Source organism: Pseudomonas sp. LB-090624 (genome assembly GCF_003205205.1).
GTDB lineage: Bacteria > Pseudomonadota > Gammaproteobacteria > Pseudomonadales > Pseudomonadaceae > Aquipseudomonas.
The window spans coordinates 170,229-225,386 of record NZ_QJRL01000004.1 but is presented as its reverse complement, the minus strand read 5'-3'; the positions used below and the strand labels follow the sequence as shown (position 1 = coordinate 225,386).

Here is a 55,158-nt window from a genome sequence, read left to right as displayed (position 1 = left end):
AAGCTGTCCAGCGAAGTGCAGGACATCAGCCGCAACAAGGACGGCTCCTGGCACGTCGAGTACAAGAACCTGAAGGACGGTACCGAGTCGGCCACCGACGCCAAGTTCCTGTTCATCGGTGCCGGCGGCGGCGCGCTGAAGCTGCTGCAGAAGTCGGGCATCCCAGAAGCCAAGGAATACGCAGGCTTCCCGGTGGGTGGCTCGTTCCTGGTGACCGAGAACCCGACCGTGGCCATGCAGCACATGGCCAAGGCCTACGGCATTGCCTCGACCGGTGCGCCACCCATGTCGGTACCGCACCTGGACACCCGCGTGCTGGACGGCAAGCGCGTCATCCTGTTTGGCCCGTTCGCTACCTTCTCGACCAAGTTCCTGAAGAACGGTTCTTACCTGGACCTGCTGAGCAGCACCACCACCCACAACGTGTGGCCGATGACCAAGGTGGGTATCGACCAGTATCCGCTGGTCGAGTACCTCGCTGGCCAGCTGATGCTGTCTGACGATGACCGCTTCGAAGCCCTGCGCACCTACTTCCCGAATGCCAAGAAGGAAGACTGGCGCCTGTGGCAGGCCGGCCAGCGTGTGCAGATCATCAAGCGTGATGCCGACAAGGGTGGCGTGCTGAAGCTGGGTACTGAAGTGGTGGCTTCCGAAGACCGCACCATCGCGGGTCTGCTGGGTGCCTCGCCAGGTGCTTCGACCGCTGCGCCGATCATGCTGAACGTGCTGGAAACCGTGTTCAAGGAGAAGGTCGCTACCCCGGAGTGGCAGGCCAAGATCAAGGAAATCGTACCGAGCTACGGCACCAAGCTGAACGACTCGGCAGCGGCCACCCAGAAAGAGTGGAACTACACCGCTGAAGTGCTGCAGCTGGAGAAGCCGCCGGTGATCGACGCCAGCGTTGACTTCGGTGGCGCCGCAAGCGAGCCGGTTGAAAGCAAGCCTGAGAACGACATGGCGCTGTAATCGGCCATTGTTGTGAAAGAAGCCACGGGGGTGACCTCGTGGCTTTTTTTTGCCTGTTCTGGTCGCTTCGGGGTGAACCCGCGCTCACAGGTTCACCCCAGCGCCGCGGCAATATCATCTCTGGCGTAGGATGCACTCCAGCAGACCGGGAAACCGCTGGTCCAGCATTTCGCTGCGCAGTGAATTCATATGGGTCGTCCCCACATTGTGGGTATGCACCAACCCCGCATCCCGCAGCACGCGGAAGTGGTGGGACATGCTCGACTTCGGCCGCCCCCCGTCCAGCTCGCCACAACTGGCTTCGGCGACACGGGCCAGATGGCGGACGATTTCCAGGCGCACGGGGTCGCTGAGCGCATAGAGCAGGCGTTCAAGGATCAGGTCTTCAGCGTTGGGATGTTTATAGGCTCGCATGGCCGACATGATAACGGGGGTTTCATTAATTGCCATAGTTCGATTATGATCGAACAACAGAATTCAAATGAACCCGGAGTTTCCCATGTCCGCACTGTTCGAACCCTATACCCTCAAAGATGTCACCCTGCGTAACCGCATTGCCATTCCGCCAATGTGCCAGTACATGGCCGAAGACGGCATGATCAATGACTGGCACCATGTGCACCTGGCCGGCCTGGCCCGTGGCGGTGCCGGCCTGCTGGTGGTCGAGGCGACTGCCGTGGCACCAGAAGGGCGCATCACCCCCGGTTGTGCCGGTATCTGGAGCGATGCCCACGCCCAGGCGTTCGTACCGGTGGTGCAGGCCATCAAGGCCGCAGGTTCCGTGCCGGGTATCCAGATCGCCCATGCCGGGCGCAAGGCCAGCGCCAACCGCCCATGGGAAGGTGATGACCACATTGCCGCCGACGATGCGCGCGGCTGGGAGACCATCGCCCCGTCCGCCATCGCCTTTGGCGCGAACCTGCCGAAAGTGCCACGCGAAATGACGCTTGGCGACATCGCCCGGGTCAAGCAGGACTTCGTCGATGCCGCCCGCCGTGCGCGTGATGCCGGCTTCGAGTGGATCGAACTGCACTTTGCCCACGGCTACCTGGGCCAGAGCTTCTTCTCCGAGCACTCCAACAAGCGCACCGATGCCTACGGTGGCAGCTTCGACAACCGCAGCCGCTTCCTGCTGGAAACCCTGGCAGCAGTACGTGAAGTGTGGCCAGAGAACCTGCCGCTGACTGCACGGTTTGGCGTATTGGAATACGATGGCCGCGATGAGCAAACCCTGGAAGAGTCGATCGAACTGGCGCGCCGCTTCAAGGCCGGTGGCCTTGACCTGCTGAGCGTGAGTGTCGGCTTTACCATTCCCGAGACCAATATCCCGTGGGGCCCGGCGTTCATGGGGCCGATTGCCGAGCGTGTGCGCCGTGAGGCGAAGCTGCCGGTGACTTCGGCGTGGGGCTTTGGCACGCCGCAACTGGCGGAAGGGGCTCTGCAAGCCAACCAGCTGGACCTGGTGTCCGTGGGGCGTGCACACCTGGCCGACCCCCACTGGGCGTACTTCGCCGCCAAGGAGCTGGGGGTGGAGAAAGCTTCGTGGACGTTGCCGGCCCCTTATGCGCACTGGCTTGAACGTTACCGCTGAGGCTTGAAGGGGCCGCACAGCGGCCCCTGAATCTAGAACCGATCCAGACGGTAGGCTACCACCTCAGGCCCACCAGCCTGCTCAGCCAACCGTCCCACCCATTCCGCCGTCACTGCCGCCTGGGTCAACCCCAGGTGTTGATGCCCAAACGCCAACAGCACTCGCCCATCGCAGACCCTGTCGATCACCGGCAGCGAGTCCGGCAACGAAGGCCTGAAACCCATCCACGGCGTTGCCCCTTCGACGCTCAAGTCATGCCGGAACAACCCCTTGCTCAACCGGTGCAACTGCCACGCCCGCTGCATGCTCGGCGGTGCCTGCAGCCCGGCAAACTCCACTGTGCCAGCCAGGCGCAAACCTTCGGCCATGGGCGTCATGATGAACTTGCGCTCAAGCGAGGTGACTGCAAACGGCAAGCGCTGGTGCTCCCCTGGCAACATCAGGTGGTAGCCGCGTTCTGTATCCAGCGGCACCCGCTTGCCGGTCAGCGCGGCGGTCAGTTTCGCAGAGTGGGCGCCACAGCTGACAAGCACCTGGCGGGCATTGAGCGTGCCCTGGGTGCTGACAAGGCTCACACCGGCACTGTGCAAATGCCCGCCATCGACCTGCGCCTGGACAAAGCGGACGCCGCTGGCCTTGGCCGCTTCGAACAATTCGCACACCACCCGATAAGGGTCGATGAAGTGCCCCGTGCGCGGGAAGAACAACCCGCCCAACAATGACGGGCTGAGTTGCGGCGCCGCTTCGCGCACAGTTTCGGCCGACCAGAAGGCCACCGGCACCGCCTGCTGTTGCATGCGTGTGCGCAACGCCTCCAGCGCCTGGCGTGACTCAGGCTTCTCGAACACCAGCAACGAACCATCCTCTTGAAACAACTCGCTGCGCCCGATCGAGCCCAACAGCCGTTGCCAGGCGCCCAGGCTGCCTTCGTTCAGCGTACGGATGCCAGCCACGCTGCGCTGGAACGGCGCCGGGCGCAGGTTGAGCAGCAGCCGGGTGAACCACGGCATGGCCTTGGGCAGGTATTTCCAGTCCAGGCGCAGTGGGCCCATCGGGTCGAACAGCATGCGAGGCAGGCGCTTGAGGATCGACAGGTCGGCAATCGGGAACACTTGCTCGGTTGCCAGGTGCCCGGCATTGCCGAAGGACGCGCCAAGGCCGGGCGCCTGGCGGTCGACCAGGGTTACCCGACGGCCCTGGCGGGCCAGTTGCAAGGCGCAGGCGACGCCGACGATGCCTGCGCCGATCACGGCAATATCGGTTTCAGCGGTTTCGAGCATGCTCAGCCTTCCCGTTTGCCGTCTAGCAGGCGCCGCAGCTGCAGCGGGTTGCCCTGTTTCAATGCCTGCGGCAGCAGCGCATCGGGGAAGTCCTGATAGCAAACCGGGCGCAGGAAACGCAGGATCGCCGCGGTGCCCACCGAGGTGGTGCGGGCATCCGAGGTGGCCGGGAACGGGCCGCCATGCACCATCGCATCGCAGACCTCGACACCGGTCGGCCAGCCATTGACCAGAATGCGCCCGGCCTTGCGTTCCAGGGTGGGTAGCAGGGCGCGGGCACGGTCGATGTCGGTTTCGTCCAGATGCAGGGTAGCGGTCAGTTGGCCTTCCAAGTGCTCGGCTACCTGTCGGATTTGTTCATCGCTGCTGCAAGCCACCACCAGCGAGGCTGCGCCGAACACCTCGCCTTGCAAGGCCGGGTCGCTGAGGAAGGCTTCGGCTTGGGTGATGAACAGTTGCGCCTGGCACTGGTTGGGGCCATTGCTGTCCTGGCCGCGTGCGACGGCCTGGGCGTTGGCGTTTTCGGCCAGCGTTGCGACACCGGCCTGATACGCACTGAAAATGCCTGGGGTGAGCATGGTTTGCGCGGCGGCCTGGCGCAGGTGGCTGCTGGCTGCACTGAGGAAACGCTGCAACGCCGGGCCTTGACGGGCGATGACCAGGCCGGGGTTGGTGCAGAACTGCCCGGCGCCCTGGGTCAGCGAGGCGACGAAGCCTTGTGCCAGCGCTTCGGCGCGGGCCTGCAGGGCTGCGTCGAACAGGAACACCGGGTTGATCGAGCTCATTTCGGCGTACACCGGGATCGGTTCCGGGCGTGCCTGGGCCGCCTGGCACAGCGCGATACCACCGCTGCGCGAGCCGGTAAACCCAACAGCCTTGATGCGCGGGTCGCTGACCAGCGCGATACCTGCTTCACGGCCAGAGCCGTACAGCAGCGAGAACACGCCGGCTGGCAAGCCGCACTGTTGCACCGCTTGCGCCACCGCTTGGCCGACCAGTTCACTGGTGCCGGGGTGGGCGCTGTGCGCCTTGACGACCACTGGGCAGCCGGCCGCCAGTGCCGAAGCCGTGTCACCGCCGGCCACCGAGAAGGCCAAGGGGAAATTGCTGGCGCCGAACACGGCTACCGGGCCCAGTGCGACCTGGCGCTGGCGCAGGTCGGCACGCGGCAACGGCTGGCGCTCGGGCAGGGCAGTGTCGACACGCACGTCCAGCCATTCGCCGGCTCGCACTACACGAGCGAAGGTGCGCAGCTGAGTGCAGGTGCGGCCACGTTCGCCCTGGATACGGGCCGCGGGCAGGCCGGTTTCGGCCACGGCGCGGTCGATCAGGGCATCACCGAGGGCTTCGATCTGCGCAGCGATGGTTTCAAGAAATTGAGCCCGTTGTTCGGGCGAGGTTTCGCGGTAGGCGTCGAACGCTGCCCAGGCCAGGGCGCAGGCCTGGGACACGTGTTCGCGTGTGCCGCCGAGGTAGGCCGGTTCCAGCGCCTGGCCGGTCGCCGGGTCGATTGCGCGGATGGCTTCGCGGCTGCCGGTTACCGGCGTCTGGCCGATCAGCAGGTTGCCTGTGAGGGGCATGTAGCCTCCTTGGGAACTATAAAGACAGGATCAAGGGTGCGCCGCGATGCCTGTGGGAGCGGGTTCATCGAGGCGTCGAACACGCTCCCACCGGGAGGCTGCGGCTCGGCGATGAATCAGGCGATGTTCTGCTCGGCCGACCAGCTGGCGTACCAGCTGCGGAACAGCGCGTACTGCTGCTCGGCATAATTGCGCTGGGCATCGGTCAGCACGTCCGTTTCGTTGAAGTGCAGGCTGTACTCGCGGTCGCCGTTCAGCACCATCAGGTGCTTGTAGTACAGCACCAGGTCGCAGCCTTCATCGAACGACGACAGCACCGCCAGCGCTGCTTCCAGCTCGCGCGCCAGGCGCCGGGCACGGGCATCGCCCTTGGCTGCCTGCTTGCTCAGGCTCACCAGTTGCAGCACTTCCCGTGGCAGGGCGTTGCCGATACCGGTGATGGCGCCCGTGGCGTTGCAGTTGACGAAGCCATGCACCACCTGGGTGTCGACGCCCACCATCAGGGTAACGTCATCGTCCTTGGAGGTGATGTGCTCGGCGGCATAGCGCAGGTCGGCGCCACCACCGAACTCCTTGAAGCCGATCAGGTTGGGGAACGCGCTACGCAGTTCGAAGAACAGGTCGGCGCGGGTGGCAAAGCCGTAGTAGGGGCTGTTGTAGATCACCGCCGGCAGCTTCGGCGCGGCAGCCAGGATGGCCGAGAAGTGATGCTTCTGGGCGATCAGCGACGCGCCGCGGCTGAGCACGCGAGGGATCACCATCAGGCCGGCGGCACCGACCTTGGCGGCGTGGGCGGCATGCGACACTGCCTCACGGGTGTTGACCGCGCCCGTGCCAACGATGGTCGGAATACCGGCGGCCACCAGGCGCGCCACGCCTTCCTGGCGCTCGGCCTCGGTCAGTAGTGGCCAGTCGCCCATCGAACCGCAGTACACCACGGCGCTCATGCCGGCCTCGATCAGTTCGTGACCCTTGCGCACCAAGGCGTCGAAGTCCGGCTTGCGCTCGGCGGTGCATGGGGTCATCAGGGCGGGCATGGTGCCGGTGAAAATGTTGTTGGTCATTGTTGTTACTCCTGGCGAAATTGGGTTTGGTCAACAGGCCGGGGGCTTAGATGCCCCAGGCGAACGGGTCCTGTTCGTCGATCAGCAGGGTGCTGTCGGCGGTCATGTGGGCGCGGCCGGTGATGAACGGTCGAATACGCTCGCCGTCGCGCTCGTAACGGCCGTGAAACTGGCTGCCGGTGATGCTGGCCTGCACCCAGGTCTGGCCTTCGGCAAGCGTGCCGTCGGCGGCCAGGCAGGCCAGCTTGGCGCTGGTGCCGGTGCCGCACGGTGAGCGGTCGTAGGCCTTGCCGGGGCACATCACGAAGTTGCGGCTGTCGGCGTTGGCGTCGTCGGCGAACAGCTCGACGTGGTCGATGGGCGCGCCGTTCTCGCCGGTGATGCCTTGGGCTTCGAGCGCCTTGAGCATGGCCCAGGTGTACTCGGTCAACGCCTCGCGGTTATCCAGCTCGATGCGCTGGCCGTGTTCGGCAACGAGGAAGAACCAGTTGCCGCCCCAGGCGATGTCGCCATGCACCACGCCATGGCCGGGCACGTCCACCGCAACCTGTTGGCGGTAGCGGTAGGAGGGCACGTTGCCGATGGTGATGGCGCCGTCGTCGTGCAGGGTGGCGCTGACCTGGCCGACCGGGGTGTCGATCTTGTGCACACCTGGTGCGATCAGGCCCAGGTGCTGCAACGAGGCGACCAGGCCGATGGTGCCGTGACCGCACATGTTCAGGTAGCCGGCGTTGTTGAAGAAGATCACGCCGCAGGTGGCGTCGGCCGACACTGGCGGGCAGTACAGTGCGCCAACCAGCACATCGTTGCCGCGTGGCTCCAGCAGGCAGGCACGGCGCCATGGGTCGTGCAGCTCGCGCAGTTCGTCGCGCTGTTCGGCCATGCTGCGGCCGTGCAGTTGCGGAAAGCCCTTCATCACCAGGCGGGTCGGTTCGCCGCCAGTGTGGGAGTCGATGACGTGAATCTGTTTCATGGGCTTGTCCCTTGCGTAAAAGATCAGGAAGCGACGGCAGCAGGGCGGCCGGTATAGGTTTCAGCGCAGGCTTCGCTTTCGTCCTCGCCTTCCAGGCGCACCAGGTGGGCAGGCACGCCAGTGGCCGCGCCCCAGTAGTAGATGCCCAGCGCGCAGGCAGCCACGGCCACGGTGTCGAGCGGGTGGCCGATTACCCCCAGGCCGCCGAAACTGCCCAGCCACGACAGCAGGATGGTCAGCGCATAGAACCCGATCAGCCACGCCGACGAGCGAACTTGCTGGGCCAGCGAAAGGTGCTGGGTGGGCACGAAACGGCTGCACAGCAGGTACAGCACGAACATCACGATCTGCAGGGCCAGCAGCCACGACACGGTGTTCCAGCCCGACCAGTACACGATCAGTGCAGCGATGATGAACGACAGCGGGCCGAGCACGGCCATGCCCTTGACCCGGAACGGGCGCGGCATGTGTGGTGCATTGCGGCGCAGGGCGGCGACGCTGACCGGCGCTACCGCGTAGCTCAGTACCAGCGCTGCGGACACCACGTTGATCAGCGCTTCCCACGATGGGAACGGCAGGGTCCAGAACACCGACAGGCCAAATGTCAGCCACAGGGCCGGGCGCGGGATGCCGGACTCTGCATCGATGCGGGTGAAGTACTTGAAGAAGGTGCCGGTCTGCGCCCAGCCATAGATCACGCGCGGGGTGGCGTTCATGTAGATGTTGCCGCAGCCGCTTGGCGAGATCACTGCGTCGGCCACCACCAGGTAGGCGAGCCAGCCCACACCCAGCGCCAGGGCGATGTCACGGTAGGGCAGGGCCAGTTCCTTGGTCACGCTGGCCCAGCCGTTGGCCAGCATTTCGGTCGGCACGCTGCCGAGGAAGGCCAGTTGCAGCAAGGCGTAGATCGCGGTGGACAGCAACACCGAAAGAATCAGCGCAATCGGGATGGTGCGCTGCGGGTTCTTGACCTCGCTGGCCACCGAAATGATCGGCGTCAGGCCCAGGTAGGCGAAGATGATGCCGCCAGCGGATACGGCCATTTCCACCCCGGACAGGCCGAACGGGGCAAAGCCCTGGACCTCGAAGTTTTCTGGCTTGAAGAAGGTGAACAGCACGCCGATCACCAGCAGCGGCACGATGAACTTGAACACGCTGACCAGGTTGTTGGCTTTGGCGAAGGTTTTCACGCTGCGGTAGTTGAGGAAGAAGAACAGCCCCAGCAGGGCGAACTGCACCAGCCAGCCGAGCAGGGTTGGGTCGCTGGTGCCGGCCTTGGTCAGCCCGGGGAACCAGGCAGCGGCGTATTGGCGCGAAGCGACCACTTCGATAGCGATCAGGCTGGAGAAAGCGATCAGGGTGATGAAGCCCATCAGATAGCCGAGCAGCGGGCCGTGCGAGTACACCGGGTAGCGCACCACGCCACCGGCACGTGGCAGGGCGGCGCCCAGTTCGCAGTAGACGATGCCCAGTAGCAGGACGGCGAAGCCGCCAAGGAACCAGGAGAGGATGCCAGCCGGGCCGGCGATGGCCGACACGTGGCTGGCGGCGAACAGCCAGCCCGAGCCGAAAATGGCCCCTAGGCCGATGAAGGTGAGGTCCAGCAGTGATAACTGTTTTTTGAATTTGCCTGACATGGGTTCGCCTTTTTGTTGGTTATTGGATAGGCAGGTCTGATGTCACGAGATGCGGCTTTTTGGGCCGCGCTCTTGTAGGACTTGGGCGGCTTGCGTGGGGCATAGAGTGAACCGGTCGGGGCGGCGGTTCTTGATGGTTTTCTGCAAGGGGCATGACGAAATCGGCACAGTTGCAGAAAAACAGTGGTAAGGCGCAAAGCGGGGGGATAGGCTCAAAGCCATACCGGATAAGGGTTTGAGAGATGCAGTGCTAGTGCCGGCCCTTTCACGGGTTCACCCGCGAAGAGGCCGGCACAGCCAGCAGAGAACCGACAGATGACCAACGCCCCCTTGGCAACCCTCTACCAGTCCCTTGACCAGCACCGCCCCGCCAGCCTCGAGGCCCTGCTCGCCGGTATATCGCTGCTGCTGCCGATTCTCGATGCCATCCCTAACGCCGCGATCTTCATCAAGGACCCGGCCGCCCGCTACGTGCTGGCCAACACCACCTTGGTCCAGCGCTGCGGCCTCAAGCGCCTGCAACCGCTGCTGGGCAAGACCAGTGCCGAAGTGTTCCCGGCACAGCTGGGCCCCGGCTACACCGAGCAGGACCGCCGGGTGCTCAAGGAAGGGATGGTGCTGGAGGACCAACTGGAACTGCACCTGTACGGCAGCCGTGAACCCGGCTGGTGCCTGACGCACAAGCGCCCGCTGTACAACCAGGCGGGCGAGATCATCGGCCTTGTCGGTATTTCGGTCGACCTGCAGTCAGCTGCCGACAGCCACCCCGCCTATCAACGCCTGGCCGCGGTGGACGAGCACATTCGCCAGCATTTCCATCAGCCGATCAGCATGGGCGAGCTAACCCGCATTGCCGGTATTTCCGTGGCCCAGCTGGAGCGCTATTGCAAGCGGGTGTTCCACCTCACGCCACGGCAGATGATCCACAAGGCACGGCTGGAGCACGCTCATCGCCTGCTGCATTCGGACCTGCCGATCACGGAAGTGGCCATGTGCTGCGGCTATACCGACCACAGCGCCTTCAGCCGCCAGTTCAAGCAGCTGACCGGCTTTACTCCGCGCCAGTACCGGCAGGCGACGGTGCTGTAGGTGTAGGTGCCGCAGGTGAAGCGGCTTTTGCTTGCCAGTAGTTATAGAGTTTTTGGGCGCGGTCCATCCGCGACAGCTTCAGTACAGTCAGCAGCAGGCCAAGGAACAGTATTGCGGCAAAACCTGACAGCAGTGCACGCTGGCCCTTCACACCTTTTTCAACTTGCGCTGCGTAGTCGGGGGCCATGAATAACGAGCAGATGGTGTCGAGTTTTTCTTCTTGCATGTAGCGTGTGAAGGGCGCCAGTCTTTCCGAAGACCGGCACTGGTCCAGCGTCAGCTTTTCATCCGGAAACCACATCTCGAACTTGATGTCCTGTTGCGATAGGTAGAAGGCAGGTGACTCCTGGTCATTTTTCAGCCGCACCATCATGTACTCCGACTGGTTTGCCAGGGGCAGCGGGGCAATCAGCGCGAAAAGTACGATGAACAGGATAAAGAACCCTTTGAAGCGACCTTGGGAGAACCGCGCTGTAGCAAACCTGGGCGCGTTGAAATCACTCCAGTCTATATAGGCGCGGTTGCGGCTCAGGTCGCCGGGTGCAAAGCCGTTGTCCACGATCCAGCGGTGGGCCAGGCTGGCCTCATGCAGGTTGTTGGCCGGGATGTTGAATTCATAGCGGAAGAATTCGATTTCCCGTAATTCCTTGCGCAGGGTATTTAATTGCGAGTGACTGTTGAATTCGGTGGTGCCACCAAAGCTGCGCCAGATAAGGTCGCGAAGAAAATAGAGCGAACCGGCTCGCTTGTAGATGAACCGCAACAGCAACCCGATGAGTATCAGCGTGCCGAACCCGCCCAAGGGGGCGAGCGCTTCTACGCTCCAGAAGGATGAGGTCAGGTGGGTGGAAGTCGGCATGTCAGCTCCTTTAACGATGTAAGCGGGCCTTGTATTTAGGCTTCAGGCCAGCGAGTCCGAGAAAGCGACAATAATAAAAGCGCTCAAGCTGACATGTCGTTAGTGAAACTTGCGAGTTTGTCGTATGAGATTTCTTTGGCGGACCGAGTGACATGACAATTAGACGTTGGCGAACAATCTCCGGGCTTCGGCAAAGCATTGCTCGGCAATCGCCGAACGCGGCTCGCTGCGGCGCAGCAGCAGACCGACCGGGCTGTGGATGGCAGCGTCGGCCACCGGCAGGATGCGCAGGTGCTCGCTGAGGTCTTCCAGGCCGCAGTCCAGCGGCATGATCGCGCAGCACAGGCCGGTATTGATGGCCTGGATCAGCTGGAAGGTCGAGTCGCTTTCCAGTACCGAATCTGGCTCAAGGCCACGGCTACGGAAGCTCAGGTCCAGCGACTGGCGGTAGTGCATGCCTTTGCTCAGCAGCCCGAGCGGAATATTGCCCAGCTCGTCCCAGCGCAGGGTGTCGCTGGCAAACTGGAAGTGCCGGGTGTCGTGCAGCAGGCCCATGGTGGTGGTGCCCAGCTCGATCACTTCGAAGAAGCTGGTGTTGACCTGGTCCAGGTAGCAGATGCCCAGGTCGAGCTGGTTGCGGCTGAGGCCGTCGATCACCTGCTCCGAGCTCAGCGAGCTGAGCTGAAAGTGCAGCTCGGGGTATTTTTCGCGCAGTGGCAGCAGCAGGTGCATGGGGTTGAAACTGGCCAGCGGCACTGTGCCCAGGCGCAGGCTGCCGACCACCTGGCCACGGCAACTGGCAGCCTCGGCCTGCAGGCCATCGTGGGCGGCGAGCAGGGTACGGGCCCAGGCCAGGATGCGCTCGCCGGCCTCGGTAAAGCCTTCGAAGCGCTGGCCTCGCTTGACCAGCACCAGGTCCAGTTCGTCTTCCAGGTTGCGCAGGCGCATGGACAGCGTCGGCTGGGTGATATGGCACAGCGCCGCCGCCTGGCCGAAGTGGCGGGTCTGGTCGAGGGCGATGAGGAATTTGAGCTGCTTGATGTCCATGGAAGTGCCTGGCGTCTGGTTATGCAGACCTTAACCCACGTCTGCGATAGATGTCATTGATCGCCCGGTACGCCATATCGATTGGACGCCTGCGGGCCATGCCTCTAGCGTGGCGCCAATGCCATCGAAGGAGCCTTACCGTGCGCGTCCAACCCGATGCGGTCTTCGTACCGCTGAACATCGCCGTGCTGACCGTCAGCGACACCCGCACCTACGACAATGACACCTCCGGCGAACTGCTGGCCAGCCGCTCGGTAGAGGTCGGCCACCGCCTGGCGGCGCGGGCGCTGCTCAGGGACGACCTGTACAAGATCCGCGCCCAGGTGGCTACCTGGATTGCCGATGAACAGGTGCAGGTGGTGCTGATCACTGGCGGCACTGGCTTTACCGGGCGTGACAGCACGCCAGAGGCGGTCGAGTGCTTGCTTGAGAAGCGTATCGATGGCTTCGGTGAGCTGTTCAGGGCGTTGTCGATTCTGGATATCGGCACCTCGACGGTGCAGAGCCGAGCCTTGGCCGGGTTGTCCAACCGCACGTTGGTGTGCTGCCTGCCGGGGTCTACCGGGGCTTGCCGCACGGCGTGGGAAGGGATTTTGGCGGAGCAACTGGATGCCCGACACCGGCCCTGCAACTTCGTCAAGCACCTGTTGCCGATCGAGGCCTGCGCAAGCCGGGGGTGATGGGTCAGAGGGATCTTGCAGTGGCTGTCTCAGCTCAAAACATACCCTACCGGCAACAAGGCCGGGGGTAGCTGTCGTTCCCCCAGCCCCGCCAGTACATCGCGCTCCACGGTGCGCACCATGGCATCGGTTGGCAAATCGTTCTCATCGCGCCCGAACGGGTCTTCCAGCTCGTTGCCGATCGCATCCAGGCCAAAGAATGTGTACCCGACGATGGTGGTGAACAGCGGCGCCAGCCAGCCCAGCGGTTCGGCCAGTGCAAAGGGCAACAACAAGCAGAAGATGTAGATGGTGCGGTGCAGCAACAGCGTATAGGGGAATGGCAGCGGCGTGCCCTTGATCCGCTCGCAAGTGGCCTGCACCTCGGTCAGCCCCACCAACCGTTGTTCCAGCAGGTTGTAACGCCATTCACTCATCTGTTGCTGCTCGGCCAGCCGCGAGCACTGTGCGCCAACCTCGCGCAATATACCGTCACATACATTGTGCGGGCTGACCGCTTCAGGCCGCAGCAGCCAAGGGCGGGCGGCTGCCAGGTCATCCTCGTTACGCAAGCGCGCATTCAGCGCATGGGCGAAACCGCACAGGCTGCGCAGCATCTGGTTACGCAGTTGCTCGTCGCCGATCACCACGCTCTCACGCACGAACGAACGGGTTTCGATAATCAGCTTGCCCCACGCCTTGCGCCCCTCCCACCAACGGTCATAACAGGCGTTGTTGCGAAAGCTCATGAAGATCGACAGCGACAGGCCTAGCAAGGTGAACGGCGTGGCGCTGACCGGGTAGAAGAATGCCGGAAAATGCCGCTCCACCAGCACGATCAGCGCCGCGAGCAGGGTGACCATCAGGCAGCGCAGGGCAATGCGCTTGACGATCGAGCCCTTGAGGGTGAACAGCACGCGCAGTACATCGGGGGTGGGGTGGACGATCATGGAAATCCAGAGACGGTCGCTCAGCCGCCGGTCATGTTCATGAAACGCAGGATCTGCACGTCGCCACCCACTTCGAAGTGGTGGCGGTAGGGCTTGAGGTGCAGCGAGTCGCGAATGGCCTTTTCCAGGCGTTCGGGGTTGCCGGGGTGGCCGCGCAGCACGTGCTTGAGGTCGACCGAATGTTCGTTGCCCAGGCACAGCAGCAGGCGGCCTTCGACGGTCAGGCGCACGCGATTGCAGGTGGCACAGAAGTTATGGCTGTGCGGTGAAATGAAGCCTACCCGGGTGTTGGCTGCTTCAGCCAGGCGCCAGTAGCGAGCCGGGCCTTGGGATGATTCGGTCGACTCGATCAGGGTGAACTGTTCGGCCAACAACGCACGTACTTCATCGCTGGAACAGAACGACTCGCCGCGTTCATGCTCGCTGATCACGCCCAGTGGCATTTCTTCGATGAAGGTGATGTCCAGCTCGCGATCGATGGCAAAGCGCACCAGGTTGACCAGCTCATGATCGTTGCGGCCTTTGAGCACCACGCAGTTGAGCTTGGTACGCTTGAACCCGGCCTGGCGGGCGGCATCGATGCCGGCGATGACCTGATGCAGGTCCCCGGTGCGGGTCAGTTGCTTGAAGCGCTCGGCGTCGAGGCTGTCGAGGCTGATGTTCAGGCGTGTCACACCCGCGTCGAACAAGGGTTGGGCCAGGCGGCCAAGTTGCGAGCCGTTGCTGGTCAGGCACAGCTCGCGCAGGCCGGGCAGGGCGGCGATGCGCCCACACAGGTCGACGATGCCCTGGCGTACCAGCGGCTCGCCGCCGGTCAGGCGGATCTTGCGGGTGCCGAGGGCGACGAAACGCTCGGCCACCTGGAACAGTTCTTCGAGGCTGAGGATTTGCTGGCGCGGCAGGAATTGCATGTCTTCGGCCATGCAGTACACACAACGGAAGTCGCAGCGGTCGGTGACCGACATCCGCAGGTAGTCGATTTTCCGGTTGAAGCCGTCGATCAGGGCCCGGCTGTTCTGTTCCACGTTCAAGCTCGAATCTCGAAGGGGTTGGGGCATGACTCCAAGCTATAACCTGGGGGCTGGGGCGTCAAATTGCTTTGTCCGACTGGTTGATCGACGGCCTCTATCACTTGGCTTGGCATTTTCAGCGCCGGTGAGATCGAGCGCCGCCCGCGCGGCGCATCGCGAGCTGCGCTCGCTCCTACATTTGTTTCGGGCCAATTATTCCTGGGGGAATTGCGCGCGTATGCCTTGGCGCATGGCGCGATATCGCGTCGTACAAACAAGGCGGTCGCGCGCGCCTCTCACAGGCGTTACTGGCCCGAAACAAATGTAGGAGCGAGCGCAGCTCGCGATGCGCCGCGCGGGCGGCGCGCGATCTCACTGGCGCTGAAGATGGCACGGCAAGCACCTGCAAGCCCATGATCGAAACCGCTTATCACCCCGTAAGATCTTTCGATTGGACGCCCCCACCCCACGCTCCATAGGCTGGAAAAAAGCATCGAAGCGTGAGGATTCATCGCATGAGCCAGGACGAACACATCAGGGACTACAAGGGCGCTGCCGCCGGTTGGGGGGCGCTGAAAAGCGTGACCAAGAGCTGGCTGGGCAGCGACAACGCCTTCAAGAACCTGCGGGCCATGCTCAAGACCAACCAGAACGGCGGCTTCGACTGCCCCGGCTGCGCCTGGGGCGAGTCGCCGGAAAGCGACATGGTCAAGTTCTGCGAAAACGGCGCCAAGGCGGTCAACTGGGAAGCCACCGGCCGCTCGGTCGACCCGGCTTTCTTCGCCAAATACAGCGTCAGCGCGCTGAAGGAGCAGACCGACTACTGGCTTGAGTACCAGGGCCGACTCACCCACCCGATGCGCTACGACGCCGCCACCGACCACTATGTCGAAACCACCTGGCAGGAGGCCTTCGCGCTGGTCGCCAGGCACCTGCATGCGCTGCAGTCGCCGGATGAAGCCGAATTCTACACCTCGGGGCGGGCCAGCAACGAAGCGGCGTTCCTCTACCAGCTGTTCGTGCGTGCCTACGGCACCAACAACTTCCCCGACTGCTCGAACATGTGCCACGAGGCCAGTGGCACAGGCATGTCGGAAACCCTCGGCGTGGGCAAGGGCACTGTGGTGTTCCACGACCTGGAGCTGGCCGACGCCATTTTTGTCATCGGCCAGAACCCCGGCACCAACCACCCGCGCATGCTCGAACCACTGCGCGAGGCGGTCAAACGCGGTGCCCAGGTGGTGTGCTTCAACCCGCTCAAAGAGCGGGGCCTGGAGCGCTTCCAGCACCCGCAGCACCCGTTCGAAATGCTCAGCAATGGCTCCGAGCCCACGTCCAGCGCCTACTTTCGCCCAGCCCTGGGTGGCGACATGGCGGCCATGCGCGGCATTGCCAAATACCTCTTGCAGTGGGAGCGCGAAGCCCAGGCCAAGGGCGAGCCGGCGGTATTCGACCATGCCTTCATCGCCGCGCACACCAGTGGCGTCGATGACTATCTGACAGCGGTGGATGCCACCTCCTGGGAGCACATCGTCAAGCAGTCGGGCCTGACCCTGGCCGAGATCGAACTGGCCGCCCGCATGTACCGCAAGGCCGAGCGGGTCATCATGTGCTGGGCCATGGGCGTCACCCAGCACCGCCATTCGGTGCCGACCGTGCAGGAAATCGTCAACCTGCAACTGTTGCGCGGCAACGTCGGCAAGCCCGGTGCCGGCCTTTCGCCGGTGCGCGGTCACAGCAACGTGCAAGGCGACCGCACCATGGGCATCGACGAGAAGCCCAAGGCGGCGCTGCTCGATGCCATCGAAAAACGCTTCCAGTTCCGTGTGCCGCGGGGCCACGGGCACAACGCGGTGCTGGCGATCAAGGCCATGGAGGAAGGGCGGGCCAAGGTGTTCGTCGCCCTGGGGGGCAACTTTGCCCAGGCCACCCCAGACACTCCGCGCACCCACGCGGCGCTGCAGAACTGCGCACTGACCGTGCAGATTTCCACCAAGCTCAACCGCTCGCACCTGGTTACCGGGCGCGATGCGCTGATCCTGCCGTGCCTGGGCCGTACCGAAATCGACTTGCAGGCCGAGGGGCCTCAAGGCGTGACCGTGGAGGACACCTTCAGCATGGTGCACATCTCCAATGGGCAGCTGCGCCCGCGTTCGCCGCACATGCGCTCGGAACCGTGGATCATTGCCGGTATGGCAAAGGCCACGCTGGGCAACCAGCCGATCGACTGGGAGTACGCGGTGGCCGATTACAACCGCATCCGCGACATGATCGCTGACGTGATTCCGGGCTTTACCGGTATCAATGAACGCTTGAATAGCCCAGGCGGATTCCACCTTGGCAACAATGCCGCCGATCGCAACTTCCGCACGGCCACGGGCAAAGCCCGCTTCATGCCCCACGCGCTGCCCGAGGAACTGGTCAACGCCAAGGTACTGGCCCGTGGCGACAAGCCCGACCTGATTTTGCAGACCCTGCGTTCGCACGACCAGTACAACACCACCCTGTATGGCCTGGACGACCGTTACCGTGGGGTGTTCGGCCTGCGAGAAGTGGTGTTCGTCAACGCAGCCGATATCCGCCGCCTAGGCTTCGAACCGGGTGAGCAGGTGGACCTTGTGTCGCTGTGGGAGGATGGCGTGGAGCGGCGGGTGTCGGGGTTCCGCCTGGTGGCGTATGACGTGCCTGAGGGGCAGGCGGCGGCGTATTACCCGGAAACCAACCCGTTGGTACCGCTGGAAAGTTATGGCGAGGGGACCTATACCCCGACCTCGAAATTCGTGGCGATCAAGGTCGAAAAGGCCAAGGCGGGGAACCGCATTGCGGCGGTGTTGGCCGCAGATTGACGGGTTGGCTATACCGGCTTCTTCGCGGGTTCACCCGCGAAGAAGCCAGCACCGATCAGGCGCGATGCACCGGGTAAGCCGTGGTGTACTTCATCTGTTCCATGGCAAAACTGGAGGTAATGTTCGACAAGCCGTCGGTACGGGTGATCAGCTTCTTGTAGAACCGGTCATATGCCGCAATGTCCCCCACCACCACCCGTAGCATGTAGTCCCAGTCCCCGGACATGCGGTAGAACTCCATCACTTCCTCGAACCCGGTCACGGTCGCGGCAAACTGCTCCAGCCAGGCGCTGTCATGGCGCTGGGTCTTGAGCTGGACGAACACCGTCAGCCCCAGCCCCAGCCGTTCGGGGTCGAGCAGGGCGACGCGGCCGATGATGAAGCCGTCTTCTTCCAGGCGCTTGACCCGCTTCCAGCACGGCGTGGTCGACAGGTTGACGGCCTCGGCCAGGTCCTTGAGCGAGATCGAGGCATCGCGCTGAAGCAGGGTAAGAATGTGCTGGTCGAAACTGTCCATATCGCGTGCGGGCCATGCAGGAAAATATTTCACAGATTACCCCAAGGCCAGAAGATTTGGGTTGTGCGATAGTGGCAGCTTTCACTCTGCCAGATGGGCCTGACCATGTCCGACAAGCCGCGCAATTTCGCCACCCGTACCATTCACGCTGGCGAGCAGTTCAGCGTTGCCGACAACGCCATTTTCCCGGCCATCGTCACTGCCAGCTCGTTCACCAAACGCAGCCTGGACGACAAGCCGGAGTACTCGTACAGCCGCGTTGGCAACCCTACGCGGCATGCCTATGAAACCTGTGTCGCCGCCCTGGAAGAAGGCGTGGGCGCGGTCGCCTGCGCCTCGGGGGTGAACGCTACCGCTACGGTGCTGGAGCTGCTGCCCAAGGATGCCCATGTGGTCGTGATGAACGGCGTATACGGTGGCACCTTCCGCATCATGGAGGACTACCGCAGCCGCACCTCTGGCCTGACCACCACGTATGTCGACCTTAACGACCTCGAGGCCGTGGCCGCTGCGATCAAGCCGGAAACCCAGCTGATCTGGATCGAATCGCCAACCAACCCGTTGCTGCACCTGGTCGACATCAAGGCGGTCTGCGACCTGGCCAAGGCCAAGGGCATCCTCACCTGCATCGACAACACCTTCTGCTCGCCGTGGAACCAGCGCCCGATCACCTTGGGCGTTGACCTGGTGATGCACTCGGCCAGCAAGTACATTGGCGGCCACTCCGACCTCACCGGCGGTGTGGTGGTGGCGGCCAATGATGCGTTGCTGGCGCGCCTGCGCCGTATCAGCATGGCGATAGGGGCGGTGCAGGGGCCGTTCGACTGCTACCTGGCCCTGCGCGGCCTGAAAACCCTGGATGTGCGCATGGAGCGCCAGTGCGCCAATGCCCTGCAAGTGGCACGCTTCCTGGAAAGCCACGCGCAGGTCGAACAGGTGTATTACCCAGGGCTGGAGAGCCACCCGCAGCATGAGCTGTGCAAGCGCCAGATGCGCAGTGGCGGGGCGGTGGTGGCGATGAAAGTGAAAGGCGACCGCGCCGCGCTCAACCGCCTGGTGGAGGCCCTGCAAATCTTTGTGCTGGCCGACTCGCTGGGTGGCGTGGAAAGCATGATCAACCATTCCTGGAGCATGTCGCACTGCTCGCTGAGCCCGGAGCAGAAAGGTGTGATGGGCATCAGCGAGAACCTGCTGCGTTTGTCGGTAGGGATCGAGGATTACCGCGACCTGGTCGAGGACCTGGATGGGGCGCTGAAAGCGCTGGTCGCGGTATAAGGGCTGCAGGCCTCCGCGCAGCTCGCCCGCGAGGAGGCCTGCAGGTTCAGTGAATTGTTGTCAGGATTTGGGCGGATGAATCATCCGTTCGATCTTGTCCTTGATCAGCAACCTTTCCTTGCGCAGCCGGGTGACGGCCTCGTCGTTGGTACCGTTGCCTTCGGCGGCGACCACCTCCTTGTCCTTGGCGTTGTATTCCTTGTGCAGCTTGTGCAGGTCCTGATCCTTGTCTATGAGCGCCTGGAATGCATCAGCGGTAACGTGCAGGTCAGCGAGCAGATCATGCGGAACTGGCATTTCTTCACCTCTGTCAGGGTTGTCGGTAAGGTCCTGACCTCTGAGGATAGCCGCCTTTGCGCAGGCTTGTGACGGCTGTCAGGCTGAATGGCAGCTGAACAAGTGGTGATCCTTTGTCCAAACACCCGCCTTCACGAAATTGTTACCGTCTTTTTCACAAAAAATTGATGACGCGCTTTCTAGAGTTCGCCCAACTTTCCCACGGTGCCATTTGGCCTGGGGGTTGATAATCACTCTTGAATGCGAACGCTGATGCTCAACTTCAAATCCGTGCGGACTGAATGGGTCACGCTGCTGGCCAGCCTTTATCTACTGATCGGCTTCAACATGTTTCTCTGGGAGCATCTGCAAGAGGTCGTGCCACCCGGGCTATCGGGGTTGTGGCTGAGCCTGGCGTTCGCCGTGCTGATGCTGTTCGCCTTCAATCTGATCCTCACTTTGTTTGCTTTCCGTTATGTGTTCAAGCCGTTAGTTATCATGTTGTTCATGAGTGGCGCAGGCGTGGCGTACTTCATGAACCAGTACGGCGTACTTATTGATGCCGGCATGTTCCGCAACATCGCTGAGACCAATGTTGCCGAAGTAACGGATCTTATGTCGTTCAAGTTTGCCGCTTATATCCTGCTGCTGGGTGTACTGCCTTCGGTGCTGCTATGGAAGGCGCCGATCGCCTACCGCCGCTGGCACCGCGAGCTGCTTGGCAAACTGGTGGTCAGTGGTGCCTGCGTGGTGGCCCTTGGCTCGGTGGCGCTGGTCAATTATCAAGGGCTGTCGTCACTGTTTCGCAATCACCACGAATTGCGCCTGATGCTGACCCCAAGCAATATCGTCGGGGCCTCCATTGGTTATGTCAGTGAGCGTGTCGGTACTGCCTCGCGCCCGTTCCAGCATTATGGCGAAGATGCCAAGCGGGATGCCGCCTGGCAAAAACATGAGCGCAAGTCGCTGACCGTGCTGGTGGTCGGGGAAAGTGCCCGGGCAGACCATTTCGGCGTGCTGGGCTATGAGCGCGATACCACGCCGAACCTGGCCAAGGAACAGGGCCTGCTGGCGTTTTCCGATGTGCACTCGTGCGGTACGGAAACCGCGGTCTCGGTGCCGTGCATGTTCTCGGGCATGAAGCGCAGGGATTACGATGCCCGCGTGGCGAAGAATCGCGAAGGCTTGCTGGACATTCTCCAGCGTGCCGGCCTGGCCGTGCAGTGGCGTGACAATCAGTCGGGTTGCAAAGGCACCTGCGACCGCGTCCAGTTCATCGATGTCAGCAACCTCAAGGTCCCCCAGTTGTGCGCCGATGGCGAATGCCATGACCAGATCCTGCTGCAAGGCCTTGACGCGCTGATCGACAACCTCGACAAGGACACCGTGCTGGTGCTGCACCAGATGGGCAGCCACGGCCCGGAATACTTCAAGCGCTACCCCAGTGGCAGCGAACGCTTCGCGCCGGTTTGCCATAGCAACGCGCTTAACCAGTGCAGCCAGCAGGAGATCATCAACGGCTATGACAACACCCTGGCCTATACCGACAACGTGCTGGCCTCGCTGATCGACACCCTGCGCAGCAAGCAGGACAAGGTCGACACGGCCATGATCTACCTGTCCGACCATGGCGAGTCACTGGGCGAGTACAACCTGTTCCTGCACGGCACACCGTACGCCATCGCTCCCGAGCAACAGAAGCATGTACCCCTGCTGACCTGGTTCTCCGACAGTTACAAGGCAGACTTCGGCATCGATACCGACTGCCTGGCCAAGCTCAGCGACACCCCGCTGTCGCAGGACAACCTGTTCCACTCCATGCTCGGCCTGTTGCAGGTGCACACCCAGGTCTACCAGCAATCGCTGGACATGTTTGCCAGTTGCCGGCCCTGGCTGACGGCCAAGCGCTGAAGCCAGGCGCGTGCAAAACAGCACCACTGATCGATATCAAGGATGGCCCGGGTTTCACCAGCAGTGCCCGCGCCGTATATACTGCGCGCCAATGTTAGTGGGAGAGCCTTGTGGCCATCGAAATTCACTGGATCCGTGACGACCAGAGCCTGGCCGAACACTGCCGCGACTGGCACCAACTGCCCTTTGTCGCCGTCGATACCGAATTCATGCGGGTCGACACCTTTTACCCGAAAGCCGGGCTGATCCAGGTGGGTGACGGCCAGCGGGCCTTTCTGATCGACCCGCTGTTGATCGGCAACTGGCAACCCTTGGCCGATCTGCTCGACGACAGCGGCGTGGTCAAGGTGTTGCACGCCTGCAGCGAAGACCTTGAAGTGCTGCTGCGCCTGACCGGCAAATTGCCACAGCCGCTGTTCGACACCCAACTGGCCGCTGGTTACCTCAACCTGGGCTTCTCCATGGGCTACTCGCGCCTGGTGCAGGAAGTGCTGGGCATCGAGCTGCCCAAGGGCGAAACCCGCTCCGACTGGTTGCAGCGCCCGCTGTCGGACACCCAGGTCAGCTACGCTGCCGAAGATGCCGTGCACCTAGCCGAGCTGTTCACTGTGCTGCGCCCGCGCCTGAGTGACGACAAATACGCCTGGGTACTGGAGGACGGCGCTGAACTGGTAGCCGCCTTGCGCCGCGAAGTCGAGCCCGAAACCCTGTACCGGGACGTCAAGCTGGCCTGGAAGCTGGCCCCCCAGCAACTGGCAGTGCTGCGTGAGCTGTGCGCCTGGCGCGAGCGCGAAGCGCGCAACCGCGATGTGCCGCGCAACCGCATCCTCAAGGAGCACTCGCTGTGGCCCATGGCCAAGAGCCAGCCTAACAATTTGTCGGCACTGGCCAAAATCGACGAGATGCACCCGCGCACCATTCGTCAGGACGGTGAGTTCCTTGTCCAGCTGATCAAGCGCGCCGCTAGCCTGCCTGCCGAGCAGTGGCCAGCGCCGTTGCCCGAGCCGCTGCCGATCGAGGCCGCCGGTATCCTCAAGCAGCTGCGTGCCATCGGCCAGGCCGAAGGCGAGCGCCTGGGGATTGCCCCCGAGCTGATGCTGCGCAAGAAAGCCCTGGAGGCGCTGCTCAAGAGCGGCTACCCCAATGGCCCATATCAACTGCCCGATGCGTTGCGCGGCTGGCGCCGTGAGCGCATGGGCCAGGCCCTGCTCGACAGCCTTGCAGGCGCCGGAGAAACCCCATGAAACGCATTTGCTCGATTTACAAGAGCCCCCGCAAGAACGAAATGTACCTGTACGTGCTCAAGGCCGATGGCCTGCAACGCGTGCCCGAAGGCCTGCTGCCGTTCTTCGGCACCCCCGTGCACGCGTTCGACCTGGTGCTCAGCCCCGAGCGCAAGTTGGCCCGTGAGGACATCACCAAGGTCCTGGAGAACCTCGACAACCAGGGCTACCACCTGCAAATGCCACCACCGGATGACGACTACATCGAGCACCTGCCCGAAGAGTTGCTGCGCCGTAACGACCCGGCCTGATCATGCGCGTCCTGATTGCCGAGCATGATCATGCCCGCTACGCCGAGCTGTTGCGTACTGCTGCACCGGAAGTGGAAATCCTGACCAGTGGCGACTCCGCTGAACTGGCCCGCCAGGCACCACAGTGCCCGGTGTGGCTGGGGCAGCCGGACCTGCTGGCGAGTTTGCTGCGCCAGGGCCATAAACCGCAGTGGATGCAGTCGACCTGGGCCGGCATCACACCATTGCTGGCCGACGGCCTGCCACGTGACTACCGCCTGACCCGTGCAGTGGGCATCTTCGGCCAGGTGATGGCCGAATACATGCTGACGTATATGCTGGGCCATGAGCGCGAGGTCCTGTCGCGCCTGGTCAGCCAGGTCGAGCGGCGCTGGGATGACCGGCCGGGGCGCAGCCTGGAAGGGCGCAAGGTGCTGATCGTTGGCACTGGCGACATCGGCCAGCGCGTGGCCGAGTGCTTGCAGCCGTTTGGCGTGGAGCTGTACGGCGTTGCCAGCAGTGCCCGTGAGCAGGCACCGTTCATCGAGGTGGCGGCACTGGCCGACCTGCCGCGCATGGTCGGCCAGGTCGACTACGTGCTCAACCTGCTGCCGGATACCCCGGCCACCCACGACCTGTACGACGCGGCACTGTTCAAGTGCTTCCAGCCCACGGCGCTGTTCATCAATGCCGGGCGCGGGGTGGCGGTGGTCGATGCTGACTTGGTCGAGGCATTGAAAGAAGGCCACCTGGCCGGTGCGGTGATCGATGTGTGCCGCCAGGAGCCGCTGCCCAAGCAACACCCGTTCTGGACCGCCTGGGGCTTGCTGCTGACCGGGCACAGCTCGGCGCCCACGTCGCCAGCGGCGATGGTGCGTTTGTTTGTGGAGAATGTGCGAGCGTATGCGGCGGGGCAGGGGTTGCGTGGCGAAGTCGATTTCGCCCGGGGCTACTGATTGATGTGCCGGTACCGGCCTTTTCGCGGGCTCGCCCGCGAAGAGGCCGGCCTCCGCAAGGCTTACAGGCTGAAATCACCTTCGGCAGCCAGCTCGCTCAGCGGTTTGCGCGGGCTAGGCACTTCACGTGCCTGCAGTGCTTCATCCAGGCTGGCCTTGTCACCCAGCTTGCCGATCGCCACCATGGCATGCAGCACATAGCCTTCAGGAATCTTCAGTTCCTGACGTGCCAGGTCCTGGTCGAAACCGGCCATGCCATGGGTATGCCAGCCGCTGAGGCTGGCTTGCAGGGCCAGGTGCCCCCAGGCTGAGCCTGTGTCGAAGGTGTGCCACAGCGCCGGTTTTTCTTCCGTGGCGCCCGGGGCGGCGAAGGTGGTCTTGGAAATCACCAGGACCAGCGCCGACGCCTGTTGCGCCCAGCTGCGGTTGAACGGCACCAGCAGGCTCAGGTAACGCTCCCAGCTCGGCGTGTCACGGCGGGCGTACAGGAAGCGCCAAGGCTGTGAGTTGTACGCCGACGGCGCCCAGCGGGCGGCTTCCAGGAAGCTCAGCAGCGTCTCTTCGCTGATCGGCTCGGCGGTGAAGGCCCGTGGTGACCAGCGGTTGATGAACTGCTCGTTGATGGCGTAATCGGCAATGCGGGGGTTGGCGCTCATGACGGCTCCTGCATAAGAACGGGGAAAAGCGCACGCTACTGCCTCCCGTTGCGACTGACAAGCGGTCTGGCTTTGCCGAAGGCCAGGCTCTAGACTGGCGCCGCCGCGCGCCGTGGCCCCGAGATGACTGCAGGAAACCCGTGTAATGATCGCTGAAAACGCGCCGTTCTGGCGGCGCAAGACCCTCGAACAACTCGACCCGCAAGAGTGGGAGTCGCTGTGCGACGGCTGTGGCCTGTGCTGCCTGCAAAAGCTCGAGGACGAAGACGACAACAGCGTCTATTACACACGCATCGCCTGCAAGCTGCTGGACATGCAAACCTGCCAGTGCAGCGACTATCCCAATCGCTTTGCTCAGGTGCCAGACTGCATCCAGCTCACACCGGGCAAGGCCGACCAGTTCACCTGGCTGCCGAGCACCTGCGGTTACCGCCTGGTCAGCGAGGGTAAGGACCTGCCGGCCTGGCATCACCTGGTCTGTGGCGATCGCCAGCAGGTCCATGAACAGCGCATTTCCCAGTCGGGGCGTATGCTCAGGGAGCAGGACGTGCACGAAGACGACTGGGAAGACCACCTGATCTTCCGCGCCAGCTGACCCGCGCGGCCCGCTGCCACGGGGAAACAAGGAGTTTCTGTATGCGTTGCCAGCTGTTGCTGCTGTTGGGCCTGATGGCCAGCTCGCCGGCCTGGGCGAAAAAGGTCGACCTCGACTATCAGGTGCGCCTGTTACCAGCCAGTGGTCAGGCAGAAGTTCGCGTGACATTGGCCGAAGGCAGCGCCGTGCGCAGGCTGGACTTCGACCTGGGCAAAGCCGGCGCCTACAGCGGCTTCCAGGCTGACGGCCAATGGCAACTCAATGGCCAGCGTGGTGTGTGGCAGCCAGCGCCCGGCAAGACCAGCCTCAGTTACCGTGTGCAGTTGGACCAGAAACTCAGCAACGGCGCCTATTCATCGCGTATCACCCCGCATTGGGCGCTGTTCCTCGGCGACCAGTTGGTACCGCCTGCGCGCCTCGACCAGCAGGATGGGACCGAACTGGTCGCGCGCTTGGCATTCGACCTGCCCGAGGGCTGGAAAAGCATCGAGACGCCGTGGCCGCGCGTGGGCAAGGACAAGTTCCGTATCGACAATGTCTCGCGCCTGTTCGATCGCCCGACCGGCTGGATGCTCGCCGGCGACCTGGGCAGCCGCCGTGCCCGCCTGGGCGATACCGACGTGACCGTGGCCGCACCGGTGGGGCAGGGGATGCGGCGGATGGACAGCCTGACCTTGCTCACCTTCGTCTGGCCGCAATTGCAGGCGGTGTTCCCGCGCAAGCCGCCGAAGCTGCTGCTGGTGGGGGCGCGTGACGGTATGTGGCGCGGAGCGATGGCGGCCCAGGGCTCGCTGTACCTGCACAGTGGTCGGCCAATGGTCAGCGAGAACGGTAGCAGCCCGTTGCTGCGTGAAGTGGTGCAGCTGTTTGCACAAATCCGCGGGCGTGATGGCAGTGACTGGCTGGTGGAGAGCCTGACCGACTATTACGCCAGTGAGTTGTTGCGCCGTTCCGGTGGGGTGAGTGACGACCGTTACCAGGCTTGGCAGGCCCGCCTGAGCAAGCAGGGCGCCAAGGTAACCCGGCTCAAGGGGGAGCGTGCCACCCCGGCTCAGGTGGCCCGTGGCGTGATGCTGCTGCAAGCGCTGGACAAGGAAATACGCATCCATTCCCAGGCCAAGCGGTCGTTGGACGATGTGGTGCGCGGGCTGATGCGCCTGCCCAGCGTGAGCACCGAAGAGTTCGTGCAGATCAGCGAGAATGTGCTGGGGCGGCGTTCCGAGGTGTTGCAGAGCAAGGCGTTGCGTTAAGCATCCCTGTCGCCTATGCCAGCCTCTTCACAGGCACGCCCGCGAAGAGGCTGGCACAGGCGAAGCAAAATCAACTGGCGGACAGTGGATCCTTCCCTGTCACCGTCACCCCGCGTGTCGCCGCCTTGGCGCTGGCCTTCAACGCCGCCAGCTCCGAGGCACTGCGTTCGATATCCGAACGCAAGCGGTGGTATTCCTGCCGATGCTGCTGCCACCAGGCCTTGGTCGAGCAATGCCCGCTGACGCCACGGGCCACCGCCAGCCCTCCGACCACCATTTGCAGCAATCCAACCAGGCCGCCATGGCGGAGCCCCTTGCTGAACATCAGCGCGCCTCCCGCCAGAGAACCGACCCGTTCCAGGCCATGAACATTGTGCTGCGATGACGCAGCGGAATGAATATCGAGCATGGCAAGCCCTCCTTGTGAATGTAAGCAGCTGACCTGCAGGGCGGCGCCAGCGTTCATTCGGGTCGCCCGGCGGGCCCTGGGGCTTCAGGCAACGCCATGTGACCATGCTGTCCATCGCCGGGTGGTCGGTGCCGGGTTGTGGGCCGGTGCAGCGGTGAATTCCTGCACATTTGTCTGATCCGGATAATTACCTGTCCGGTTTGGCAATGCAGCCTCGAGGGTGTTTAATCTCCCCTCTAACCCCGCTGGAACCCTTGAAAACAAAGGGCCAGACAGTTTTCGCCGTTCATCGAAAATGCTGTAGACACATTGTCTAACAGTGCCCTATAGTCGTTATACAAATAGTAGACACAGCGCTATGACAACAAAGAAGGCCGCCATGAAAGCCAGTGTTCAACCCCTCACCGCCGACGTGCCGCAGGACCGCAAAGCCGTCCTCGCCGAAGCGCTGCGCCGTCGGATCCTCAGCATGGAGCTGGCGCCAGGTGCGGTGGTGGACGAGCTGGCCCTGTGCGATGAGTTTGGCCTGTCGCGCCCCCCGGTGCGTGAGCTGCTGCGCCAGATTGCCGCCGAAGGCTACATCGAACTGGAAGCTAACCGCGCCCCCCGTGTCGCCGCCATGAACCATGAGTCGCTGCACAGCTTCTACGTTGCTGCGCCGCTTATCTACGTGGCCACTACCCAGTTGGCCGCCACCTACGCCAGCGAAGCTGAAATCGAAGGGCTCAAGGCCATTCAGGCCCACTTCCGCCGCGCCATCGAAGAGCGCGACGTGGAAAACCGCGTGCTCTACAACGACGCCTTCCACCTGGAAATCGGCAAGATGGCGCACAACGACTACCTGCTGCCGAGCCTGCGTCGCCTGCTGATCGACCATACCCGGCTGGGCAAGATTTTCTACCGCCACCCGACCACCGATGACATGCAGCGCGACCTTGAAGTGGCCTGCGACCAGCACGACCAGATGATCCAGGCCATCGAGCGCCGCGACCCGCAAAGCGCTGGCCAGTTGGTGCGCGAACATTTCGAGCTGTCCCGCCGGCGCATGGCCGAATACGCCGCACCGCAAGGGCTGGATGTACCGATTCAACTATGAGTTACCCCGGTCAGGCCGTCGGCGCTGACCCACCGTCGACAACAAGAACCAGGTTAGTGAGATGACAAGAATAAGTTCGTTACCTGCCGATGATGCCACCTGTGGTTGGTATCACCTGAGCAAGCCCCGCACGCCAAGGGCGGCCCACAGTGGCCACAGCCAGGCCCGCTGGGTGGTGGTCGGCGCCGGTTTTACCGGCTTGGCCGCCGCGCGTCAGCTGGCGACGAACTTTCCGGATGACGAGATCGTGTTGATCGAGGCGCAGGAGGTTGGCTTTGGCACCTCCGGGCGTAACGCCGGCTTTGCCATTGACCTGCCGCACGATATCGGCGCCGAGGACTACATCGGCGACATCGACATCGCCAAGACCGTGCTCAAGCTCAACCTGGGTGGCCAGTCCTACCTCAAGGAGCTGATCGAGCGCTACGACATCGAGTGCCAGTTCCGCCATTGCGGCAAGTACCAGGCCGCCGTCGAGGGTCGTGGCATCGCCGTGCTGGATGCCTATCGGCGTGGCCTGGATAAACTCGGCCAACCCTACGAAGTGATCGAAGGGCGCGACCTGCCCGAGCACATCGGTACGCATTTCTACCGCAAAGGCCTGTTTACCCCCGGTACCGCCTTGCTGCAACCCTCGGCGCTGGTCAAAGGCCTGGCCGACAGCCTGCCGGGCAATGTCTCGCTGTATGAGCACACGCCGATCACCGAGGTCGAGTACGGTGACAAGGTGGTGCTGCGACACGCCAAGGGCTCGATCACCGCCGAAAAATTGGTGCTGACCACCAATGCCTTCGGCATGAGCTTCGGCTTCCTCAAGGGCCGCATGCTGCCGGTGTTCACCTACGGCAGCATTACCCGCCCGCTGACCGAGGAAGAGCAGGCCCGCCTGGGCGGCAAACCCTATTGGGGCGTGATCCCCGCAGACCCGTTCGGCACCACCATGCGCCGTACTGTCGACAACCGCCTGTTGATCCGCAACAGCTTCAGCTACAACCCCGACGGGCGCAGCAACCGCAAATACCTGGCGCGCTTCGTCGAGCGTCACCGCGAATCGTTCGCCCGGCGTTTCCCGATGTTGCCCGGCGTTGACTTCGAATACACCTGGGGCGGTGCACTGGCCTTGTCGCGTAATCACATGGGTTTCTTTGGCAAGTTGGCGCCCAATGTGGTCGGCGCATTGTGCTGCAATGGCCTGGGCGTTACTCGCGGTACGGTCACCGGCAAGTTGCTGGCCGACTGGCTGGCCGGTGACAAGAACGCACTGATCGAATTTTTGCTGAATGCCCCCGGGCCTTGCTCGAACCCGCCGCAGCCCTTGGTTTCACTGGGTTTGAACGCCAACCTGATGTGGGGGCAGTTCCGCGCTGGCAAAGAAAGCTGATCGATAGCAGGTTTCAGGCATAGAACAGATATGTCGGCATTCGATTCGCCGGCACGGGCTCACTCAGCCCGAAATTGATGGCCGGTAGTAATTACCGGGTACCCCGGGGCTGAACAGTGTTTTCAGTTTCGCGGAGGCGCTCGCCTTGAATATGTGCATGTAGCAGAAATGGTAGGAACAATAATGACAAGTCCGAATGTTTCGATTGAAGATGTACCGATCAACAACTTTCACCAGTTGCTGACCTTGCGTTCCGGTGGCGGCTCGTTCGTTGACGGCTATGTACTGAGCCTCATCGGCGTGGCCATGGTGCAGATGTCTGCGGGCCTGAGCCTGACCAGTTTCTGGCAAGGCATGATCGCCGCGTCGGCGCTGATCGGCATTTTCTTCGGAGGCTTCTTCGGCGGTTGGCTGACCGACCGCTTCGGCCGCAAGCGCGTGTTCTTCGTCGGCCCGACCCTGTTCATCCTGGCCTCGCTGGCGCAGTTCTGGGTGGAGTCTGCACTGGCGTTGTTCCTGCTGCGTTTTGCCATCGGTATTGCAGTGGGCATCGAGTACCCCGTGGCGACATCGCTGCTGGTGGAGTTTTTGCCGAAGAAAAACCGTGGCCCGCGCCTGGCCACCCTGACCGTGCTGTGGTTCGCCGGTGCTGCCACCGCCTACATGGTCGGGGAAGCAATCCTGCGCCACGGCGGTGAGGATGCCTGGCGCCTGGTGCTGGCCAGTGCCGCAGTGATCGGCGCGCTGCTGTTCGCCATCCGTCTCGGCACACCGGAGTCGCCACGCTGGCTGATCAGCAAAGGCCGCTCGGCCGAGGCCGAACAGGTGATCAAGCGCGTGTACGGCAACAACTTCTCGCTGCAGAACCTGCCGGAAGAACCCAAGACCCGCAAGCTGTCGCTCCTCAGCCTGCTGCACTCCGGCTACGGCAAACGCATGCTGTTCGTGACCATGTTCTGGACCTGCTCAGTGATCCCGGTGTTTGCCGTATACGCTTTCGCTCCGAAAGTGTTGGGCGCGCTCAACCTGAAAGGGGACTGGGCAGCCATCGGTTCAGTCGCCATCACTTGCCTGTTCGTGGTCGGTTGCATCATCGGCACCCGCCTGCTGAACACCATCGGGCGCCGTACCACGCTGCTGCACAGCTTCTTCTGGTCAGGGCTGGCGCTGCTCGGCCTGGGTGCTTTCAGCAACGGCAACGAGATGCTCATCCTCGCCCTATTCGGCGCTTACGCGCTGTTCATCGGCGGCGCCCAGGTGCTGCAGCTGGTCTACCCCAACGAGTTGTTTCCCACCGAGATTCGCGCTGGCGCGGTAGGTGTAGGCACCTCGATGTCGCGTGTCGGCGCGGCCGTCGGCACCTGGCTGGTCCCCATCGCGCTGGAGAGCTACGGCATTGGCGCGACCATGTACGCCGCCGCCGCCGTGACCTTCGTCGGCTTGGCCTTCTCGGTCGCGCTGGCCCCGGAAACCCGTTCCCTGAACCTGCAGCAAGCGGCTTCGCTGAGCTGAAACCTTACAACCCACCGCAGCGTGGTTGCTGCGGGCCTTACAACACTGAGCAACGCACTGGAGAACCTACCGTGAAATTCGAAGGCATCTACACCCCGGCAATCACTCCGCTGGCTGCGGACGGCTCGATCGACAAGGCGGCGTTCGCCGAGGTCCTCGAATACCTGGTCGAATCGAAAATCCACGGCGTCATCATTGGTGGCTCCACCGGCGAGTACTACGCCCACACCACCCAGGAACGCATCGACCTGGCGGCCCAGGCCAAGGACGTGCTCAATGGCCGCCTGCCGCTGATCGTCGGTACCGGCGGCATCCGCACCGAAGACGCCGTGGCCTTCGCCCAGCACGCCAAGGAAATCAAGGCTGACGCGCTGCTGGTCGGCACCCCGCCGTACGCGCTGCCGACCCAGCAGGAAATCGCCCTTCACGTCAAAGCCGTCGACGCCGCCGCCGGCCTGCCGATCATGCTCTACAACTACCCAGGCCGCATGAGCGTGAGCATGGGCGAAGCGTTCTTCGACGCCGTTGCCGACGTGAAGAACATCGTTGCCATCAAGGAAAGCTCCGGTGATATGGCCCAGCTGCACCGCCTGGCCATCCACCGCCCGAACATTCAGCTGTCGTGCGGTTGGGACGACCAGGCCCTGGAATTCTTCGCCTGGGGCGCCAAGAGCTGGGTCTGCGCCGGCTCCAACTTCATCCCCCGCGAGCACGTGGCCCTGTATGAGGCCTGCGTGATCGAGAAGGACTTCGACAAAGGCCGCAAGATCATGGCCGCCATGATGCCGCTGATGGACTTCCTCGAAGGTGGCAAGTTCGTCCAGGCGATCAAGAACGGTGTGGCCCTCAACGGCCTGAAGACCGGCGGCGTGCGCAAGCCGCTGTACGACCTGGACGATGCCGAGAAGCAAGCGCTCAAGCGCGTGGTCACCGAACTGAAAGCCACCATCGCCCAGATCAAATAAGGAGGCCGTCAAAATGGCTGATTTGCTGAGCAAGGAACAATACGCGGCCATCGCCGCCGACCTGCAACTGCGCACCAAGGCGTTCATCGACGGTGAATTCCGCGATGCCATCTCTGGCCGCACCTTCGTCACCAGCAACCCGGCTACCGGCAAGCAGCTGGCTGAGGTCGCCGCTTGCGACGTCAATGACGTGAACGTCGCCGTGGCCGCGGCCAAGCGTGTGTTCGAAGCGGGCACCTGGTCGAAGATGCAGCCGAACGACCGCAAGCATGTGCTGCAGAAGTTCGCCCAACTGCTGGAAGACAACGCCCACGAGCTGGCAGTGCTGGAAGCGCTGGACAGCGGCAAGCCGGTCAGCGAGTGCCAGACCGTCGACGTGCCGGAAACCATCCACACCATCCGCTGGCACGCCGAGCTGATCGACAAGATCTACGACGCCACAGCGCCCACCGGCAACGCGGCCGTGACCATGGTGGTACGTGAAGCCATCGGTGTGGTCGGCCTGGTGCTGCCATGGAACTTCCCGCTGCTGATGCTGGCGTGGAAGATTGCCCCGTCCCTGGCCGCCGGTTGCTCGATCGTGGTCAAGCCGGCCAAGGAAACCACCCTCAGCGCCTTGCGCGTGGCCGAACTGGCCCACGAGGCCGGTATTCCTGCTGGCGTGTTCAACCTGGTGCCAGGCGGTGGCCGTGAAGTGGGCGAAGCCATCGGCCGCCACATGGACATCCCGATGGTCAGCTTTACCGGGTCCACCGACACCGGCCGCCTGTTCCTGAAATACGCTGCCGAGTCCAACCTCAAGCGCATCGTCCTGGAACTGGGTGGCAAGAACCCGGCCGTGGTCATGAACGACTGCGAAGACCTGGACGAAGTGGCCCAGTTCGTCACTGCCGGTGCGTTCTGGAACATGGGCGAAAACTGTTCTGCCTCGTCGCGCCTGATCGTCCACAAGGACGTCAAGGACGAGCTGCTGGGCCTGATCGCCAAGCACCTGAAGGACTGGAAGCTCGGCGACCCGCTCGACCCGGACAACCGCCTGGGCGCCATGGTCAGCAAGTCGCACTTCGAAAAGGTGAAGTCGTACCTGGAATACGCTGCCGAGCAGAAACTCAGCATCGTTCAGGGCGGCGAAACCGAGGAAGGCGTCTTCGTGCAGCCGACCATCGTCGACAACGTTGGCCGTGACAACAAGCTGTTCGTCGAGGAAATCTTTGGCCCGGTGCTGAGCGTGACCAGCTTCGAGACCATCGACGAGGCGATCGAGCTGGCCAACGATACCGTCTATGGCCTGGCGGCTTCGGCCTACACCGGCAGCCTGCGCAATGCGCTGCGCCTGTCGCGTGAAATCCGCGCGGGCGTGGTGACGGTCAACTGCTTCGGCGAAGGTGATGTCACCACGCCGTTCGGTGGCTACAAGGAGTCAGGCTTCGGTGGGCGCGACAAGTCCATCTGGGCCCATGACCAATACACGGAGCTGAAGACCATCTGGATCAACGCTTCGTGATCTGAGCAACACCGGTGCTGTTCTGACGGAGCTCAGCACCTGGCCGCTTTTGGAGTGGCTGTGCCGGCCAGTAGGCCGGTCCAGACACTGCAAAGGCGGTTTTTTTACTTGAACCGGGGCCCCGAGCGGGTATTCAGCCCCTTGGCCATGCGGTCGTACAACACCACATTCACTGTCGCCGCCAGGTTCATGCAGCCCTCGGTTGGTATGTAGATGGTTTCTTCACACCACTCTCGCACTTCCTCGCTCAGCGTGCCGTCCTCCGGTCCGAAGATGTAGATGGCCCGGTCCGGATGGGTGTACTCCGGCAGCGGTCGCGCACCTTCCACCAACTCCACCGCCACGGGCGTGCAGCCCAGCGGGATGATGCGCTGCAGGTCATCGATGCCAATCAGCGGGATGTCGTAGTGCACGCGCTTGGTGTCGGTGACGAAGTCACGGGCGCGTTCATACCGTTTGCCGGTGTAGAACACCGAATTGACGCCATAGCAGCCCGCGGCGCGCATCACCGAGCCGACGTTTTCGGGTGATTTGGGGTTGAACAGGCCGATGCAGCTGTATCGTTTGTTTGCCACGTACCGGGGCCCTTCGCGAAAAAAGCGCGATTATACGGGCTGCCCGGTAGCAGCGGGGCGCGAATCGATGGTCAGTCTTTCTTCAACATGCCAGCCAGCCCGGCGAAGGGGTTATGCGTAGCCTTGGCGATGCTCGGGGTGCTGGTGGAGCCTTCACTGAAGTACTGCTGGTCGGTGTAGCGCGAGTGCTCGTTGTCGTGGCAGTACAGGCACAGCAGCTCCCAGTTGGAGCCGTCCTGCGGGTTGTTGTCGTGGTTGTGGTCCCGGTGGTGCACGGTCAGCTCGCTCAGGCGCTTGCCGGCGAACTCGCGAGCGCAACGGCCGCACACGTGCGGGTACATTCTGAGGGCCTTGTCGCGGTAGCCCATTTCCTTGTCGCGCTTGGCATCGGCGAGGATGCGGTCCAGGCGCGCGGTGGCAGCGGCGGAAGAGGTGGAGCTCATGGGTGTTTCCTTTGTTCTGATCAGGCAGATGACGGTTATGCCATTGAGTCTAGCGCGCTTGCAGGGCGGGCGGACAGGCGCAAGCCCGGATTTAGGCGTAGCCTGTAGGAAGGTTCCCGACAGGAGGTTGCTGATGTTGCACGCGATCCTCGCTGTGCTGTTGCTGGCTGGCCTGCCCATGGCCGAAGCCGCCAGCACGCCACCCCGGCTGAATACGCCGGTGCCCGGTGCGCCGGGTACGCCGACGCCCACGCCATACCCGCAGATAACCCCGAGTACGCCGCCCAAGGCTTATGACAGCCAGCCGGGTGCGCCCTTGTTGCCGCCGATGCCGGTGCCCGGCCCGCCGAAGGACCAGCCACTGCCCGGGTTGCGGCCGGAGCCGCCGAAGCCGGTTGTGGACGATGATTGACAGGCGCAAGCGGGGGGCGCTTGGGGCGCAACGCGCCCCCAGCTACCTCAAACGATCCCCAGCTCGCCAAACACGAATGCATATTCCAGCGCCACATCCTTCAACCCTTGGTAGCGCCCGCTCATCCCGCCATGCCCAGCCCCCATCTCGGTCTTGAGCAACAGCAGGTTGCTGTCGGTCTTGCGCGTACGCAACCGCGCCACCCACTTGGCCGCTTCCCAGTACTGCACGCGGCTGTCGTTGTAACCTGCCACCACCAGCATCGCCGGGTAGGCCTGGGCCATCACGTTTTCGTACGGCGCATACGCCTTGATCCGCTCGTAGACCTCAGGGTCTTCAGGGTTGCCCCATTCGTCATACTCGGTCACGGTCAGCGGTAACTCGGGGTCGAGCATGGTATTGAGCACGTCGACGAATGGCACTTCGGCGATCGCGCAGCGGAACAGCTCGGGGCGCAGGTTGAGCACCGCACCGATCAGCAGGCCGCCGGCACTGCCGCCACTGATGGCCAACCGATCGGCTGCAGTCACCCCCTCGGCGATCAGGTGTTCGGCACAGGCGATGAAGTCACTGAAGGTGTTTTGCTTGTGCTCCTGCTTGCCGGCGCGGTACCAGGCCTCGCCCAGTTCGCCGCCGCCACGTACATGGGCAATGGCAAAGGCCACGCCGCGCTGTAGCAGGCTCAGGCGCGCATGCGAGAACCACGGGTCGAGGCTTTCGCCATAGGCGCCATAGCCGTACAGGTAAAGCGGCACGGTCTGCCCCACGTCCTGGCGGCGGCGCACCAGGCTGATCGGCACGCGCGTGCCGTCGGCGGCAGTGGCCCACAGGCGCTCGCTGACGTAGTCGTCGGCATCGAACGCACCCAGCACCGGGGTTTGCTTGAGCACCACCTGTGCCCCTGTTGCCAGCTCCAGCTGGCGTACCTGGGCCGGGCGGTTGAGGGCTTCGTAGCGCAAGCGCAGGCGTGCGCTGGCGAACTCCAGGCTGTCTTGAACGTACAGGCTGTAGGCGGCATCCGGCAGCTCGACGCGGTAGGCCGGCAGGCCCTGCGGGCGTACTTCGATGATCGGCAGGCCGCCTTCGCGCAGGCTCAGGGTCAGGGCGCCAGCGTTCAGGCTCAGCCCTTCGAGCATGATCGCGTCGCGGTGCGGCACCAGCACTTGCCATTGCCCGCGGCTTGGCACCGGCACAACCGGGGCGTGGTAAAGGGCGAAGTTGATGCCGTCCTGGTTGGTGCGGATGAACCAACGCCATTCGCCGTCAAGCTGGCCATGGTCGGGGAAATACTCGTGGCCTTCGACGCGCGGCGCCAGGCAGGTGAATGGCGCCTGTGGGGTTTCGGCGTCCAGCACCCAGGCTTCGCAGGTGGTCTTGCTGTTCAGCAGCAGCACCAGCTGGCGCTCGGAACTGGTGCGGTAGCAGTGCAGGAAGAACCGCCCGTCAGGCTCTTCGAACACGGTCTGTGCGCCCTCGCTGCCCAAGGTGTGGCGGCGCAGGCGCCATGGCCGATGGGTGTCGTCCAGCTCGGCGAAGAACAGCGTCTGGCTGTCATTGGCCCAGGTCAGGCTGCCGTCGCAGTCGTCGAAGGGCAGGGCGGTGACGTCGTCGCTGGCCAGGTCCTTGACGTACAGGGTGTAGATCTCGTCGCCGCTGGTGTCGAGGCTATAGGCCAGCAGGCGGTGGTCGGGGCTGACGTTGAATGCACCGAGCGAGAGGAAACCTCCGTTCGCCAGGGCGTTGGGGTCTAGCAGCAGCTGCTCCTGGGTTTCATCGACGGTATTGGAACCGTCGGCCGGGCGCGGGCAGCGATAGTGGCGCGGATATTCGTCGCCAGCGGTGGTGCGGGTGTAATACAGGTAGGGGCCCCACGGGGAGGGCAACGACAGGTCGGTTTCCTGGATGCGGCCCTTGATCTCTTCGAACAACTGCTCGCGCAGCGGCGCCTGGTCGGCCAGGCAGGCCTCCTGGTAGGCGTTTTCGGCCTGCAGGTAGGCGAGCACCTCGGGGGTGTCGCGCTGTTGCAGCCAGGCGTATGGGTCGGTACCTGAGTCGGCCTGGGCAATCGGGGGTAGGGGCTTGGTTGGCATTGAGGATCTCTTGTTGGGGCCGCCACAGGCAAACACTGCCTGCGCCCGGAAAAGTGTTTATCATAGGCAACTCTTTGCCTGGCTTGCACGAACACCATGATCGAGAACGACTACACCTTCGCTTGGGGCCTGTACGCAGTTGCCGCCCTGGGCTGCCTGCTGGTGGGCTTCAAACTCACCGGGTGGATGTGGCGCTGGCTGCGCGAACCGCTGCGGGTGCTGCTGGCGGTGCTGCTGCTGACCCCGACCATCGTCGACCCGGCCAAGGAAAGCTTCGCCCCGGCCATCGCCATCACCGCCCTGGATGTCGCCTTCAAGGTCGGCAACAATGCCTGGCGTGCGGTGTCCGACTTCGCCATGTACGGAATGATCGCCTTCGGCCTGTACTTTCTTTTCGTGCTGGTGCGCTGGCCGTTGGAAAAGCGCGCCCGCGAGCGCCGTGCCCAAGCCGAAGCCGCTGCCCAGCGCCAGGCGGCCGAAGACGACCAGCTCGCTGCCCAGGCGCCGCTGGCGGCCGAGCGCCGCGACCGTTACCGTGACGACCCACCGCCAGCCGCCCCGCGTGGCAATGGCCGGGTCGAGCCCCGTCTGTAAGCGGAGACACAGCCATGTGCGAACTGCTGGGCATGAGTGCCAACGTCCCCACCGACATCGTCTTCAGCTTCACCGGGCTGATGCAGCGCGGTGGTCGTACCGGCCCGCACCGTGACGGCTGGGGTATCGGCTTTTACGAAGGGCGTGGCCTGCGCCTGTTCCAGGACCCGGCCGCCAGCAGCGAGTCGGAAGTGGCCAACCTGGTGCAGCGCTACCCGATCAAGAGCGAAGTGGTGATCGGCCATATCCGCCAGGCCAACATCGGCAAGGTGTGCCTGTCCAACACCCACCCGTTCGTGCGCGAAATGTGGGGCCGCAACTGGTGCTTTGCGCACAACGGCCAGTTGGGCGAGTTCAAGGGCCTGGCCAGTTTCTACCGGCCGGTGGGCGACACCGACAGCGAAGCGGCTTTCTGCGACCTGCTCAACCGCATCCGCAGCGCCTTCCCCGAGCCGGTCCCGGTGGAACAGCTGCTGCCGGTGCTGGTCGAAGCCTGTGCCGGCTACCGCGGCCAGGGTGTATTCAACTGCATGCTCAGCGATGGCGACTGGCTGTTCTGCTTCTGCTCCACCAAGTTGGTGCACATTACCCGCCGTGCGCCGTTTGGTGCAGCACGCTTGAAGGATGTCGACCTGATCGTCGATTTTCATACCGAAACGACCCCCAACGACGTGGTCACGGTGATCGCCACCGAGGCCCTGACCGAGAACGAGACCTGGCAGCGCTACGAGCCGGGTCAGTGGGCCCTGTGGCGGCACGGAGAGTGCACAGCGCACGGCCAGAGCTAAGGACGCTGCATGTTCAGAAGTTACCTGCGGTTGCTGCTGTTCACCTTCGGCCTGCTGGCCGGCATCCAGGTCCCGGGGCTGGTCAAGGACTACAGCCAGCGGGTCGAGGCGCACCTGTTCGAGTCGCGTGAAGCACTGGATGGCTTCAAACAGACTGCGGAGCGCTTCTTCAATGGCGACTTGCAAGCACTGTTGCGGCATTACCGCAGCAGTGACGACCCGGTGTTCAACAGTGATGCCAACAGCATCGAAAGCCTGATGATCCGCAACCAGCTGCTGGAAAACGAGTGGCAGGCGCTGCAAGGGCCCTGGGCCGAGCGTACCTGGCATGTGCTGGTGCAGGCCGATCCGCAGTTGCGTGATGAAACCCTGAACGGCTACAGCTACCAGATCCTGCTGGTGCCCGAGGCGGTTGGCTGGGGCGTTGGTGCAGGTTTCGTGCTGGCGTTTGTGGTCGAGAGCCTGTTGCTGGGGGTTGGCTGGCTGATCCTGGGCGGGCGGCGCAGGGTGGTGAAAGAGAGCTGGCGCTAAGTTCTGTGGTACAGGCAGAAACTGTCGTTCAGACCAGTACGATCCGCTGCCCACCCACATCCCGCGCATACCGCTCCAGCACTTGCCGGCACACCCCGACCACTTCATCCACCAGCGCCACCCCGGTCTGCCAGGCCACCACCAGTTCCAGGCTCGACGGCGGTTGCAGCCCTTCCAGCAATACCAGCTCGCCTCGGCTCAGCTCGGCATCCACCAGCGCTGGCGGCAATGCGCCAATGCCAAAGCCGTCCCGCAGCAGCCGGGTAATCGCCGCCACCGAGTTCACGCAGTTCAGGCGTGGCGTCTCGGCGCCCGCAGCCTGCAGCAGGCTCAGCACCTCCTGGTGCGGCCGCGAGTTCTTCGAGAAGGTGATGATCCGCTCACGCCCAAGCTCGGCCAGCGAGGCGTAGTCGCGGTGCTGGTGCGAGCCGGCGGCCACCACCCAGCCCATTGGATAGCGTGCCAGGTCGAGGCTGCGGATCGACTGTTCGCGCAGCAGGTCGGTCTGCAGGATCACATCGAGAAAGCCCTTCTGCAGCTGCTCGCGCAGGTTCAGCGCGGTATCGGCGACCAGCTCGATTTCCACCTGCGGGTAGCGTTCGGTCAGCTCGGCCACCAGCGCGTTCATCCAGGTATGGATCACCGTGTCCATCACCCCGATGCGAATGCGCCCGACCTTGGCGCGGTCGCTGCCCAGCGATTGCTTCATGGCCTCGGCGGTTTCCAGCATGCGCTCGGCATATTCCAGCACCTTGCCGCCTTCCGGGGTCAGGCTGACGCCACGAGAGTCGCGCAGCAGCAGCTTTACCCCCAGGTCGGCCTCGAGCGCCGCAATGCGGCTGGAGACCGAGGCCTGGGTGGTGAACAGCTTTTCCGCAGTCAGGCGGAAGCTCTTGAGGCGGGCGACCCAGACAAAGGTTTCGAGGAAGCGAAGGTTCATGATCAGTTTTTCTTGTTCCAGACCGGCGATTTTTCTCGTTGGACGCAGGCGTCGCAGCCTCTGAACATGGCGCTCAGGCCGCGACGTTTCAGGTCGCCCATAAAACAATACCAACAAGCCGAGGCAAGCATGAACCCCACCGGCGTGCAGCAGGTCAGTTCCCCCTCTTCGTCCGGGCCTTTCGCCTGGTATCGCGACATCGACTCACAGCAACGGCGCACCTTCTGGAGCTGCAAGATCGGCTATGGCCTGGACGGCATGGACACGCAAATGCTCAGCTTCGTCATTCCCACGCTGATCATGCTGTGGGGCATCACCACCACCGAAGCCGGGCTGATCCACACCAGCACACTGATCGCCTCGGCCGTGGGTGGCTGGATCGCGGGCATCCTTTCCGACCGCATCGGCCGAGTGCGTACCCTGCAACTGACGGTGCTGTGGTTTGCCTTTTTCACCTTCCTCTGCGGTTTTGCCCAGAACTACGAGCAGTTGCTGATCGCCCGCACCCTGATGGGCTTCGGCTTTGGTGGCGAATGGACTGCGGGCGCAGTGCTGATCGGTGAAGTGATCCGCGCCCAGGACCGTGGCAAGGCGGTGGGCATGGTGCAGTCCGGCTGGGCCATCGGCTGGGGGCTCACCGCCATCCTCTACGCGCTGCTGTTCTCCTGGCTGCCGCCAGAGCAGGCCTGGCGTGCGCTGTTCCTGCTGGGGCTGGTGCCGGCGATTTTCGTGATCTTCGTCCGCCGCCTGGTCAAGGACCCGGAGGTTTATCGCAAGGCCAAGGCAGCGGAAGCCGCCGAGGCGCCGTCGCACTTCTACGAAATCTTTGCCTCGGGCATGCTCTGGACCACCGTGCGCGCGTCGCTGCTGACCACCGGTGCGCTGGGCGGATACTACGCCATCACCTCGTGGCTGCCGACCTTCCTCAAGCAAGAGCGCGGCCTGAGTGTGCTGGGTACCGGTGGCTACCTGGCCATGGTGATCGTCGGCTCGTATGTGGGTTATGTGGTCAGTGCGTACCTGTCCGACCTGCTGGGGCGCAAGAAAAACTTCATCCTGTTTGCCGTGGGCTCGTTCGTGATCGTGTTGCTGTACACGCAAATGCCGGTCAGCGACGGGGTGATGCTGTGGCTGGGCTTCCCGCTGGGCTTCTTTGCCTCGGGCATATTCAGTGGCATGGGCGCGTTCCTCACCGAACTGTTCCCCACGCGCATCCGCGGTTCAGGGCAGGGCTTTTGCTACAACATCGGCAAGGTCATTGCGGCGCTGTTCCCGCTGCTTATCGGCGTGCTCGGCCAGAAGGTGCCGCTGGGCGTGGGCATAGGAGTGTTTTCTGCCGTGTCCTATGGCGTGGTGATCGTGGCGGCATTGAGCCTGCCGGAAACACGCGGCAAACAGCTGCAGGCAAGGTAAGGTAGGCATATGCACAACAACAACGGAGGCCGTGTGGTGGAACGCCTGCTACTCAATTGCGACATGGGCGAGAGTTTCGGCAGCTGGCGCATGGGCCTGGATGCCGAGGTCATGCCGTACATCGATTGCGCCAACATCGCTTGCGGATACCATGCCGGTGACCCCGGTATCATGCGCCGCACCGTGGCCCTGGCGCTGGAGCACGGGGTAACCATCGGTGCCCACCCGGCCTACCCGGACCTGGTCGGCTTTGGTCGCCGCTCCATGGCCTGCAGCGCCGAGGAAATTCGCGACCTGCTGCACTACCAGATCGGTGCGCTGGACGGCATCTGCAAAGTGCTGGGTACTCGCGTGGCTTACGTGAAGCCCCATGGCGCGTTGTACAACGACATGATGGCCGACCCGCTCAAGCTGCGTACTGTGCTGGAGGCGGTGGCGGCCTACGACAGCAACCTGCCGCTGATGTTGATGGCCACGGCTGACAACCGCGCCGCCCAGGCGTTGGGCGATGAAATCGGCGTGCCGCTGTGGTTCGAAGCGTTTGCCGACCGCGCCTATACCGCCAGTGGCCACCTGGTGTCGCGGCGCTTGCCGGGCGCGGTGCACCACGACCCTGCGCTGGTGGTAGATCAGGCCGTGCGCCTGGCCCGCGGCGACACGTTGGTGGCGGATGATGGCAGCGCCTTGAGGCTGGTAGCCAGCACCCTGTGCGTGCACGGCGACAACGACAGTTCGGTGGCGGCGGTGCGGCAGATTCGCCAGGCCCTCGATGCTATGGCGTCGCGATGAGCTTGCGCATCGAAGTCGTCGCCGTCGACAGCCTGATGGTGCGCCTGTTCGAACGTATCGACGAGGCCAACATGCCGTGGATCCTCGCGGCCAGCCAGCGCTTGCGGGCGGCGTTTGGCAAGCACCTGCTCGATCTGGTGCCGTCCTACACCACGCTGATGGTGCAGTTCGACCTGCCGCCGGGCGAGGCGAGGGGGCTGATAAACCATGCACTGGACGCGCTGCAGCCAGACGCCGGCAGTGGTGGCCGCCGTCACGAAATCCCGGTGTGGTATGACGCCAGCGTCGGCCCGGAACTGCCAGTACTCGCAGCCCGCAGCGGGTTGAGCGAGGCCGAGGTGGTCCGCCTGCACAGCGAGCGCGAATACCCGGTTTTCGCCTTGGGCTTCGCCCCCGGTTTCGGTTTCATGGGCCTGGTCGACGAACGCTTGGCCAGCCCGCGCCTGAGTACGCCGCGCAAACGGGTGGCGGCGGGCAGCGTCGGAATCGCCGAGCGGCAGACGGCAGCCTACCCGGCGGTATCGCCGGGTGGCTGGAACCTGATCGGGCGCACCCCGGTGCGGTTGTTCGACCGTGAGCGTGAAGGCTATAGCTTGCTGCAACCCGGTGACCGAGTGCGCTTCGTGGCGATTTCGCGCAGCGAATTCCTGGCCTTGGGCGGTGATGCGGAGGCGCAGGGATGAAGCAATTGAAGATCGAGGCCAGTACGCCGCTGTGCCAGTTGCAAGATGCCGGGCGCTTCGGCGTACGCCACCTGGGCGTGACCCAGGGCGGGGCGCTGGACTGGGTGGCGATGCACTGGGCCAACTGGCTGTTGGGCAACACCCTGAGCGCGCCCGTGGTCGAGGTGGCGTTGGGGGGCTTCAGCATGGTGGCGGAGCAGGATTGCGTGCTGGCACTGGCCGGTGCCGACCTGGATGCGCAGGTCGATGATAAGCCGCTGATGCCTTGGCGCAGTTTTGCCTTGGGCAAAGGGCAGCGGTTGACCCTCAAGCAGCCGAAAGTGGGTGTGCGGGCCTATCTGGCGGCACCTGGCGGGTTCGTGGGCCAGAATGTGTTGGGTAGCTGCGCCACGGTTGTGCGGGAAGAACTGGGTGGTATCGATGGTCAGGGGACTGCGCTCGCTAAAGGCCAGATACTGGCCTTCGGCGGTACTGCGGCAAACCTGCGTGAGGTGCCGGAAGCGTTGCGCCCGGGCCATGAACAGCAGCCTGTGCTTGACCTGGTGATGGGCGCGCAGATTGGTGATTTCAGTGGTAGCAGCCTGTTCGAGGCGTTCAACCGCGAGTGGACCCTGGACAGTCGCGCCGACCGTATGGGCATCCGTTTGTTGGGGCCCCAGCTGGTCTACCAGGGCGCGCCGATGATTTCCGAAGGCATCCCGCTGGGGGCGGTACAGGTGCCGCCGGACGGGCAGCCGATCGTGTTGCTCAATGACCGGCAGACCATTGGCGGCTACCCGCGGCTGGGCGCGCTGACGCCACTTGCGCTGGCGCGACTGGCGCAGTGCATGCCGGGGGCGGTGGTGCGGTTCAGGGCCGTGGTGCAGGACGAGGCCTGGCGCGAGCAGCAGGTATATCTGCAACGCTGGCGGTGACGCTGCCGGCCCTTTCGCGGTTTTACCCGCGAAAGGGCCGGCACAGGCAACTTCACTTGGACAGGTACCGCATCCCTTCCTCTAGCCCCTGCAAGGTCAGCGGGTACATCTTGTCCTCGATCAGGTCGCGTATCAGATGGGTCGAAGCGGTGTATTCCCAGGCTTGCTTGGGGTACGGGTTGATCCAGATGATCTTCTTGAATTTCTCCATGAAGCGCTGCAGCCACACGTAACCGGCCTCTTCGTTCCAGTGCTCCACGCTGCCACCGGGCTGGGTGATTTCGTAGGGGGCCATGGCCGCATCGCCGACGAACACCACTTTGTAGTCGTCGCCGTACTTGTGCAGCAGGTCGAAGGTGGAATAGCGCTCCGAGGTGCGGCGCAGGTTGTTCTTCCACACCGACTCGTACACGCAGTTGTGGAAATAGTAGTACTCCAGGTGCTTGAACTCGGTCTTGCAGGCCGAGAACAACTCCTCGCAAACCTTGACGTGGGCGTCCATCGAGCCGCCGATGTCGAACAGCAGCAGCAGCTTCACCGTATTGCGCCGTTCCGGGCGCATCTGGATGTTCAGCAGCCCGGCGTCACGGGCGGTGTGGTCGATGGTGCCGTCGATGTCCAGCTCTTCGGCGGCGCCTTCACGGGCGAACTTGCGCAGCCGGCGCAGGGCCAGCTTGATGTTGCGCGTGCCCAGCTCGACCTGGTCGTCGAGGTTCTTGTACTCGCGCTGGTCCCACACCTTCACTGCCTTGCCCTGGCGCTTGCCGGCGTCGCCGACGCGGATGCCCTCGGGGTTGAAGCCGCCGGAGCCGAATGGGCTGGTGCCGCCAGTGCCAATCCACTTGTTGCCGCCGGCATGGCGTTCCTTTTGCTCCTCGAGGCGTTTCTTGAATTCCTCGATCAGTTTATCCAGGCCGCCCAGCGACTGGATCTGCGCACGCTCTTCATCGCTGAGCGAGCGCTCGAACTCCTTGCGCAGCCAGTCTTCCGGGATCAGCGCCTCGATGTGCCGGTCGAGGTTTTCCAGGCCCTTGAAGTAGGCAGCGAAGGCCCGGTCGAACTTGTCGAAGTGGCGTTCATCCTTCACCAGGATGGCGCGGGCGAGGTAATAGAACTCGTCCATGTCGGCGAACACCACGCGCTTTTGCAGGGCGTGGTGCAGGTCGAGCAGTTCACGCACCGACACCGGCACTTTGGCCGCGCGCATTTCATTGAACAGGTTGAGCAGCATGGCCCGGCTCCTGTCAGCGGTTGCCGCGCCGGCTCATGAAGGCCAGGCGTTCGAGCAGTTGCACATCCTGCTCGTTCTTTACCAGCGCGCCGGCCAGCGGCGGGATGGCCTTGGTCGGGTCGCGTTCGCGCAGCACCGCTTCACCGATGTTGTCGGCCATCAGCAGCTTGAGCCAGTCGACCAGCTCGGAGGTGGACGGTTTTTTCTTCAGGCCCGGCACCTTGCGCACGTCGAAGAACACGTCCAGCGCCTCGCTGACCAGCGACTGACTGATGTTCGGGTAGTGCACGTCGACGATCTGCTGCAGGGTGTTGCGGTCCGGGAAGGCGATGTAGTGGAAGAAGCAGCGGCGCAGGAACGCGTCCGGCAGCTCCTTTTCGTTGTTCGAGGTAATGATGATGATCGGGCGCTGCTTCGCCTTGATGGTCTCGTCGATTTCGTAGACGTAGAACTCCATCTTGTCGAGTTCCTGCAGCAGGTCGTTGGGGAACTCGATGTCGGCCTTGTCGATTTCATCGATCAGCAGGATGACCCGCTCCTCGGCCTCGAAGGCCTCCCACAGCTTGCCCTTCTTGAGGTAGTTGCGCACATCGTGGACCTTGTCCACGCCCAACTGCGAGTCACGCAGGCGGCTGACCGCATCGTACTCGTAGAGGCCCTGGTGAGCCTTGGTAGTGGATTTGATGTGCCAGGTGATCAGGCGTGCACCGAACGAGGCTGCCAGTTGCTCGGCGAGCATGGTCTTGCCGGTGCCGGGTTCGCCCTTGACCAGCAGTGGGCGTTCGAGGGTGATGGCCGCGTTTACTGCCAGTTTCAGGTCGTCTGTGGCGACGTAGTCGCGGGTGCCTTCGAACTTCATGGGCTTGGTCCTCTGCGGGTTGCCTGCCTTGGCCTTACCGCCGGCCAGCCAGAACAGGCAACGCTTGATGGTGATTTGCCAACGACTATAACGCGAGCATGGGCAGCTGCAAACGCAGACCGGGTATTCAGTCCCTGAATGGCCCGTCACGTCCATTCAGTCAGACTTTGGCGCCGGTTGTTCATAGCGCGCATTGAACGCCTGGATAAACCCGTTGCGCAGGATCTGCAAGAACGCCTCGAACGCGCTGATGTTTTGCTTGTGCACGCTGCCACTGAGCTCTACCCGGGTTGCAAACTGGTTTTTCGGCTGGTTCTTCAACACCGTCTCGGTGGCCCCCACCAGTGCTTCCCACACCGAGCGGAAGAAACCTTTGTCCTTTTCCGCGACGTCCTGCTGCCAGTCGAACACATCCACATCGCGCAGCAGCGGCTTGATGTAGCCATTCAGCCGGCCATTCTCCGCCTGGGCCTCGATCACCACGTCGCCATGCCCGGCATTGAAGTCGAATTTGCCGTAGGCGCTGGCAAAGTCGTTGAGCTTGCGCAATTCGATACCGGTGGCGCGAAGGCGAAACTCGAAATCATCGAAGTCACTGAATGGGTCGAACGTGGCACGGCTTTCCACCTTGGCGTCGCCTGCTATCAGCGCGGTGCCTGCAAAGCTGGCATCACGCCGGCCTTTCTGGTCGCGGACATTGGTCAGGTTGCGGATACTGGCGTCCAGCCGGGTGGCCTTGAGATCGACTGGCGGCCTGGAATTGAAGTTGCGAAAGGTCAGGGTGCCATTTTCGATGTGCACCTCGTTCAGGGTAATCGGCAGCAGCTTGTCCAGTTGTCGCCGCCAGTCGGTGCCTTGGCCGGTTTGCGACGCCTGCTTGCTGCCGCCGTCGACGAAGTTCAGTTCGGGCCGGTCGAAGGTCACTTCGGCCACCACGGCCTGGTCGTAGATCAGCGAATGCCAGCTCACCGACAGGTCGATCAGCGGTGCATCCAGCAACGGCACCGGCACCTTGCCGCTGGTCTTGACGATCTTCAGCCCGTTGATCTGGTAGGCGCCACGCCACCAGGCCAGGTCCACATCGGCTACCTGGCCACGGTAGTCGCCCATGTCGGCCAGTTTGTCGTTCAGGTAGTCGCGCACCAAGTAGGGCAGGGCCAGGTGCAACGCCACCAGCAGCGCGACCAGGCTGGCCAGGCCGATCAGCGGCCAGCGATAACGGGCTCTCATCGGGGGGTCTCCAAGGCAGGATGTGCGGTTGACCGCAATGCGCCCGGCTGAGTTCTAACAGGCTTTACGGGCCATCGGCCCGGGCTTACCCTTGAGGTCTTTCCCTGCTTGTTTTCATGCCAAGGACCCCTGCCATGAGCCGTATCTTTGCAGACAATGCCCACTCCATCGGCAATACGCCGCTGGTGCAGATCAACCGTATCGCCCCGCGCGGGGTAACCATCCTGGCCAAGATCGAAGGGCGCAACCCGGGCTATTCGGTCAAATGCCGCATTGGCGCGAACATGGTCTGGGATGCCGAGAGCAGCGGCAAGCTCAAGCCGGGCATGACCATCGTCGAGCCGACCTCGGGCAACACCGGCATCGGCCTGGCCTTCGTCGCCGCCGCCCGTGGCTACAAGCTGATGCTCACCATGCCTGCCTCGATGAGCCTGGAGCGGCGCAAGGTGCTGAAGGCGTTGGGCGCCGAGCTGGTGCTGACCGACCCGGCCAAAGGCATGAAGGGCGCCATCGAGAAAGCCAACGAAATCGTCGCCTCCGACCCGGCCCAGTACTTCCTGCCTGGCCAGTTCGAAAACCCGGCCAACCCGGCCATCCACGAAAAGACCACTGGCCCGGAAATCTGGAACGACACCGACGGCGCGGTCGACGTGCTGGTGGCAGGCGTGGGTACCGGTGGCACCATCACCGGCGTATCGCGCTATATCAAGCATACCCAAGGCAAGGCGATCACTTCGGTGGCGGTGGAGCCGGTAGCCTCGCCACTGATTACCCAGACCCTTGCCGGTGAAGAGCTCAAGCCCAGCCCGCACAAGATCCAGGGCATCGGTGCTGGCTTCGTGCCGCAAAACCTCGATCTGTCGATCGTCGACCAGGTGGTAACGGTAACCGACGAAGAATCCAAGGCCATGGCCATCCGCCTGATGCAGGAAGAGGGCATCCTCTGCGGCATTTCCTGTGGCGCAGCAATGGCTGCGGCCGTTCGCCTGGCGGAAAAACCGGAAATGCAGGGTAAGACCATCGTCGTAATCCTGCCGGATTCCGGCGAGCGCTACCTGTCCAGCATGTTGTTCAGCGACCTGTTCAGCGAGCAGGAAAACCAGCAGTAATCGGCCTTGCCGCTGACGCCGCGCAATGTTCGGCGGCCAGGTTTATTGCAAAATCTTCATGAATGCGATCCCGCCCGGGCTGTTTTTACCTCGGCGGGATCGGTTTATGATGGCAGGATGATTTTCCGGAGAGCAGGCCGCGCAGCCCTGGCTCTTCTCCAAGGAGTGAAAGCATGACCTTTTCCTTTGCAGCCAAGGCGGGTGTCTTGCTGGTGTTTTTCGGCAGTGTGCTGTTCGTGCACCTGCGCGGCAAGGCTCGCCTGCCGGTGTTGCGCCAGTTCGTCAACCATTCGGCGCTGTTTGCCCCGTATAACGCCTTGATGTACCTGTTCTCCGGCGTGCCGTCCAAGCCTTACCTGGACCGGCAGCGTTTCCCCGAGCTGGATGTGCTGAAGGACAATTGGCAGGAAATCCGCGAGGAGGCCATGCGTCTGTTCGACGAGGGCTACATTCGCGCTGCCGAAAAAGACAACGACGCCGGTTTCGGTTCGTTCTTCAAAAAGGGCTGGAAGCGCTTTTACCTGAAATGGTACGACAAGCCCCTGCCTTCGGCCGAAACCCTATGCCCGCGTACTGTCGAACTGGTCAGCAGTATCCCCAACGTCAAGGGTGCGATGTTCGCCCTGCTGCCCGGCGGCAGCCATCTGAACCCGCACCGCGACCCCTTTGCCGGTTCGCTGCGCTACCACCTGGGGCTGTCCACCCCGAACTCCGACGCCTGCCGCATCTACGTCGATGGTGAGCAGTACGCCTGGCGTGACGGCGAAGACGTGATGTTCGACGAAACCTACGTGCACTGGGTCAAGAACGAGACCGATGTTACCCGGGTGATCCTGTTCTGCGACATCGAACGCCCGCTGAGCAGCCCGCTGATGACCCGTATCAACCGCAAGGTCAGCGCCTTCCTGGGCCGCGCGACCGCGCCGCAGAACACCGATGACGAGCGTGTGGGCGGGATCAACCAGGCGTATGCCTGGAGCAAGCGCTTCAGCAACAAGATCAGCACCCACGTGAAGCAGTTCAAGCGCGCCAACCCCAAGGCCTACCGCGTACTGCGGCCCGTGCTGGCGGTGGTGGTGGCTTACCTGCTTTACCGCTGGTTGTTCTAAGGCAGGCCTGGGCGCTTCGCGGGTAGACCCGCTCCCACCCGGACCGCGCAAACTTTGCACCATGCGCGGTCCCTGTGGCGGCGGGCTTGCCCGCGAAGGGGCCGGATCAGGCTGTTGCCCAACCCTTGATTCACCGCTATATTCCAGAACACCTACCTTCTTCGAAGACCGACCCGATCATGCCAGCCAACCCTTCCACCACACGCTTTGCCCTCGCGCCAGTCGCGGGCATGGTCGTGCGTGGCAGCCAGCAGCCGGTCATGATCAGTCACTACCCACCACCTGTCAGTGGGGTTGTAGGCGGCGTAGCTCCGCCGCTTTGCGTGGTCGTGCTGGGCTGAGCGGCTTCTTGCTGCAGCCTTTCGCACACGCAACCTACTGAACACGGTCGGCGCCTTCCTCCGCTGAAGCGCACGCTGGCCGTCTGGCTTCTTCGCCTTATACCAGGTGGCAATACATGTCTGTTTTCAACAAAGCATCCGTGGCCTCGGCGGCCACTACGAGCCTGTTCGTACTGCTGTGGAGCAGCGGCGCGATCGTCTCCAAGCTGGGCGTGGCGCATGCCAGCCCGTTCGCATTCCTGTTGTTGCGCTCGGCCCTGGCCCTGACTGGCCTGCTGCTGATCGGGCCGTTACTGGGGTTGCGCTGGCCGCGCAGTCGCGGGGCCATCCTGCGCGCCCTGGGAACCGGCTGCGTGCTGCTGGGCGCTTACCAGATCTTCTATCTGTTAGCGCTCAACACCCATGTCACCCCCGGCGTAATGGCCACGGTGATGGGCGTGCAACCGATCCTTACCGTGGTACTGATGGAGCGCCAGCGCTCCTGGAGCCGGTTGTTCGGCTTGGGCCTGGGGCTTGGCGGACTGGTGATGGTGGTCTACCAAGGCATCAACCTGGGTGGGGTATCGCTGCTCGGCATGCTGTTCGCACTGTTGGCGCTGGCCAGCATGACCTTTGGCTCGATCCTGCAGAAGCGCATTACCGACAACCCAATGGGCACGCTGCCATTGCAGTACATCGCCGGCTTTGCCCTGTGCGCGGTGTTCGCGCCGCTGCAACCGCTGCACGTGGAATGGACCGGCGGCTTCGTCGGCGCGCTGTTGTGGATGGGGTTGGTGGTGTCGCTGCTGGCGACCCTGTTGCTGTATCGGTTGATCGCCAAGGGCAATCTGGTCAACGTCACTAGCCTGTTCTACCTGGTGCCGGCGGTGACTGCGGTGATGGACTTGCTGATCTTCGGCAACCGACTGGCGCCGCTGAGCCTGCTGGGCATGGGGCTGATCGTGGTCGGTCTGCTGTTCGTGTTCCGCAAGCCGGCGGCGCGGCTGGCCGAGGCGTAACGCCTAGCGGAATTCTTCGGGGATGGTGTGGCGCAACACGCCTTCCTCGAAGTCCAGGGTGCCGGCTTCGCGCTGGGTCAGCAGGTAGTAGAGCAGGGTGTCGAGGGCGCGCGCTGGCGGGACTTCGACGGCCAGCATTCTCACGGCCGGTTCGGCCTGGCACGGGCAGCCGAACTCTTCGATGGCCGTGCGTACCTGTTCCAGTTCGGCGGCGGTCTTCACCCGAACGCGAAACACCGAAGCGCCACCGCTCTGTTGCAGGGCAGCGAACCAGGATTGCTCACCGTCCTCGGTGGTGTCGATGATGTCGCCGGGAGCGATACCGTAGGTGTAAAAGGGCAGGCTATCGACCTGGAAGCCCGTTGCGGTGCGTTTTGCCCACAGGCCTTCGACCGAGGCCGGCGGGTAGCCGTGGGCGTCCTGCTCAAGGCGCCAGAGCACGATCTTGTAGTCGGAGGGCATGAGGTGACAGGTGAGTTGAATGGGGGCTTATCCTAAAGCCGTTTTGTCGCCCTGTCTGCGATATTCTTGAACCCGCACTGTTCGGCATACGCAGGGCTGTTGCAGAAGCGGCCTTGCGTTGCGAAAGGGGCGCAAAGCGCCCCCAGCGATTCAGAAGTAATAGCCGATGTCGATGTTGCTCCGGTAATACCAGTCATTGCTGGGTCGATCAGCTGCGCGCGGGCTTCAGCACCATCCACAGCGCCAGACCGATCAGCAGGCCGCCATACAGGTGCGCCATCGACAGAGGCTCGTCCAGCAGCCAGGCGCCCCAGAGCACGCCGAAAGCGGGAATCAGGAAGGTAACGGTACTCGCCTTGACGGGGCCGATCTCGGCCAGCAGGCGGAAGTACAGAATGTAGGCGAAGGCAGTGCACAGCAGGCCCAGGCCCAGCAGTGACAGCCATACCTGCCAGCCGCCCCAGCTCGCCGGTGGCTGGGTCAGGGCGCTCCAGGTGAACAGCGGGCTCATCATCAAGGTAGCACCGAGCATGCTCCCCAACGCCGACAGGCGGCTGTCCAGGCCGCTGATCCAGCGCCGCGCGAGGAAGCCGGCAAACCCGTAACAGGTCGTGGCCGCAAGGCAGGCGAGGGCGCCTTGCACCAGGGCCATGTCCAGCGCCACCGGGCCGGCGCCGCTGAGGATGCCGACGCCGAACAAACCGAGGAAGATGCCGCCGAGCTTGGGCAGGGTCATGGCCTCACGGAAGAACAGGGCGCCGATCAGTACGCCCATCAGCGGGGTGGTGGCGTTGAAAATGGCTGAATAGCCGGCGGGCAGCACTTGTGCGGCCACCGAATAGAAGGTCGCCGGGATCCCTGAGTTGATCATGCCCAGCACCAGGCAGGCGCCGAGCTTGCCGTCGAAGTGCCAGCGCACCCGGGTGGCGGCGAGGATCACGATCAGGCCCAGGCAGGCAATGGCAACGCGGAAGAACGCGGTGGGGATGGTGCCCAGTTCCGGGGCGATGATGCGCATGAACAGGAAACTCGCCCCCCAGACGGCGGCCAAGGTCAGCAGGCGGGCTAGGGCGATGGGGCTCACAACGGTCTCCGGAGGCAGGGCAGGGGCGCGAGTGTACGCCAGGGGGCGGGGGGATTCTTGTGCTTTCTTGCGCGGTAAACCTGCTGGGGCGCAATCGCCGGCATATCCACTGGGGGAGGCTAAGCTCTCTATCTCACCTTGCACCGAGGCGCCCCCCATGCCCCAACCCTGGCCCGCTGTCGAAATCGCCCGGACCATCCTCGCCGGCTTCGACGACTACCGCGACCATTTCCAGCGCATCACCCTCGGGGCTCGTCAGCGCTTCGAGCAGGCGCAGTGGCAGGCTATCCAGCAGGCCGCCGCCGCGCGCATCAATCTGTATGAAGAAAAGGTCGCTGAGGTCAACGGCTGGCTGCGTCATGCCTTTGCCGCAGCAGTACTACTGGACGTGGAACAGTGGCCGCTGGTGAAAAATGCCTACATCCACCTGATCGACCCGCGGCTGGACGACGAGTTGGCCGAGACCTGGTACAACTCGCTGTTCTGCAGCCTGTTCAGCCACGACCTGATCAGTGACGGCTGCATGTTCATCCACACCACCCGACCGTCCATGCGCGGCCGTGAGCGTGCTGCGCAAACCCGCACCTACACGCTTGCCGGCGGCCTGCAGGGCATGTTGCGAGCTATCTTCGCTGATTACCCGTTCGACGTACCTTACGGTGACCTGGAAGGCGACCTGGCTCGCCTGGAAGCGCAGCTGCGCGAATGCCTGCCCGACTGGGTGTGCAAGGACCCGGCCCTGGCCGTGGAGCTGTTCGTGCCGGTGCTGTACCGCAACAAGGGCGCTTACCTGGTCGGTCGCCTGTACAACAGCGACGAGCAGTGGCCTTTGGTAATTCCTTTGTTGCACCGCGAGGGCCACGGCATCGAGGCCGATGCGTTGATTACCGACGAGGCGGAAGTGTCGATCATTTTCTCGTTTACCCGCTCGTACTTCATGGCAGATGTGCCGGTGCCGGCGGAATTCGTCAACTTCCTCAAGCGCATTCTGCCGGGCAAGCACATTGCCGAGCTGTATACCTCGATCGGTTTTTACAAGCAGGGCAAGTCGGAGTTCTACCGCGCCCTGATCAATCACCTGGCCAGCAGTGACGACCGCTTCGTCATGGCGCCCGGGGTGCGTGGCATGGTCATGAGCGTGTTCACGTTGCCGGGCTTCAATACCGTGTTCAAGATCATCAAGGACCGCTTTGCGCCGTCGAAGACGGTTGACCGTGCCACGGTGATCGACAAGTACCGGCTGGTGAAAAGCGTCGACCGGGTGGGGCGGATGGCGGATACCCAGGAGTTTGCCGATTTTCGCTTTCCGCGCAGCAAATTCGAGCCGGAGTGCCTGGCCGAGTTGCTGGAGGTGGCGCCGTCGACGGTGGAGGTGGAGGGCGACACGGTGCTGATCCGCCATTGCTGGACCGAGCGGCGCATGACCCCGCTTAACCTGTACCTGGAGCAGGCGAGCGAGGGCCAGGTGCTGGAGGCTCTGGAGGATTACGGCCTGGCCATCAAGCAGCTGGCGGCGGCAAACATCTTCCCCGGTGACATGCTGCTGAAGAATTTTGGCGTTACCCGTCATGGCCGAGTGGTGTTCTATGACTATGACGAGATCAGTTTCCTGACCGAAGTGAACTTCCGCCACATTCCACCGCCGCGTTACCCGGAGGACGAAATGTCGGGCGAGCCGTGGTATTCGATCGGGCCGCATGACGTGTTCCCCGAGGAGTTTCCGCCATTCCTGTTTGCCGATATCGGCCAGCGGCGGTTGTTCAGCCGGTTGCACGGGGAGTTGTATGACGCCGACTACTGGAAGGGGCTGCAGGCGGCAATACGCGAGGGGAAAGTGATCGATGTGTTCCCCTATCGGCGCAAGGGACGGTGAATCTGCTTGATCAGGGACTGCACGGTGACTGAGCCTGTGCATCAGCTGTGGGAGATTGCCCAGCCCCTTGGGCTGCGCTGTCACGCTTAGAGCACCGGTCACTGTGGGGTTGACCCGCGAAGAGGCCAGGCCTGCTTTGCACTATTGGCCTTTCAAACACTTCAGCTCACTGAAATTGGAACGCACCTTATCCAGGCGCTCTTGCAGGAATCGCCGCTGCTGCGGGGTGCTCTGCTGCACCAGGTCCACCAGCAGGCTGCGCGCCTGCTGCTCGGTATTTTGGTAAGCCGCCCGGTACTCCGGCGTCCACAGGCTTTCCTTGCGCTGCAACAAGGTTGCCAGGCGCGGCTCGAAGCTGGCGTCGTTGCGCTGGTTCATCGCCAGCAGCAACTGCTGCTGCCAGTGAGCGCGGTTGGCGATCCATTCCCGGTTCTGGTCGCCCAGCGCCGTGGACCAGGCCTGGACCCGCTGCTTCTGGGCTGGCGTCAACTCGCCAAACCATGGAGTCAGGCGTTTCTCCATGCGCTCGCTACGCCGGGCGATCTGTTTTGGCAGCGGGGTGTCCACATACTTTTTCTGCCGCTCATCGATGTCCTCGCGGAACGCCTCGCGCATCTCCGCCACCTGGGCGTCGCTCATGCCGCGCAGCAGTTCGGTGGCCGATGGGGTGATTGCTTCGGCGACCCGGCCAATCGCCTGGCGGGCTTCACGGGTGCGCTGCTGCAGGGCCTGGTCGGTAACCTGATCATCCGCGACCATGTCGCGTACCCGGTCCAGCCAGTCGAGGTAACCGGGCAGCTGAGTCTTGCAATGCCAGGCCAGGTGCTCCTTCAGGCGGTCGTCGAGCAGGGCCTTCTGTTCGCGGTTCATGTCCAGGTAGTCGCCCAGCGACCACGGCACCAGGCGGTCGAGGTTGCGGTAGGCCAGGTCCATGCGGCTGCAGGCGGCGAGGGCCAGGGCAAGACCGATGGTGACAAGCAGGGCTTTGGACAGGCGAAGGGGCATGTGCTGTTCCTTGCTGAGGCTGCCCGATGGTAGACGCAAGTGGAGGCTGACGGTTCCACTGCATCGGCGGTCGGGCAGCGCGCTGGCTTCAGGTGTAGAATAGCCGCCTTGACTTGAGGATCATTGGAAATGGCTCTGCTTGGGCGTTACAACAGTTTGCAAATCGTGAAACACGTGGACTTCGGTCTGTACCTGGACGGCGGCCCCGATGGCGAGATCCTGCTGCCAGGGCGCTACATCCCGAAAAACGCCGAGACCGAAGTGGATGACTGGCTGAACGTGTTCATCTACCTGGACAGCGAAGACCAGCTGATCGCC

55 protein-coding genes (2 of these 55 running past the window's edge) are annotated in these 55,158 nt (G+C 63.3%); 31 read left to right on the top strand and 24 right to left on the bottom strand.

Annotated features, from left to right (window positions below; genetic code table 11):
• Positions 1-966, top strand: partial view of a malate dehydrogenase (quinone) gene (mqo, locus tag DMX11_RS06715; RefSeq protein WP_110743782.1) — the 3' portion only. The gene continues 672 nt to the left of window position 1, outside the view; the window shows 966 of its 1,638 coding nt (coding positions 673-1,638); its start codon lies beyond the left edge, outside the window; the stop codon is at positions 964-966.
• A gap of 114 nt (positions 967-1,080) precedes the next feature.
• Here the strand turns inward: mqo and DMX11_RS06710 are convergent, their stop codons facing one another.
• Positions 1,081-1,416, bottom strand: coding sequence for a helix-turn-helix transcriptional regulator (locus DMX11_RS06710; RefSeq protein ID WP_110743781.1), 336 nt, complete (start codon positions 1,414-1,416; stop codon positions 1,081-1,083).
• Positions 1,417-1,465: 49 nt separating this feature from the next.
• On the opposite strand from DMX11_RS06710, the gene xenA reads away from it, so the two are divergent.
• Positions 1,466-2,557 (top strand): xenobiotic reductase XenA, encoded by a 1,092-nt coding sequence (xenA, locus tag DMX11_RS06705; RefSeq protein WP_110743780.1) that lies wholly within the window; start codon positions 1,466-1,468, stop codon positions 2,555-2,557.
• A 32-nt stretch (positions 2,558-2,589) separates the two neighbouring features.
• Here the strand turns inward: xenA and DMX11_RS06700 are convergent, their stop codons facing one another.
• From DMX11_RS06700 to DMX11_RS06680, 5 genes are all read right to left on the bottom strand, one after another.
• Complete coding sequence (locus tag DMX11_RS06700) at positions 2,590-3,837, bottom strand: FAD-dependent oxidoreductase (RefSeq protein ID WP_110743779.1); 1,248 nt, start codon at positions 3,835-3,837, stop codon at positions 2,590-2,592.
• A 2-nt stretch (positions 3,838-3,839) separates the two neighbouring features.
• On the bottom strand, positions 3,840-5,417 hold the full coding sequence (locus DMX11_RS06695; protein WP_110743778.1) for an aldehyde dehydrogenase (NADP(+)): 1,578 nt from the start codon (positions 5,415-5,417) through the stop codon (positions 3,840-3,842).
• 116 nt (positions 5,418-5,533) lie between these two features.
• Positions 5,534-6,481, bottom strand: a complete 948-nt coding sequence (locus tag DMX11_RS06690) for a dihydrodipicolinate synthase family protein (protein ID WP_110743777.1) — start codon at positions 6,479-6,481, stop codon at positions 5,534-5,536.
• 46 nt (positions 6,482-6,527) lie between these two features.
• A complete protein-coding gene (locus tag DMX11_RS06685; RefSeq protein WP_110743776.1) occupies positions 6,528-7,454 on the bottom strand; it encodes a 4-hydroxyproline epimerase in 927 nt (308 codons plus the stop codon).
• Positions 7,455-7,477: 23 nt separating this feature from the next.
• Positions 7,478-9,091, bottom strand: coding sequence for an APC family permease (locus tag DMX11_RS06680; RefSeq protein WP_110743775.1), 1,614 nt, complete (start codon positions 9,089-9,091; stop codon positions 7,478-7,480).
• 315 nt (positions 9,092-9,406) lie between these two features.
• Here DMX11_RS06680 and DMX11_RS06675 point away from each other — a divergent pair, with 315 nt between their 5' ends.
• Positions 9,407-10,180 carry an AraC family transcriptional regulator gene (locus tag DMX11_RS06675; RefSeq protein WP_110743774.1) on the top strand — a complete coding sequence of 258 codons (774 nt, stop codon included), beginning with the start codon at positions 9,407-9,409 and terminating at the stop codon, positions 10,178-10,180.
• Here DMX11_RS06675 and DMX11_RS06670 read toward each other — a convergent pair.
• Positions 10,143-11,039, bottom strand: coding sequence for a DUF6216 family protein (locus DMX11_RS06670; RefSeq protein WP_110743773.1), 897 nt, complete (start codon positions 11,037-11,039; stop codon positions 10,143-10,145). The genes DMX11_RS06675 and DMX11_RS06670 overlap by 38 nt on opposite strands.
• Before the next feature lie 159 nt (positions 11,040-11,198).
• Positions 11,199-12,086: a LysR family transcriptional regulator gene (locus DMX11_RS06665; protein ID WP_110743772.1), complete on the bottom strand. Its 888-nt coding sequence runs from the start codon at positions 12,084-12,086 to the stop codon at positions 11,199-11,201.
• Positions 12,087-12,226: 140 nt separating this feature from the next.
• On the opposite strand from DMX11_RS06665, the gene moaB reads away from it, so the two are divergent.
• Positions 12,227-12,766, top strand: coding sequence for a molybdenum cofactor biosynthesis protein B (moaB, locus tag DMX11_RS06660; protein ID WP_110743771.1), 540 nt, complete (start codon positions 12,227-12,229; stop codon positions 12,764-12,766).
• 29 nt (positions 12,767-12,795) lie between these two features.
• Here moaB and DMX11_RS06655 read toward each other — a convergent pair whose 3' ends face one another.
• A complete protein-coding gene (locus DMX11_RS06655) occupies positions 12,796-13,695 on the bottom strand; it encodes a bestrophin family protein (protein WP_110743770.1) in 900 nt (299 codons plus the stop codon).
• A gap of 20 nt (positions 13,696-13,715) precedes the next feature.
• The gene (moaA, locus tag DMX11_RS06650) at positions 13,716-14,720 is read right to left on the bottom strand and encodes a GTP 3',8-cyclase MoaA (protein ID WP_110743840.1); all 1,005 of its coding nucleotides are present in this window, start codon (positions 14,718-14,720) and stop codon (positions 13,716-13,718) included.
• A 500-nt stretch (positions 14,721-15,220) separates the two neighbouring features.
• Between moaA and DMX11_RS06645 the strand changes: the two genes are divergently transcribed.
• On the top strand, positions 15,221-17,551 hold the full coding sequence (locus DMX11_RS06645; protein WP_110743769.1) for an FdhF/YdeP family oxidoreductase: 2,331 nt from the start codon (positions 15,221-15,223) through the stop codon (positions 17,549-17,551).
• Between the two features lie 55 nt (positions 17,552-17,606).
• On the opposite strand, the gene DMX11_RS06640 is transcribed toward DMX11_RS06645, so the two are convergent.
• Positions 17,607-18,068 (bottom strand): Lrp/AsnC family transcriptional regulator, encoded by a 462-nt coding sequence (locus DMX11_RS06640; protein ID WP_110743768.1) that lies wholly within the window; start codon positions 18,066-18,068, stop codon positions 17,607-17,609.
• Positions 18,069-18,161: 93 nt separating this feature from the next.
• Between DMX11_RS06640 and DMX11_RS06635 the strand changes: the two genes are divergently transcribed.
• A complete protein-coding gene (locus DMX11_RS06635; protein WP_110743767.1) occupies positions 18,162-19,343 on the top strand; it encodes a PLP-dependent aspartate aminotransferase family protein in 1,182 nt (393 codons plus the stop codon).
• Positions 19,344-19,403: 60 nt separating this feature from the next.
• On the opposite strand, the gene DMX11_RS06630 is transcribed toward DMX11_RS06635, so the two are convergent.
• Complete coding sequence (locus DMX11_RS06630; protein ID WP_110743766.1) at positions 19,404-19,640, bottom strand: YdcH family protein; 237 nt, start codon at positions 19,638-19,640, stop codon at positions 19,404-19,406.
• A 252-nt stretch (positions 19,641-19,892) separates the two neighbouring features.
• Between DMX11_RS06630 and DMX11_RS06625 the strand changes: the two genes are divergently transcribed.
• The 4 genes from DMX11_RS06625 to DMX11_RS06610 all read left to right on the top strand — a co-directional run bounded on the left by DMX11_RS06625 (position 19,893) and on the right by DMX11_RS06610 (position 23,999).
• A complete protein-coding gene (locus DMX11_RS06625; protein ID WP_110743765.1) occupies positions 19,893-21,530 on the top strand; it encodes a phosphoethanolamine transferase in 1,638 nt (545 codons plus the stop codon).
• A gap of 110 nt (positions 21,531-21,640) precedes the next feature.
• Positions 21,641-22,774 carry a ribonuclease D gene (gene rnd, locus DMX11_RS06620; RefSeq protein ID WP_110743764.1) on the top strand — a complete coding sequence of 378 codons (1,134 nt, stop codon included), beginning with the start codon at positions 21,641-21,643 and terminating at the stop codon, positions 22,772-22,774.
• Positions 22,771-23,064, top strand: coding sequence for a YcgL domain-containing protein (locus tag DMX11_RS06615; RefSeq protein WP_110743763.1), 294 nt, complete (start codon positions 22,771-22,773; stop codon positions 23,062-23,064). Before rnd ends, DMX11_RS06615 begins: the two co-directional genes overlap by 4 nt.
• A 2-nt stretch (positions 23,065-23,066) precedes the next feature.
• On the top strand, positions 23,067-23,999 hold the full coding sequence (locus tag DMX11_RS06610) for a D-2-hydroxyacid dehydrogenase (RefSeq protein ID WP_110743762.1): 933 nt from the start codon (positions 23,067-23,069) through the stop codon (positions 23,997-23,999).
• 62 nt (positions 24,000-24,061) lie between these two features.
• Here the strand turns inward: DMX11_RS06610 and DMX11_RS06605 are convergent, their stop codons facing one another.
• Positions 24,062-24,655, bottom strand: a complete 594-nt coding sequence (locus tag DMX11_RS06605; protein ID WP_110743761.1) for a nitroreductase family protein — start codon at positions 24,653-24,655, stop codon at positions 24,062-24,064.
• 145 nt (positions 24,656-24,800) lie between these two features.
• On the opposite strand from DMX11_RS06605, the gene DMX11_RS06600 reads away from it, so the two are divergent.
• Together DMX11_RS06600 and DMX11_RS06595 are read left to right on the top strand one after the other, a co-directional pair.
• Positions 24,801-25,250 carry a YcgN family cysteine cluster protein gene (locus DMX11_RS06600; protein ID WP_110743760.1) on the top strand — a complete coding sequence of 150 codons (450 nt, stop codon included), beginning with the start codon at positions 24,801-24,803 and terminating at the stop codon, positions 25,248-25,250.
• 41 nt (positions 25,251-25,291) lie between these two features.
• Complete coding sequence (locus DMX11_RS06595; protein ID WP_110743759.1) at positions 25,292-26,500, top strand: hypothetical protein; 1,209 nt, start codon at positions 25,292-25,294, stop codon at positions 26,498-26,500.
• Positions 26,501-26,570: 70 nt separating this feature from the next.
• On the opposite strand, the gene DMX11_RS06590 is transcribed toward DMX11_RS06595, so the two are convergent.
• Complete coding sequence (locus tag DMX11_RS06590) at positions 26,571-26,909, bottom strand: DUF2892 domain-containing protein (RefSeq protein WP_110743758.1); 339 nt, start codon at positions 26,907-26,909, stop codon at positions 26,571-26,573.
• 379 nt (positions 26,910-27,288) lie between these two features.
• Here DMX11_RS06590 and DMX11_RS06585 point away from each other — a divergent pair, with 379 nt between their 5' ends.
• The 5 genes from DMX11_RS06585 to DMX11_RS06565 all read left to right on the top strand — a co-directional run bounded on the left by DMX11_RS06585 (position 27,289) and on the right by DMX11_RS06565 (position 33,367).
• On the top strand, positions 27,289-28,005 hold the full coding sequence (locus tag DMX11_RS06585) for a GntR family transcriptional regulator (protein WP_110743757.1): 717 nt from the start codon (positions 27,289-27,291) through the stop codon (positions 28,003-28,005).
• A gap of 61 nt (positions 28,006-28,066) precedes the next feature.
• On the top strand, positions 28,067-29,386 hold the full coding sequence (locus DMX11_RS06580; protein ID WP_110743756.1) for an FAD-binding oxidoreductase: 1,320 nt from the start codon (positions 28,067-28,069) through the stop codon (positions 29,384-29,386).
• Positions 29,387-29,569: 183 nt separating this feature from the next.
• The gene (locus tag DMX11_RS06575; protein ID WP_110743755.1) at positions 29,570-30,898 is read left to right on the top strand and encodes an MFS transporter; all 1,329 of its coding nucleotides are present in this window, start codon (positions 29,570-29,572) and stop codon (positions 30,896-30,898) included.
• Positions 30,899-30,969: 71 nt separating this feature from the next.
• On the top strand, positions 30,970-31,863 hold the full coding sequence (locus DMX11_RS06570) for a dihydrodipicolinate synthase family protein (RefSeq protein ID WP_110743754.1): 894 nt from the start codon (positions 30,970-30,972) through the stop codon (positions 31,861-31,863).
• 13 nt (positions 31,864-31,876) lie between these two features.
• Positions 31,877-33,367 carry an aldehyde dehydrogenase gene (locus tag DMX11_RS06565; protein WP_110743753.1) on the top strand — a complete coding sequence of 497 codons (1,491 nt, stop codon included), beginning with the start codon at positions 31,877-31,879 and terminating at the stop codon, positions 33,365-33,367.
• Between the two features lie 104 nt (positions 33,368-33,471).
• Here the strand turns inward: DMX11_RS06565 and DMX11_RS06560 are convergent, their stop codons facing one another.
• Together DMX11_RS06560 and DMX11_RS06555 are read right to left on the bottom strand one after the other, a co-directional pair.
• Positions 33,472-33,942 carry an RNA methyltransferase gene (locus DMX11_RS06560; RefSeq protein WP_110743752.1) on the bottom strand — a complete coding sequence of 157 codons (471 nt, stop codon included), beginning with the start codon at positions 33,940-33,942 and terminating at the stop codon, positions 33,472-33,474.
• A 71-nt stretch (positions 33,943-34,013) separates the two neighbouring features.
• The gene (locus DMX11_RS06555; RefSeq protein ID WP_003254676.1) at positions 34,014-34,385 is read right to left on the bottom strand and encodes a YajD family HNH nuclease; all 372 of its coding nucleotides are present in this window, start codon (positions 34,383-34,385) and stop codon (positions 34,014-34,016) included.
• Positions 34,386-34,518: 133 nt separating this feature from the next.
• Here DMX11_RS06555 and DMX11_RS06550 point away from each other — a divergent pair, with 133 nt between their 5' ends.
• Entirely contained in the window at positions 34,519-34,797 is a 279-nt protein-coding gene (locus DMX11_RS06550; protein WP_110743751.1) for a hypothetical protein, read from the top strand.
• Between the two features lie 47 nt (positions 34,798-34,844).
• On the opposite strand, the gene DMX11_RS06545 is transcribed toward DMX11_RS06550, so the two are convergent.
• Positions 34,845-36,887 (bottom strand): S9 family peptidase, encoded by a 2,043-nt coding sequence (locus tag DMX11_RS06545; RefSeq protein ID WP_110743750.1) that lies wholly within the window; start codon positions 36,885-36,887, stop codon positions 34,845-34,847.
• A gap of 96 nt (positions 36,888-36,983) precedes the next feature.
• On the opposite strand from DMX11_RS06545, the gene DMX11_RS06540 reads away from it, so the two are divergent.
• Genes DMX11_RS06540 through DMX11_RS06530 form a run of 3 tightly spaced genes read left to right on the top strand, consistent with a single transcriptional unit; the run spans position 36,984 to position 38,800 of the window.
• Positions 36,984-37,481 (top strand): MFS transporter, encoded by a 498-nt coding sequence (locus DMX11_RS06540; protein ID WP_110743749.1) that lies wholly within the window; start codon positions 36,984-36,986, stop codon positions 37,479-37,481.
• 14 nt (positions 37,482-37,495) lie between these two features.
• On the top strand, positions 37,496-38,269 hold the full coding sequence (locus DMX11_RS06535; RefSeq protein ID WP_110743748.1) for a class II glutamine amidotransferase: 774 nt from the start codon (positions 37,496-37,498) through the stop codon (positions 38,267-38,269).
• A gap of 9 nt (positions 38,270-38,278) precedes the next feature.
• Positions 38,279-38,800, top strand: coding sequence for a DUF2937 family protein (locus tag DMX11_RS06530; RefSeq protein ID WP_110743747.1), 522 nt, complete (start codon positions 38,279-38,281; stop codon positions 38,798-38,800).
• Positions 38,801-38,828: 28 nt separating this feature from the next.
• Here DMX11_RS06530 and DMX11_RS06525 read toward each other — a convergent pair whose 3' ends face one another.
• Positions 38,829-39,740: a LysR family transcriptional regulator gene (locus tag DMX11_RS06525; RefSeq protein ID WP_110743746.1), complete on the bottom strand. Its 912-nt coding sequence runs from the start codon at positions 39,738-39,740 to the stop codon at positions 38,829-38,831.
• A gap of 129 nt (positions 39,741-39,869) precedes the next feature.
• Here DMX11_RS06525 and DMX11_RS06520 point away from each other — a divergent pair, with 129 nt between their 5' ends.
• Genes DMX11_RS06520 through DMX11_RS06505 form a run of 4 tightly spaced genes read left to right on the top strand, consistent with a single transcriptional unit; the run spans position 39,870 to position 43,539 of the window.
• Positions 39,870-41,153 carry an MFS transporter gene (locus DMX11_RS06520; RefSeq protein ID WP_110743745.1) on the top strand — a complete coding sequence of 428 codons (1,284 nt, stop codon included), beginning with the start codon at positions 39,870-39,872 and terminating at the stop codon, positions 41,151-41,153.
• Positions 41,154-41,162: 9 nt separating this feature from the next.
• Positions 41,163-41,942, top strand: coding sequence for a 5-oxoprolinase subunit PxpA (locus tag DMX11_RS06515; RefSeq protein WP_110743744.1), 780 nt, complete (start codon positions 41,163-41,165; stop codon positions 41,940-41,942).
• Positions 41,939-42,625 carry a 5-oxoprolinase subunit PxpB gene (gene pxpB / locus DMX11_RS06510; protein WP_110743743.1) on the top strand — a complete coding sequence of 229 codons (687 nt, stop codon included), beginning with the start codon at positions 41,939-41,941 and terminating at the stop codon, positions 42,623-42,625. Before DMX11_RS06515 ends, pxpB begins: the two co-directional genes overlap by 4 nt.
• The gene (locus DMX11_RS06505) at positions 42,622-43,539 is read left to right on the top strand and encodes a biotin-dependent carboxyltransferase family protein (RefSeq protein ID WP_110743742.1); all 918 of its coding nucleotides are present in this window, start codon (positions 42,622-42,624) and stop codon (positions 43,537-43,539) included. Before pxpB ends, DMX11_RS06505 begins: the two co-directional genes overlap by 4 nt.
• A gap of 52 nt (positions 43,540-43,591) precedes the next feature.
• Here the strand turns inward: DMX11_RS06505 and DMX11_RS06500 are convergent, their stop codons facing one another.
• From DMX11_RS06500 to DMX11_RS06490, 3 genes are all read right to left on the bottom strand, one after another.
• Positions 43,592-44,770 (bottom strand): VWA domain-containing protein, encoded by a 1,179-nt coding sequence (locus DMX11_RS06500; RefSeq protein WP_110743741.1) that lies wholly within the window; start codon positions 44,768-44,770, stop codon positions 43,592-43,594.
• A 13-nt stretch (positions 44,771-44,783) separates the two neighbouring features.
• Positions 44,784-45,629, bottom strand: coding sequence for a MoxR family ATPase (locus DMX11_RS06495; protein WP_110743839.1), 846 nt, complete (start codon positions 45,627-45,629; stop codon positions 44,784-44,786).
• 156 nt (positions 45,630-45,785) lie between these two features.
• Positions 45,786-46,859, bottom strand: coding sequence for a DUF748 domain-containing protein (locus DMX11_RS06490; protein ID WP_110743740.1), 1,074 nt, complete (start codon positions 46,857-46,859; stop codon positions 45,786-45,788).
• A 134-nt stretch (positions 46,860-46,993) separates the two neighbouring features.
• Between DMX11_RS06490 and cysK the strand changes: the two genes are divergently transcribed.
• The 4 genes from cysK (at position 46,994) to DMX11_RS06475 (ending at position 50,416) form a co-directional block, all read left to right on the top strand.
• Entirely contained in the window at positions 46,994-47,968 is a 975-nt protein-coding gene (gene cysK, locus DMX11_RS06485) for a cysteine synthase A (protein WP_110743739.1), read from the top strand.
• A gap of 173 nt (positions 47,969-48,141) precedes the next feature.
• Complete coding sequence (locus DMX11_RS06480) at positions 48,142-49,077, top strand: aspartyl/asparaginyl beta-hydroxylase domain-containing protein (protein ID WP_110743738.1); 936 nt, start codon at positions 48,142-48,144, stop codon at positions 49,075-49,077.
• A gap of 179 nt (positions 49,078-49,256) precedes the next feature.
• A complete protein-coding gene (locus DMX11_RS25950; RefSeq protein WP_158286156.1) occupies positions 49,257-49,418 on the top strand; it encodes a hypothetical protein in 162 nt (53 codons plus the stop codon).
• Positions 49,419-49,534: 116 nt separating this feature from the next.
• On the top strand, positions 49,535-50,416 hold the full coding sequence (locus tag DMX11_RS06475) for a DMT family transporter (protein WP_110743737.1): 882 nt from the start codon (positions 49,535-49,537) through the stop codon (positions 50,414-50,416).
• A 3-nt stretch (positions 50,417-50,419) separates the two neighbouring features.
• On the opposite strand, the gene DMX11_RS06470 is transcribed toward DMX11_RS06475, so the two are convergent.
• Both DMX11_RS06470 and DMX11_RS06465 read right to left on the bottom strand, forming a co-directional pair.
• Positions 50,420-50,878, bottom strand: coding sequence for a DUF4265 domain-containing protein (locus tag DMX11_RS06470; RefSeq protein WP_110743736.1), 459 nt, complete (start codon positions 50,876-50,878; stop codon positions 50,420-50,422).
• A 208-nt stretch (positions 50,879-51,086) separates the two neighbouring features.
• Positions 51,087-51,962 carry a DMT family transporter gene (locus DMX11_RS06465; RefSeq protein WP_110743735.1) on the bottom strand — a complete coding sequence of 292 codons (876 nt, stop codon included), beginning with the start codon at positions 51,960-51,962 and terminating at the stop codon, positions 51,087-51,089.
• Positions 51,963-52,119: 157 nt separating this feature from the next.
• On the opposite strand from DMX11_RS06465, the gene aceK reads away from it, so the two are divergent.
• Positions 52,120-53,835 carry a bifunctional isocitrate dehydrogenase kinase/phosphatase gene (gene aceK / locus DMX11_RS06460; protein WP_110743734.1) on the top strand — a complete coding sequence of 572 codons (1,716 nt, stop codon included), beginning with the start codon at positions 52,120-52,122 and terminating at the stop codon, positions 53,833-53,835.
• Between the two features lie 141 nt (positions 53,836-53,976).
• On the opposite strand, the gene DMX11_RS06455 is transcribed toward aceK, so the two are convergent.
• Positions 53,977-54,840, bottom strand: a complete 864-nt coding sequence (locus tag DMX11_RS06455; protein WP_110743733.1) for a DUF6279 family lipoprotein — start codon at positions 54,838-54,840, stop codon at positions 53,977-53,979.
• A gap of 129 nt (positions 54,841-54,969) precedes the next feature.
• On the opposite strand from DMX11_RS06455, the gene DMX11_RS06450 reads away from it, so the two are divergent.
• Positions 54,970-55,158, top strand: partial view of a S1 RNA-binding domain-containing protein gene (locus DMX11_RS06450; protein ID WP_110743732.1) — the 5' portion only. It continues 648 nt past the right edge of the window; 189 of the gene's 837 nt are visible here — the first part of the coding sequence; it begins with the start codon at positions 54,970-54,972; the stop codon falls past the right edge of the window.

Excerpts from the sequence above, each read along its gene's own strand:
- DMX11_RS06710 (WP_110743781.1), bottom strand. The coding sequence starts at position 1,416 with ATGGCAATTAATGAAACCCCCGTTATCATGTCGGCCATGCGAGCCTAT.
- xenA (WP_110743780.1), top strand. The coding sequence starts at position 1,466 with ATGTCCGCACTGTTCGAACCCTATACCCTCAAAGATGTCACCCTGCGT.
- DMX11_RS06700 (WP_110743779.1), bottom strand. The coding sequence starts at position 3,837 with ATGCTCGAAACCGCTGAAACCGATATTGCCGTGATCGGCGCAGGCATC.
- DMX11_RS06695 (WP_110743778.1), bottom strand. The coding sequence starts at position 5,417 with ATGCCCCTCACAGGCAACCTGCTGATCGGCCAGACGCCGGTAACCGGC.
- DMX11_RS06690 (WP_110743777.1), bottom strand. The coding sequence starts at position 6,481 with ATGACCAACAACATTTTCACCGGCACCATGCCCGCCCTGATGACCCCA.
- DMX11_RS06685 (WP_110743776.1), bottom strand. The coding sequence starts at position 7,454 with ATGAAACAGATTCACGTCATCGACTCCCACACTGGCGGCGAACCGACC.
- DMX11_RS06680 (WP_110743775.1), bottom strand. The coding sequence starts at position 9,091 with ATGTCAGGCAAATTCAAAAAACAGTTATCACTGCTGGACCTCACCTTC.
- DMX11_RS06675 (WP_110743774.1), top strand. The coding sequence starts at position 9,407 with ATGACCAACGCCCCCTTGGCAACCCTCTACCAGTCCCTTGACCAGCAC.
- DMX11_RS06670 (WP_110743773.1), bottom strand. The coding sequence starts at position 11,039 with ATGCCGACTTCCACCCACCTGACCTCATCCTTCTGGAGCGTAGAAGCG.
- DMX11_RS06665 (WP_110743772.1), bottom strand. The coding sequence starts at position 12,086 with ATGGACATCAAGCAGCTCAAATTCCTCATCGCCCTCGACCAGACCCGC.
- DMX11_RS06655 (WP_110743770.1), bottom strand. The coding sequence starts at position 13,695 with ATGATCGTCCACCCCACCCCCGATGTACTGCGCGTGCTGTTCACCCTC.
- DMX11_RS06645 (WP_110743769.1), top strand. The coding sequence starts at position 15,221 with ATGAGCCAGGACGAACACATCAGGGACTACAAGGGCGCTGCCGCCGGT.
- DMX11_RS06640 (WP_110743768.1), bottom strand. The coding sequence starts at position 18,068 with ATGGACAGTTTCGACCAGCACATTCTTACCCTGCTTCAGCGCGATGCC.
- DMX11_RS06635 (WP_110743767.1), top strand. The coding sequence starts at position 18,162 with ATGGGCCTGACCATGTCCGACAAGCCGCGCAATTTCGCCACCCGTACC.
- DMX11_RS06630 (WP_110743766.1), bottom strand. The coding sequence starts at position 19,640 with ATGCCAGTTCCGCATGATCTGCTCGCTGACCTGCACGTTACCGCTGAT.
- DMX11_RS06625 (WP_110743765.1), top strand. The coding sequence starts at position 19,893 with ATGCTCAACTTCAAATCCGTGCGGACTGAATGGGTCACGCTGCTGGCC.
- DMX11_RS06615 (WP_110743763.1), top strand. The coding sequence starts at position 22,771 with ATGAAACGCATTTGCTCGATTTACAAGAGCCCCCGCAAGAACGAAATG.
- DMX11_RS06610 (WP_110743762.1), top strand. The coding sequence starts at position 23,067 with ATGCGCGTCCTGATTGCCGAGCATGATCATGCCCGCTACGCCGAGCTG.
- DMX11_RS06605 (WP_110743761.1), bottom strand. The coding sequence starts at position 24,655 with ATGAGCGCCAACCCCCGCATTGCCGATTACGCCATCAACGAGCAGTTC.
- DMX11_RS06600 (WP_110743760.1), top strand. The coding sequence starts at position 24,801 with ATGATCGCTGAAAACGCGCCGTTCTGGCGGCGCAAGACCCTCGAACAA.
- DMX11_RS06595 (WP_110743759.1), top strand. The coding sequence starts at position 25,292 with ATGCGTTGCCAGCTGTTGCTGCTGTTGGGCCTGATGGCCAGCTCGCCG.
- DMX11_RS06590 (WP_110743758.1), bottom strand. The coding sequence starts at position 26,909 with ATGCTCGATATTCATTCCGCTGCGTCATCGCAGCACAATGTTCATGGC.
- DMX11_RS06585 (WP_110743757.1), top strand. The coding sequence starts at position 27,289 with ATGAAAGCCAGTGTTCAACCCCTCACCGCCGACGTGCCGCAGGACCGC.
- DMX11_RS06580 (WP_110743756.1), top strand. The coding sequence starts at position 28,067 with ATGACAAGAATAAGTTCGTTACCTGCCGATGATGCCACCTGTGGTTGG.
- DMX11_RS06575 (WP_110743755.1), top strand. The coding sequence starts at position 29,570 with ATGACAAGTCCGAATGTTTCGATTGAAGATGTACCGATCAACAACTTT.
- DMX11_RS06565 (WP_110743753.1), top strand. The coding sequence starts at position 31,877 with ATGGCTGATTTGCTGAGCAAGGAACAATACGCGGCCATCGCCGCCGAC.
- DMX11_RS06555 (WP_003254676.1), bottom strand. The coding sequence starts at position 34,385 with ATGAGCTCCACCTCTTCCGCCGCTGCCACCGCGCGCCTGGACCGCATC.
- DMX11_RS06550 (WP_110743751.1), top strand. The coding sequence starts at position 34,519 with ATGTTGCACGCGATCCTCGCTGTGCTGTTGCTGGCTGGCCTGCCCATG.
- DMX11_RS06545 (WP_110743750.1), bottom strand. The coding sequence starts at position 36,887 with ATGCCAACCAAGCCCCTACCCCCGATTGCCCAGGCCGACTCAGGTACC.
- DMX11_RS06540 (WP_110743749.1), top strand. The coding sequence starts at position 36,984 with ATGATCGAGAACGACTACACCTTCGCTTGGGGCCTGTACGCAGTTGCC.
- DMX11_RS06535 (WP_110743748.1), top strand. The coding sequence starts at position 37,496 with ATGTGCGAACTGCTGGGCATGAGTGCCAACGTCCCCACCGACATCGTC.
- DMX11_RS06530 (WP_110743747.1), top strand. The coding sequence starts at position 38,279 with ATGTTCAGAAGTTACCTGCGGTTGCTGCTGTTCACCTTCGGCCTGCTG.
- DMX11_RS06525 (WP_110743746.1), bottom strand. The coding sequence starts at position 39,740 with ATGAACCTTCGCTTCCTCGAAACCTTTGTCTGGGTCGCCCGCCTCAAG.
- DMX11_RS06520 (WP_110743745.1), top strand. The coding sequence starts at position 39,870 with ATGAACCCCACCGGCGTGCAGCAGGTCAGTTCCCCCTCTTCGTCCGGG.
- DMX11_RS06515 (WP_110743744.1), top strand. The coding sequence starts at position 41,163 with ATGCACAACAACAACGGAGGCCGTGTGGTGGAACGCCTGCTACTCAAT.
- pxpB (WP_110743743.1), top strand. The coding sequence starts at position 41,939 with ATGAGCTTGCGCATCGAAGTCGTCGCCGTCGACAGCCTGATGGTGCGC.
- DMX11_RS06505 (WP_110743742.1), top strand. The coding sequence starts at position 42,622 with ATGAAGCAATTGAAGATCGAGGCCAGTACGCCGCTGTGCCAGTTGCAA.
- DMX11_RS06500 (WP_110743741.1), bottom strand. The coding sequence starts at position 44,770 with ATGCTGCTCAACCTGTTCAATGAAATGCGCGCGGCCAAAGTGCCGGTG.
- DMX11_RS06495 (WP_110743839.1), bottom strand. The coding sequence starts at position 45,629 with ATGAAGTTCGAAGGCACCCGCGACTACGTCGCCACAGACGACCTGAAA.
- DMX11_RS06490 (WP_110743740.1), bottom strand. The coding sequence starts at position 46,859 with ATGAGAGCCCGTTATCGCTGGCCGCTGATCGGCCTGGCCAGCCTGGTC.
- cysK (WP_110743739.1), top strand. The coding sequence starts at position 46,994 with ATGAGCCGTATCTTTGCAGACAATGCCCACTCCATCGGCAATACGCCG.
- DMX11_RS06480 (WP_110743738.1), top strand. The coding sequence starts at position 48,142 with ATGACCTTTTCCTTTGCAGCCAAGGCGGGTGTCTTGCTGGTGTTTTTC.
- DMX11_RS25950 (WP_158286156.1), top strand. The coding sequence starts at position 49,257 with ATGCCAGCCAACCCTTCCACCACACGCTTTGCCCTCGCGCCAGTCGCG.
- DMX11_RS06475 (WP_110743737.1), top strand. The coding sequence starts at position 49,535 with ATGTCTGTTTTCAACAAAGCATCCGTGGCCTCGGCGGCCACTACGAGC.
- DMX11_RS06470 (WP_110743736.1), bottom strand. The coding sequence starts at position 50,878 with ATGCCCTCCGACTACAAGATCGTGCTCTGGCGCCTTGAGCAGGACGCC.
- aceK (WP_110743734.1), top strand. The coding sequence starts at position 52,120 with ATGCCCCAACCCTGGCCCGCTGTCGAAATCGCCCGGACCATCCTCGCC.
- DMX11_RS06455 (WP_110743733.1), bottom strand. The coding sequence starts at position 54,840 with ATGCCCCTTCGCCTGTCCAAAGCCCTGCTTGTCACCATCGGTCTTGCC.